We start from the raw sequence: 57,671 nt of genomic DNA, 5'->3' as shown, positions 1-57,671 counted from the left end.
GCGATATCGGACAGCGCGTAAGGGTGGTGATGGATCAGGGCCGGCACGAAGGTGGCCAGCAGCACCAGGCCGCCGGTGAGCACGCCGGCGGCGCCGACAAGAGCGAACAGCAGCCGACGCCAGCCGCCGACGGCGGCCAGGGTGACGTGGCGCTGGACGGGATCCTCGTTGTTGACCAGCACCACGGTCAGCCACGCCGCCAGCGGGAACAGGGCCAGTTCGGAAACGCCGTACGGCGGCCGAGGAGTGCCTGGATCGCCGCCGTAGAGGATGCCGGCCACCGCCAGGTACACGAAGACGGGAGGGAGCCATCGCTGGGACTTGAACAGATCGGCGAGCAGGTAGCGGATCACACCATCCTCCGCACCGACTGCACGCCGGGCAGCTGAGCCACCTGGTCGACCGCCTCGGACGTGCAGGTGACGACCAGCTCCACGAAGCCGACCGTCGCCTCCGGCCGGAGCCGGCCCTCGGTCATCAGGTGCACGGTGGCCCCGGGCAGCTTCGCCCCGGCGCCGGTGTGGTCGGTGACCAGCACCGTGACCCCGGCCTCGACGGCCTCGTGGACCAGGTCGCTGAGCACTGCTCGGGCGGCGACGTCCAGCCCGGCCCACGGCTCGTCCAGCACCAGGAAGCCGTCCATGGCGGCAAAAGTCTGGGTGATGCCGACCTTCTGGGCGTTGCCCTTGGACAGCTCCGACATCGGCTGGTCCAGGTCGCCGGCGAAGCCGAGTCGCGCCAGCAGCGCGTCCTGGGTGGCCTGTCCGTTCTGGGCAGGCTGCGCATTCTGGATGGGCAGGCGGCGAATCCGGGCGAAATGCCGCAGGTACGCCCGGGCCGACAGGCGCAGCTGGTCGGGGAAGCGCTCGGGCAGGTACGACGCCGTGGGCGGCCGCCCGCGGACGGCGCCGGCGCTGGGCGCCGTGATGCCGGCGGCGATGCGCAGCAGGGTGGACTTGCCGCAGCCGTTCTCGCCGAGCACCACGGTCACCGTGCCCGGCGCGAGCTCGGCGTCGACGCCCCGCAGCACCATCGGCCCGCGCCCGTAGCGCATCCACACGCCGTCGACAGTGATCACGAACACCCCTCCCCGCCGAGCGAGCGTGCCACAGGCGGTGAGAGATTCACGTGAGCGAGCTCGCGAGCTCACCGCCAGACGCAGTAGCCAGACCCCCCTTGAAGCCGAATACAGGACAAGCGTACTGTTAAGGCCGAGCAGGGTCCGGCGGCGCACCCCACCAAGGTGCGCGACACTCGGTCCCTACGTTCCCGAACCTGACCAGCGCCGTCGCACGATGGAGTTTGACGTGACTGCACCTGCGAGCAAGGACAGCTTCGGCGCCCGTGGCACGCTCACCGTTGGGGACGCCTCGTACGAGGTGTTCCGGCTGAGCGCGGTCGACGGCGCCGAGCGCCTGCCGTACAGCCTCAAGATCCTGTTGGAGAACCTGCTGCGCACCGAGGACGGTGCGAACATCACGGCCGACCACGTCCGTGCGCTGGCGAGCTGGGACCCGAGCGCGGATCCCGACACCGAGATCCAGTTCACCCCGGCCCGGGTGATCATGCAGGACTTCACCGGCGTGCCCTGCGTGGTCGACCTGGCCACCATGCGCGAAGCCGTCACCCAGCTGGGCGGCGACCCGGCCAAGGTGAACCCCCTGGCCCCGGCCGAGCTGGTCATCGACCACTCGGTGATCGCCGACATCTTCGGCCGGCCCGACGCCTTCGAGCGCAACGTGGACCTGGAGTACGAGCGCAACCGCGAGCGCTACCAGTTCCTGCGCTGGGGCCAGACCGCCTTCGACGAGTTCAAGGTGGTGCCGCCCGGCACCGGCATCGTGCACCAGGTCAACATCGAGCACCTGGCCCGCGTGGTGATGGTGCGCAACGGCGTGGCCTACCCGGACACCGTGGTCGGCACCGACAGCCACACCACCATGGTCAACGGCATCGGCGTGCTGGGCTGGGGCGTCGGCGGCATCGAGGCCGAGGCGGCCATGCTCGGCCAGCCGGTCTCCATGCTCATCCCGCGCGTCGTCGGCTTCAAGCTGCACGGCGAGCTGCCGGCCGGGGCCACCGCCACCGACCTGGTGCTGACCATCACCGAGATGCTGCGCAAGCACGGCGTGGTCGGCAAGTTCGTCGAGTTCTACGGCTCCGGCGTGTCCGCGGTGCCGCTGGCCAACCGGGCCACCATCGGCAACATGAGCCCCGAGTTCGGCTCCACCTGCGCCATCTTCCCGATCGACGGCGAGACGGTGGACTACCTCAAGCTCACCGGCCGCAGCGCCGAGCAGGTGGCGCTGGTCGAGGCGTACGCCAAGGAGCAGGGCCTCTGGCACGACCACGAGGCCGAGGCGGTCTACTCCGAGAACCTGGAGCTGGACCTGGCCACCGTGGTGCCGTCCATCGCCGGCCCCAAGCGCCCGCAGGACCGCATCGAGCTGGCCGAGGCCCGCAAGCGCTTCCAGCAGAACGTGCGCGACTACGTCAAGGCCGACGACAACGTGGACGAGGAGCTGGACGAGTCGTTCCCGGCCAGCGACGCCCCCGCGCACAACGCGGCCGCCAACGGCGCCCGCCCGCGCAAGGTCGTGTCGGTGACCCTGGAGGACGGCACCGAGACCACGCTGGACCACGGCCACGTGGGCATCGCGGCCATCACCTCCTGCACCAACACGTCCAACCCGTCGGTGATGATCGGCGCGGCGCTGCTGGCCAAGAACGCGGTCGAGCGCGGCCTGTCCCGCAAGCCCTGGGTGAAGACCACCCTGGCCCCGGGCTCCAAGGTCGTCATGGACTACTACGAGAAGGCCGGCCTGACCCCGTACCTGGACAAGCTGGGCTTCAACCTGGTCGGCTACGGCTGCACCACCTGCATCGGCAACTCCGGCCCGCTGCCGGAGGAGATCTCCGCCGCGGTGCAGGAGAACGACCTGGCCATCGTGTCGGTGCTGTCGGGCAACCGGAACTTCGAGGGCCGGATCAACCCCGACGTCAAGATGAACTACCTGGCCAGCCCGCCGCTGGTGGTGGCCTACGCGTTGGCCGGCACCATGGACCTGGACCTGACCAGCGAGCCGATCGGCGTGGACAACGAGGGCAAGGACGTCTACCTCGCCGACATCTGGCCGTCCCCGCAGGACGTGCAGGACGTCATCGCCACCGCGGTGACCTCGGAGATGTTCACCAAGGACTACGCCGACGTGTTCGCCGGCGACGAGCGCTGGCAGTCGCTGCCGACGCCGACCGGCAACACCTTCGAGTGGGCCGACGACTCCACCTACGTGCGCAAGCCCCCGTACTTCGAGGGCATGGCGCTGGAGACGTCCCCGGTCACCGACATCACCGGGGCCCGGGTGCTGGCGCTGCTGGGCGACTCGGTCACCACCGACCACATCTCCCCGGCCGGCTCCATCAAGGCCGACTCCCCCGCCGGCAAGTACCTCACCGAGCACGGCATCGAGCGCCGGGACTTCAACTCCTACGGCTCGCGCCGCGGCAACCACGAGGTCATGATCCGGGGCACCTTCGCCAACATCCGGCTGAAGAACCTGCTGCTGGACGGCGTCGAGGGCGGCTTCACCCGCAACTTCCTGGCGGGCGGCGAGCAGACCACCATCTTCGACGCGTCGGCCGCCTACATCGAGGCCGGTGTGCCGCTGGTGATCCTGGCCGGCAAGGAGTACGGCTCGGGTTCGTCGCGTGACTGGGCGGCCAAGGGCACCAGCCTGCTGGGCGTGCGCGCGGTGATCGCCGAGTCCTTCGAGCGCATCCACCGCTCCAACCTGATCGGCATGGGCGTGCTGCCGCTCCAGTTCCCGGCCGGCGAGAACGCCGCCTCGCTGGGCCTGGACGGCACCGAGACCTTCGACTTCGCCGGCGTCACCGAGCTGAACAACGGCTCCACGCCGCGCACCGTCAAGGTCACCGCGACCAAGGCCGACGGCGCCACGGTCGAGTTCGACGCCGTGGTGCGCATCGACACCCCCGGCGAGGCGGACTACTACCGCAACGGCGGCATCATGCAGTACGTGCTGCGCAAGATGGTCAACAGCTGACCTGAGCCCGACCAGGGGCCGCCACCGGGAACCTCCCCGGTGGCGGCCCTGTGTCTTGGGCGGACACGATGGTTGCCATGGCGGGCCCGCCTGCGGATACGCTGCCCAGATGGCGGGATTCGCCGCCGCGGTCGCCGTGCTCGTGCGGCAGGACGTGCAGCGCGCCTGGTCCGGGGCGTACTCGACACCACCGGGCGTTGCCCGCAGTGCCGAAAGTCCCGCCTCACGCAGGCTTGACCTACTCCATTCCGGGTATTGCCCGCGAGTTCCGTTCACCGGAGCCGCCGGCTCCGGTAAATCTCTTCGACAAACCATGCACGGCCCGTAGCTACGGCGGGCACCCGCAGATAGGATCCGAAACGATCCTTGGGCGGTGAGCATGTGGCGCGCCTGGGTCCACTATTCCGGCACATGCAGCAGGGAGTGGAACGTGATCGGCAGCACTGGAATGCGGGCGCAACTGTCCATCGGTGAGTTGATAATCCACCTGCGGGGGCAGCACGGGCTGACCCAGTACGAGTTGGCCGATCAGCTGGCGGGGGTGTCCGGCAACGACGCGGTGACCAGGGAGGAGGTGTCCCGCTGGGAGCGGGGCAAGCGCATCCCGGGCCCGTACTGGCGCAACTGGCTCAGCGAGGTGCTGGGCTGCCCGTCGGAACGCTGGGAGAGCGCCGCGCTGGCCGCCCGCAAGTCGCGGCGGATACCGGTGCAGCGGCGGCAGGCCACGGGCTGAGTCCGGAGTGTGACCGGCCAGGCCGGGCATCGTCGGGTCCGCCATCTCGACGAGGCCGGGTCGGCCGTGGATTCAATTGATGGAACGGACAACTTCTTCCGCATTGTCGCGGTAACACGGATAAAACCGCCGATTCACAATATCGAGCCAAACGGCGTCTTGACCATGACAGACGTGTATGACAACGTGACGGCGTCCCGCCGCCCCCGGACCCTGTGAGGGGTGGGCGTTGTCCGTGCGACGGTTGACACATTCACTTATCGCGATGGCGATGCTGTGCGCGCTGCCCGTGCCGGCGGCGCCGGCCGCGGCTCCGACCACGGCGGGTGACCTGGCGCCGGCGCAGGCGAACGGGGTGGCGGCGACGCCGCAGCTGGGCTGGAGCAGCTGGAGCTTCGTGCGGAACAACCCGACCGAGGCCAACATCGAGGCGCAGGCCCGGGCCATGCACGATAGCGGGCTCGTCGCGCACGGCTACACCTATCTCAACATCGACGACTTCTACTACCTCAACCCGAAGACCACTGTGGACTCCGGCGGCCGCTGGGCGATCGACCCGGCGCATTTCCCGCACGGCATGGCCACGGTGGCGGACTACGTGCACGGGCTCGGCGAGAAGTTCGGCATGTACCTGACGCCCGGCATCCCGGTCGCCGCGTACCAGCAGAACACGCCGATCGAGGGCACGTCGTGGCACGCCCGCGACATCGTCTCCGACACGAGCCGGTACGAGACCAACTACAACTTCGGCAACGGCTCGATGTACTACATCGACTACGCCCGCAACCCGGCCGCCGCGCAGGCGTTCCTGAACTCCTGGGCCGACCAGCTGGCCTCGTGGGGCGTCGACTACGTCAAGCTGGACGGCGTCGGCGACTGGGACATCCCCGACGTGCAGCACTGGTCGCAGGCGCTCAACCAGGCCGGGCGGCCCATCCACTTCGAGCTGTCCAACTCGCTGGCGCTGTCCGCGGCGGCGACGTGGCGGCAGTACGCCAACGGGTGGCGGATCGAGGGCGACGTCGAGTGCTACTGCAGCACCCTGACCAACTGGGCCAACGTGTCGCAGCGGTTCGGCGACCTGCCGAACTGGACCGACTGGGCCGGCCCGGGCGGCTGGAACGACCCGGACTCGCTGGAGATCGGCGGCAACAGCACCGGCCTGACCGCCGATGAGCGGCGCACCGCCATGACCCTGTGGGCGGTCACCGCCTCCCCGATCACCTTGGGCACCGACCTCACGGCGCTGACCGCCGATGACCTGTCGCTGCTCACCAACGACGAGGTGCTCGCGGTCGACCAGCGCGGCAACGCGGCGCGGCCGGTGGACCGGCTGACCCAGTTGCAGACGTGGGCGACCGGCAACGCCGACGGCAGCTACACCGTGGCGCTGTTCAACCTGACTGGTTCCACCGCGACCGTCACCGCCCGCTGGAGCGACCTGGGCTTCGGCGGCAGCGCCTCGGTGCGGGACCTGTGGACGCACACCGATCTCGGCACCGCCTCCACCACCTTCAGCGCCTCGCTGGCCCCGCACGCGTCACGGCTGCTGCGGGTAGTGCCGGCCGCCGGCTTCCACTACACCGGCATGTACTACACGATCGGCAACGCCAACGGCGCGCTCGACGTGACCTCCTCCACCGACGGCTCCGCCGTCGTGCAGCGCGCCGCCTCCGGGGCTGTCAGCCAGCAGTGGCAGGCCGTGTCGACCGGCGCCGGCACCGTCAAGCTGGTCAACCGGAGCTCCGGCCGTCTGCTCACCGTGCCCAACTCCAACCCCGGGGCCACGCTCGTGCAGTCCCATGACACCGGCGTCGCCGCCCAGTGGCGCGTGTCGGCCGGCGCCATCACCAGCGTCCACAATGGACTCGTCGTCGGCGCGAACGCCGTGCAGGCCAACGCCTCCGGCTCCGCCGACCAGCAGTGGCAGCTCACCCCCGTCGTCGACGCCGGCACCCGCTACAAGCTGGTGAACCTCAACAGCGGCGGCCGGGTCGACGTCGACAACGACTCCACCGCCGACAGCGCCAAGGTCCTCCAGTGGGAGGACAACGAGCAGCCCGACCAGCTGTGGACCCTCTCCCCCGCCGGCAACGGCCTCTACACCATCGTCAACGCCAACAGCGGCAAGCTGCTCAACGTCCCCGGCGCCTCCACCACCGCCGGCACCCAGCTCATCCAGTACCACGACGACGGCAACCTCAACTCCCGCTGGCGCCTGCTCGACGCCGGCCCCAACCGCCTCACCATCGTCAGCGCCTCCAGCGGCCAGACCCTCGACGCCTACAACAACTCCCTCGCCAACGGCGCCGCCATCATCCAGTGGCCCGACAACACCGGCGCCAACCAAAAATGGACCCTGGTCCCCACCTCTTAACCCCGCGAGGGTCAGTCGCGCCCACCACCAGAGCGAGTCCCGCTCAGCGGCAGGGCGAGTCCCGCTTTCGAACACCGGAGTGGGGCTCGCTCGGCGGCTGTCAGACCGGCGCGACCGTGAAGACCTCGTAGCTGTGGCCGTCCGGATCCCGGATGTAGACCCCGCGCCCTTCTCCGGCGCGGCTGATCCGCCGATCCCATCCCTGCTTCAGGCCCGACCCGTACTCGATGGACGGATCCCGGCGCAGCCGCTCCTCCAGCGCGTCGAACGTCTGCTCGTCGACCAGGAACGCGTAGTGCCCGGGGGTGGCCCCATGCCGGTCGTCGAACTCGAGGACGAGGTCCCCGTTCACCTCCACCGGCACGAACGGCCCGGCCTCGGGCAGCACCCGCAGACCCAGCAGGTCGGCCAGAAACCTGGCGCCCGCGTGCTTGTCGGCCACCGCCACCACCGTGTGGTTCAACACCACCGCCATGCCAACCTCCCCATTGTGTGCGATACGCATGCAATATACATGCGTATCGCACCGATGTGCGACTAGGCTGCCAGCATGACCTCCACCCCGGACTCCGCCGACGGCGGCCCGGCCCTGTTCCGGCTGGTCCGCTTCTGGTCCCGACGCTGGATCAACCGCGCGTCCGAGGACCTGACCCAGCGGTCCGACCACGTGCAGCACATCCTCGTGGTCGAGGCCGTTCGCACCGCCGTGGACGGCCCGGAGGAGGCGACGGTCGGCACCGTCGCCCACCAGCTCGGCCTGGACCATTCCGGTGCCAGTCGCATGGTCCGCGACGCCGTCACGGCCGGATACCTAGTCCGCTCCGAGTCCGAGCACGACCGTCGGCGGGTCCAGCTGCGGCTCACCGCGGCGGGTGAGGAGCTGCTCGACGGCTCGCACCGGTGGCAGAGCCGTGTCTTCCACGACCTCACCGCCGGGTGGGATCCGCACGATCGAGACCAGTTCGCCGCCTACCTCCGCCGTCTCGCCACCGAGGTCGGCGCCTGACCCCGGCCACTTGGCGCTTGGAAGGGGGCTTTCCTCCACTCGGAGTGGAGGAAAGCCCCCTTCCAAGCTCACGATGGGGCGGTCAGCTGGTGACGACGGCGTCGCGGAGTTGGGCGAGGACGGCTAGGCGGTTGTCTGCGAGGATGCTGCGGGTGGTGAGACGGTCGGGGTAGCAGCGCATGAACATGCTGGTGAAGTGGGTGCCGTAGTGGATTAGCTCGTCGGCGTGGCCACCGGGGAGGGGGCGCAGCGCGGCGGTGAAATCGGGCTCGTGGAAGTAGGCGATGGAGTAGCGCTCGCGGGGAGCGAGCTTGACCTTGTGGGGCGTGGACAGCAACTCGCCGCCGGTGAGGAACTGGAGGATGTCGCCGGGGAAGACGGTGAAGGTGTTGGGCACGGGATCGACGAGGCGCCAAGGGTCCTCGTGCTCGAAGGCGCCGGCGGAGCTCTCGTGGTCGAGCCAGTTGCGGGGGCGTTTCTCGCCGACGACCGGGGGACGGACGTAGAGGCCCTCACCGACGGCGTCCTGGGTGGCGATGACGAGCATGCCGTAGTCGGTGTGGGCGCCGATGCCGCGGTCGGTGGCGGCCGAGCGGGCCGGGAAACGCAGCACGCGCATGTGGTGCCAGCCGTCGGTGGCAAGGTCGGTGAGGGCGTTGATGTCCGGCAGGCCAAGGCCGAGGGCGGTGAGCTTGAGGATCTTGTCGCCGATCAGCCCGAACTGGGACATCAGGGCGGTCATCACGTCGCCGTAGATCGGGTCGGGCCACGGCACCGGGCCGTGGCAGGGCCAGCCGGCGCGGACGCGGGGGTCGAAGGCGGGAATGTCCCTGCACACGGTGAAGATCTCGGAGAAGTCCTGCTCACCGGCGGTCACCTCCTCGCCCGACGCGACGTAGCCGGCGTAGGTGAGGTCGCTGACCAGGGCCGCCTTCTCGGCCGACGGAAGGCCGAAGAAGCGCCGGCTCTCCTGGAGGGCGGCGGCGGTGATGGTGTTGGCCATCGCGCCGGTGGCGACCTGGAAGATGCCGTCGGACTGCCAGGTGCGCACGAGTTCGACGCCCAGCGCGATGTCCCAGATCGAACCGGTGACCTCGGTGGGCAGATGGAAGGTTCGAAGAGCGGTCATGGCGGCCACACGGTCGTGCGGACGCGAACGGTTCGACGGAACGCCGACACCGGACCGAAAGTTACGCCGCCGCGCCCGACGGCGTGGCCATCGGGCGCGGCAGGGTGGGGTTTTACTCCGCTCGGGACAGGGAGACCGCGAAGCGCTGGGCCTCGTCGGTCCACCAGTGCTCCAGGGCGAAGCCGGCGTCGGCCAGCTCGGCGGTGACGCCCTCGTGGCGGAACTTGGCCGAGATCTCGGTGCGCAACTCCTCGCCGGCGGCGAAGTCGACCTCGATGCCGGCGCCGGGCAGACGGACGTGCATGGGGCGACAGGCCCGCAGGCGCATCTCGATCCACTCGTTGACGTCGTCCCAGACCGCGACGTGGGAGAACGCCTCGGGGTCGAAGTCGGCGTCGAGCTCCCGGTTGACCACGCGCAGCACGTTGAGGTTGAACTCGGCGGTCACGCCCTGCGCGTCGTCGTAGGCCGGCACGAGCACTGCGGGGTCCTTGACCAGGTCGGTGCCGAGCAGCAGCCACTCCCCCGGCGCCAGGACCTCGCGGATGGAGCCGAAGAACTTGGCCCGCTCGGCTGGGAGCAGATTGCCGATGGTGCCACCGAGGAAAGCGATCATCCGCGGCCCTTCACCGGGCAGCAGCGCCAGATGCTCGGTGAAGTCCCCGACCACGGCGTGCACCGACAAACCCGGATACTCGTCGACGATGGTCTCGGCGGCGGCCCGCAGGGCGCTCTCGGAAACGTCCATGGGCACGAACTGACGCAGGGATCCGTTGGCGCGCAAGGCATCCAGCAGGGTCCGGGTCTTGTCGGACGAGCCGGAGCCGAGCTCGACCAGGGTCCGGGCCCTGGTCACCGAAGCGATCTCGGCGGCCCGGGCCCGCAGCACCTCCCGCTCGGCCCGGGTCGGGTAGTACTCGGGCAGCTCGGTGATCCGCTCGAACAGGTCGCTGCCCACGGCGTCGTAGAACCACTTGGGCGGCAACGACTTCCGCGGGCCGGCCAGGCCGGCGCGCACGTCGTTGCGCAGCGCGCGGGCCATGTGGTCGGCGGTGAGGTGGTTTTCCACTAGCGGGTTGGTCATGGTTCCTGCCGTCCTGGATCCAGGGGTCGGATGTCCACGGTGGTCTTGGTGGCGAACACGATGCTGTGGTCGGGCACGGCGACCCAGGCCGGGTCGTCGTCGATCGGCTCGGACGCGACGGTCACCGCGCCGGGGCCCGGCCGCACCCACAGGGAGTGCCACCAGGCCGTGGCGACGAGCAGTTCGTCGTTGCCCAGCAACAGGTTCAGTCGCGAGTCGGGGGCGGCCACGGCCACCTCCAACATCACCGACTCGATGGCGTCGACCGGCTCCTGCCCGGCCCGCAGCCGGTGCCGGACCAGCGCCCACAGCAGCGCCGAGTCGGTCGGGGCGTCAAGGGTGATCAGGTCGGTCACCGGCAGCCGCTGCGCCAGCAGCGCCACGCTGTCCGGCCAGCCGCGCACGACCCCGTTGTGGCTGAACAGCCAGCGCCCCTCGGCGAAAGGGGCGTTGGCCGTCTCCACCACCGGCATGCCGACGGTCGCCGACCGGGCGGCGGCGACCGCGGCGGTCACCTTGGCCCCCGCGGCCACGGAGGCGAACGCGGTGTCGGTCCACATCGGCACGGCGCGCCGGTAGCGCACCGGGTCCTTCTCGCCGGGCGTGAACCAGCCCGCGCCGAACCCGTCGGCGTTGATGGTCCCGCCGTGCCTCATGTCCTGCGGCGCGTACGACTGGCGCAGCAGCGAGTGCGGCGGCGTCAGCAGCAGGTCGGCTAAGGGCACGGCGGGGCCCAGGTAGCCCAGATGGCGGCACACCGGCGTCAGCCCGGCCGGTGGTCGCGGGCGCACCGGAAGCCGGCGAATATCTGCCGCCGGATCGGGTGGTCCCAGTTGCGGAAGGTGCCGCGCACGGCGGCCTTGTCGGTGCCGAACGAGCCGCCCCGCAGCATCTTGTAGTCCCCGCCGAAGAACACCTCGGAGTACTCCTTGTACGGGAACGCCTTGAAACCCGGGTACGGCTGGAAGTCCGAGTCCAGCCACTCCCACACGTCGCCGATCAGCTGCCGCACGCCCAGCGGCGACTGCCCCGCCGGATACGCGCCGACCGGGGCCGGCCGCAGGTGCCGCTGGCCGAGGTTGGCGTGCTCGGCGGTCGGGTCCTCGTCACCCCACGGGTAGCGCCGCGAGCGCCCGGTGGCCGGGTCGAAGCGGGCCGCCTTCTCCCACTCCGGCTCGGTCGGCAGCCGCTTGCCGGCCCACGCCGCGTACGCCTCGGCCTCGAAGAAGCACACGTGCACCACCGGCTCGTCGACCGGAATCGGCTCCACCACGCCGAATCTGGTCCGCACCCAGCGATCGCCGTCCCGCTGCCAGAACCGCGGGGCGACCAGCTTGGCCTCGTTGCGGTACGCCCAGCCACGCTCGCTCCACCAGCGCGGGTCGTCGTAGCCGCCCGCGTCCATGAACGCCAAATAGTGGCCGTTGCTGACCGGTGTGGTGTCGATCCAGTACGAGTCGACGTGCACCGGATGCGCGGGCCGCTCGTTGTCCAGCGCCCACGGCTCGATGGTGGTGCCCATCTCGAACGGGCCGCTGGGCACGAACACCTCGGCCGGCAGCCGCTCGGCCGGCGCGGCCGGCGGGTTGGGGGCATGCAGCACGGGCGCGCCCTTGCGGAGCTGGTGGGTGGCCAGCATGGTCTCGTCGTGCTGCTGCTCGTGCTGCACGATCATGCCGAACGCGAAGCCGTTGTCGACCAGGTCGCGGCCTTCCAGCGGGGTGCGGTCGAGCACGTCGAACACCTTGTCCCGGACCTCCCGCACGTAGGCGCGGGCCTCAGTCGGGTTGAGCAGCGGCAGCGCCGGGCGCTCGGCCCGTGGATGCTGGAACGCGTCGTACAGCTCGTCGATGTCCTGGCGCACCGGCTCCCGGCCGCCGACGTCGCGCACCAGCCAGAGCTCCTCCTGGTTGCCGATGTGGGCGAGGTCCCACACCAGCGGCGACATCAGCTTGGAGTGCTGGCGGACCAGCTCGTCGTCGTCCACGGCATCGGTGAGCAGGGTGCTGCGGTCCCGCGACCGCTCCAGCGCCTCGGCGATGGACGTCCGCAGGTCGAAAGTGGTCACAGACCCTCCTCGCTGACGCTCGGCGCGTCTGCGACGCAGGTCTGTGTGTTGAATGGTTCACTCGCAAGCTCGTTCACTGCGCGTTGCCTCCAAGCTTCGCGGTGGCCGTCGCGAGCCGGCGATCGAGGCTGTCGATCACCGGCGCGGACAGCTCCGGCGGCAGGCCGAGCCGATGCATGTGACGCAGGCCCAGCTCCAGGGCGGCGGCCGCGGCCATGGCGACCGGGCGGTCGTCCAGGCCGTGGCGGGCCGCCGGCAGCCAGCGCCCGGCGGCGGGCGCGGCCGCGTCCAGCGCGGCGTCGACGACGTCGTCCGCGCTGAACAGGGCGATGAGCAGGGCCACTGCCGGGCTCCAGTCGTCGGGCGGCTGGGTGTCGAGGTAGCGCACCTCGAAGTAGCCGCGCGGCCGGACCGGCGTGAACATCGTGCTCAGGTGGTAGTCGAGGTCGTCGGTGGTGGGCACGCCCGGCAGCGCTCCCGCGATCCAGTCGGCGAACGTGATGTCGCCGGGCACGTCCCAGCTGTCGCCACCGTGCCGGAAGCAGATCATCGGCGTGTCCAGCACCCGCCGGGCCCACCGGCCCGCGGGGTCGTCCCCCGTCTCGCCCGGACTGCTTCGGGCGGGCTCGGCGCCCAGCACCACTCGGGTGCGCGCGGAGGCCCATCCGGTCGGCTTGCCAGCCAGTCCCGTCGAGTTGGCGAACGCCGCCAGCAATGCCGGACCCAGCGCGTGCAGCGCGTTCCAGCGGGTGGCGACCTGTCCCGCCTCGCCCGTGTCCAGGCAGACCTGAAGGCCCGCGGTGCTGCACATCATGGCGACACCGTCGGGTCCGAACCGGTCGTAGCGGGAGTTCATCGCCGCGTACCGCGGGGTGTCCAGCACCCGCCGCGGGGGGCGATAGGGATCGGCGCCGGCCGTGCCCAGTTCCAGGCCCTCCGCCGCGAGCAGCGCCGTGAGCTGCGCGATGTCGGTGGAGACGGAGGTGAGCAGGTCGGCTGTTGTCGTCTTCGGCGGAGTGGAGATCTCCACCTGGCCACCGGGCTCGACGGTGACAGGGGAACCACCGCGAAGCGGCAGGTTCGGGCTGTCGGGCCGGAGCGTGGCGGGGGCGTGCGGCCCCAGGGCTCTCGCTAGTACTTCCCGGTCGAGCTGCTGACATCGGTCCTGCGCGTGGTGCACCGTCCACTCGATCTCAGCACCCACGTACCTCGGTGGCCCGTGCTTGAAGCAGACCGAGGCCACGTAGGCCTCGGCCCGCTCACGGTCCCGGAGTAAGTCGGGCGCCGGATCGGTGGCGGGAGTAACACTGACGGTAGTCACCGTTACCACCCTTCGTGATCGTCGTCGTTCCGACGCTACACGCGGGGTCTGACAATCGCACGACATCCCAGGTCAGGACGTCGATCGTTTATCTCCTCTTAAGGACATCCGACCGTCCGCGCCGCCCCGACTGCCCGAGCGGCCACCGGCCGCGTCCTCGCGGCGATGAGCCCGATCGAGGGACAGCGTTGCGGGTCGCCCGGCTGGGGACTGTCGCGCGCGCAGACCAGCTGTCACGGTGGTCACCGCCTATGACACGGCTGGCAGTCTGGGGGCGGACAATGGCCAAACACGAGGACAAAACCGATCAGGACGGAGCCCGGCCTCCGCACAAGCCGCAGGGGAGCCCGAAGCCCGACGCGGACAAACCGGATCGAAAGCACGGCAAGTGAGACAACAACACGATCTCGTCGCCGCGCTGCGCTCGGCCGGCAAGGTTCCCTCGGCGTGGGCCGCGGCCTTCGCGGCGGTCGACCGCGGGGCGTTCGTGCCGGATCGGATGTGGTGCGACGACGAGCACGGCCGGTTGCGGCCCGTCGACCGGCGCACAGCGCCGGAACAGTGGGCCGCTGCGGTCTATTCGGACATTCCGATCGCCACTCAACTCGACGACGGCCGGGTCGACTGGCCGGACACGAGCCCGCTCGTGACCAGCTCGGCCTCACAGCCGAGCGTTGTCCTCGCCATGCTGGACGCCCTGGACGTCCACCATGGCGACACGGCTCTCGAGATCGGCACCGGCACCGGATACAACGCCGCTTTACTGGCCCACCGGATCGGCTGCGAGCAGGTGACGACGGTCGAACTCGACCCGGCGCTGGCCGATCAAGCCCGGTCGTCGCTGGCGAAGGCGGGCGCCACGCCGAACGTGGTCCATGCGGACGGAACTGGCGGCTATCCCGAACATGCGCCCTATGACCGGGTCATCGCCACGGCGGCGGTGTTGATCGGCCATGTCCCGTACGCATGGGTGGCGCAGACTCGTCACGGCGGTCGGATCGTCACACCGGCCGGCACCGCCTTCCGCAATGGCGAGCTGATGGCGCTGACGGTTCACCATGGAACGGCCACCGGCCGGATCGTGGACGACGCGGCGTTCATGCGGCTTCGCGACCAGCGCACGCCGCTCGGGGCGGCGCGTCTGTCCACTCTGGTCGACGAGTCGCCGGCCACGACCGAGTCCGTCACCGCGATCAGTCCCGGCGATCTCGTGTTCGACGATGACTGCGCGTTCGCCGTCGGACTGTTGTTGCCAGACGTCCAGTCCTCGGTGTGGTGGGACGACGAGCAGCCAGGGAGGTTCGAGGTCCTGCTGTTCGACGTGGCCTCGGATTCCGCGGCAACGGCGGTGGCGGAGACTTCCCGACACGACGATCGTTACCAGGTCAGGCAGTACGGGCCGCGCCGGTTGTGGGACGAGGCCGAGGCGGCGCGCGCCTGGTGGGTCGGGCACGGCCGACCAGGCCGCCGCCGATTCGGACTGACGGTGACCGCCGAGCACCAGAAGGTGTGGCTCGACGACACCACGAACACGGTCGGCGGCCCGACGTGAGCCGGTCGGTTCTCCTCGGCTAGCAGTGCTGCCAGCTCAGGAAGTGGTACCCGATCGGACCCACGAAGGTCTGGGTGGCGCCGACCTTCAGGGTGTAGCAGGTGCCCAAGTGGTACCGCCAGCCGTCGGTGAACAGGGCCTGGACGCGCTGCGGGGTGTCGCAGTGGTTGGTGATGTTGACCTTGTTGCCGTAGTTGGGCCCCGGTTCCACGCAGTTGGCCGGCGACTGGATGTGTGCGGTGGCGTGGCCGAGGCTCACACCGCCAGGGGCGGCCAGGGCCGGGGCGGCGAGGCCGAGAGTGAGGGCGGCGGCGCCGAGCAGGGCCTTGTGCAGAACGTTCATCGCATCCTCCCCGATGCTGTGGCGTTGCTGGCGACCACGACGGTAGCCACGGACGAGGGAGGCTCGGAAGTGGTTTCGGGCTGGGCCGAAAGGGACGATTCGGCCCAGCCCGAAAGCCGCAGGGAATCAGCGCTTCGACAGCACGAAGTGGGTGTGGCGGGGGCGGTAGGTGGTGCTGGCGGTGGGCTCGGGGTCGGGGTGGACGGGCGTGAGGGTCCACGGGCCGAAGAAGGTCGCCACCATGATCATCATCTCGGTGAAGGCGAAGGACTCGCCCACGCATTTGCGGACGCCGGCGCCGAAGGGGAGGAAGGCCTGGCGGTGCATGGCCCGAGCCCGGGAGGGCAGCCAGCGGTCGGGGTCGAAGGCGAAGGGGTCGTCGAAGTTGCGGGGGTCCATGTGCTCGGCATAGGGACTGAACATGACGTCGGAGCCGGCGGGGATGGTCACGCCGTCGATCTCGACGTCGACGGTGGCGTAGCGGGTGAGCAGCCACGCCACGGGGTAGCGCCGAAGGGCCTCCTGCACAACGCGTGAGGTGTACTCGAGCTTGGGAATGTCCTCGTAGTCGAGGCGGCGCCCGGCCAGCACCAGGTCGAGTTCCTCCTGCATGCGAGCCCGGATGGACGGGTGCTGGTGCAGGGCGTAGGCCATCCACAGCATCATCGTCGCGGACGTCTCGGTGCCGGCGACCATGATGCTGCGAACCTCGTCGTGCAGCTGGGTGTCGGTCATGCCGTTGCCAGCGTCGTCCTGAGCCATGATCATCATGGACATCAGGTCCCCGTGGTCGACACCACCTTCCCGGTATGACGCGATCACGCCGTCCACGACCTCGTGCAGCTTGCGCATGGCGGCGTCCTCGCGCAGCTTGGGCGGCAGGGGAAGCTTGTGCACGAAGGAAATCGGGATGAACGCCCGCCTCCCCACACCGTTGACGATCACCTGCATCACCGTGCGCACCTCGGCGGCGGTGTCGGTGTCCTTCACCCCGGCGAACAGGCATCGGGTCAGCGCGTCCATGGTGGCCACGTTCATCTGCGCGTCGAAGTCCACAGTGGACCCGTCCACCCAGCCGTCGGCGATCTCCCGCGACACCTGGGACATCACCTCGGTGTAGCGGGCCATCCGGCCGTGGTGGAACGCGGGGTTCATCAACGGCCGGGAGCGCCGCGCCTGTTCCCGGTCGCAGCCGACCAAGCCGTTGCCCAGCAACGGCTTGGACTGCTTGAACAGCGGGCCGCCCTTGTCGAAGCAGTGCGACTTGCTGATCAGCACCTCCTTGACCAGCTCGGGCGTGCTGATCAGGTAGGACGGCCGCGGCCCCAGGTTGAACCGCACCACCGCGCCGGTGTCGCGCAGCCGCTCGACGAACGACAGCGGCCGGCGCAGGAGTTCCATCGCGTGGCCGAGCAGCGGCAGCCCACCCGGCAAGGCGTTGATCGACATCTGCTGTCCTGTCCACTAGACGGCCAGACCACAGCTGTGATAGCACGCCCCGCCGCCACCCGAACCCAAACGCTGGCATAGCCCCCGTGTTTGGCCACGGGGACTATGCCGGCGGGTCGATCCGTGCTATGCGGCCGAAAACTACGGGAACGTCAACCGGACGATGACGTTGTCCTTGACGTCCGGCGTGCCGCCGTTCATGTCGTTGTTGGTGGACGTCACCCACAGGCCGCCGTCGGGCGTCTTGACGACGGTCCGCAGCCGGCCCCACCGGCCGGCGAAGATCGACTGCGGCGAGCTGGTGCCGGTGCCGGCCGAGTTGATCTGCGCGACGTACATGCGCTGCCCGGTCACGCAGGCGACGTAGATCCAGTCGTTCACGATCTCGATGCCGCTCGGCCCGCCCTGCGCGGTCGGCCAGGTCTGCTTGGGCGCGACATAGCCGCCGCAGTTGCCCTGGGTGCCCTCACACGACGGCCAGCCGTAGTTGCCGCCCTTCTGGATCAGGTTCAGCTCGTCCTGGCTGTTCTCGCCGAACTCGGTCTCCCACAACTGGCCCCGCGAGTCCCAGGCGATGCCCTGCGGGTTGCGGTGCCCCATGCTGTAGACGTACCGCGCGTTGCCGCCCGATGAGTAGAACGGGTTGTCGGTGGGCGCGCTGCCGTCGGCGTTGAGCCGCAGGATCTTGCCGTTGAGCGAGTTCTTGTCCTGCGCGTTGGAACTGGTCTTGGCGTCGCCCGCGGTGGCGTAGAGCTTGCCGTCCGGACCGAAGCGCAGCCGGCCGCCGTTGTGGTACCGGTTCTTCTGGATGCCGGTCAGGATCGGCGTCGACGTGGACGACAGCGTGCCGTCCTGATAGGTCATCCGCACGATCCGGTTGTCGTTGGCCGCGGTGTGGTCGATGTAGATGTAGTGGTCGTTGGCGTAGTTGGGCGACACGGCCAGGCCGAGCACGCCGCCCTCGCCGTTGGTGGTCACCGCGCCGGGAACCTTGCCCAGCACGGTCACCTGGCCGTCGAGGGTGACTCGGTCGATCTCGAACCGGTCGCGCTCGGCCACCAGCGCCGAGCCGTCGGGCAGCCAGTCGACGCCCCACGGCAGGTCCAGATTGGCGATGTTCTTGTCGAACACCGGGATTCCGCCCTTGCCGCCGGGCGCGGCGGTGGTCACAGAGAGCGCGTTGCTGGCCGCGGAGACGTTGCCGTCGGGGTCGCGGGCGGTCACCGTGAACGTGTATTTGGTGCTGGGGCTGAGATCCGTGACCGTGGTCGTGGTCGAGTTGGTGGTCGCGACCTTGGTGGTGCCCTGGTACACGTCGTAGCCGGCGATCACGCCGCCGTTGTCAGTGGAGGCGTTCCAGGCCAGCGCGGCGCTGTCGGCGGTGACGCCGGTGGAGCGCAGGTTGCCCGGCGCGGACGGCGGCGTGTGGTCGTTGCTGGGCGGCGTGGTGAAGGTGACCACGTTGCTCTGCTGCGACGCGTTGCCGGCGGCGTCGAACGCGCCGACCGAGATGTCGTAGGCGGTGTTGGGCGTCAGAGTGTCCACGGTGGCCGACAGGGTCTTGCCGTCCACGGTCTTGAGCACGTTGCCGCCGCGGTTGACCTCATAGCGCACGACGCTCGTGTCATCGGTCGCGGCGGTCCAGGCGAAGTGCGCGGTGGTCGGGGTGATGTCGCTGACCACCAGGTTGCCCGGCGCGGAGGGCGGCGTGGTGTCGACGTTGTTCGGCGTCACCGTGATGTTGTCGAGGTTGGGCCCGCCGTTGGCGGTGGTGGCGGTGGCCCGGATCTTGTTGCTGCCGGCCTTGAGGTTGACGGTGGTGGTGGCGATCTGCCACGTCGTCCAGCTGCCGGTGGACGGGAAGTTGAGGTTGCTGACCGCCGTGGTGCCGTTGACGGTCACGTCCATCGGCCGGGCGTCCGGGGCGTCGAAGGCGTAGCGGAAGTCCAGCCGCGCACTGCCGGCGTTGGGCGAGTTCACGGTGAACTCGACGTAGCTGCCGGTGGTGTTGGTGTAGTCGACGAAGCCGGTGCCGGTGTAGCCGGCGTGGTCGTGGGCCACGGTCCCTTGAGAGATCGTCGCGTTCTCGGCTTCGTAGACGGTGCCGGCCTGGGGCGCGGCGACGGCGTTCGGCACGGCCACGGCGAGCGCGACGGCCGCGGCCAGACCACCGGCGAGCGCGAGCCGCCATCGGGATGGGGGTGCCACAGTGCCTCCCGTTGCAGGGGGTGTCAGGTGGCGGCGGATCGGAGCGGAAAGTCCCTTCTCCGTAAGGTGGATCAGACCATTTGTCGGATACGCCTGTCAATACGTGAAAGCGCTTGCCTTCACTGCCCACTGAAGTCATAGGATGTTTCGCCGGTTACGTTCGGTATGCAATCCGTACGTACGGATTGCAATTGCCGATCCCCGGCGGGACGATGGGGGAATGCCCCGCGTCAGCCAGGACCACCTCGAGGCCCGCCGCCGCCAGATCCTCGACGGCGCGCGCGCCTGTTTCGCCCGCCACGGCTACGAGGGCGCCACCGTGCGGCGGTTGGAAGAGGCTACCGGACTCTCCCGCGGCGCTATCTTCCATCACTTCCGCGACAAGGAGTCGCTGTTCCTGGCGCTGGCCGAGGACGACGCCCTGCGCATGGCCGAAGTGGTCGCCGAGCAGGGCCTCGTGCAGGTCATGCGGGACCTGCTGGCCGGCCGCAAGGACGACAACGACGAGGAGCACCCGGCCGACTGGCTGGGCACCCGCCTGGAGGTCTCCCGCCGGCTGCGCACCGACCCCGACTTCCGGGGCCGCTGGGCCGAGCGCTCCGAGCAGCTGACCAAGGCCACCCAGGACCGGCTGCGCCGCCAGCGCGAGGCCGGCAACCTGCGCGACGACGTCGACGTCGAGGTGCTGTCCGACTTCCTGGAGCTGGTCCTGGAGGGCCTGGTCTCCCACCTGGCCATGGGCCTGCCGGCCGACGACCTCGGCCCGGTGCTCGACCTGGTCGAGGAGACCGTCCGCCGCCACCGGCGCACCGCCTGACCCCAACGCCAGCAACGGGCCCTTCCTCGCGTCCGGTGAGCCGAAGGCGGCGCCAAAAACACGGTCAGGGCGGTGGTAGAAAGGCGAGTGTCGACGGGGAGGAGACCACCACCATGTCCGACCGACAGCTGGCCACGGCCATCGCGATGGGCAAGGTCGTGCTGGGCGGGTACCGACTGCTGCGCGATCCGGGCGCCCTGCTGATCCACCCGTCCCAGTCGATCGACCCGTATCCCCTCTACGAGCGGATCCGCGCCAAGGGCAAGGTGGTGCCCAGCCGGCTGGGCATGCTGCTGGTCTCCGACTACGAGCTGTGCAACGCGGTGCTGCGCGACCCGGCGTTCGGCGTGGCCCCGAACTCCGAGATCGGCCAGCCCGATCCCAAGCTCGACGGCATGGTCGACCCGCTGTCGGACTCGTTCATCTTCCGCAACCCGCCGCAGCACACCCGACTGCGGCGGGTCGTCTCGCCGCTGTTCACGCCGCGGGCCATGCACGAGCGGCGGGCCCGCATCGAGGCCGTGGTCGACGAGTTCCTGGACCAGCTGGCCGGGCGTGAGGAGTTCGACCTGGTCGGCGAGTTCGCCGCCCGGGTGCCCATCAAGATCATCTGCGACCTGCTGGGCGTGTCCGACGCCGAGCACCGCAAGATGATCGAGTGGGGCATCGTGCTGGCCACGTCCATCGACGGCATGGGCAGCATGGCCCAGGTGCGCGAGCTGCGGACCACGCTGACCGAGCTCAACTCCTTCCTGTCCGAGCGGATCGCCGAACATCGTGCGGAGCCGAACGACGACGTGATCGGGCGGATGCTGGCCGACGGCAGCATGGCCGAGCCCGACCTGCTGGCCACCGCCGGCCTGCTGCTGGCCGCCGGCTTCGAGACCACCGTCAACCTGATCGGCAACGGCGTGCTGGCCATGCTGGCCAATCCCGTTGTGCGGCAACGACTCGTGGACGATCCCGACGCCACCGACACCATCGTCGAAGAGGTCCTGCGGCTCGATCCGCCGATCCAGTACACCGCGCGGCTGGCGCTGCCCGACGCCGACGCCCGGCTGGCCGGCCGATCCGTGCCGCCGGGACGGGTTGTCGTGCTGCTGACCGCCGCCGCCAACCGGGATCCCGCCGTGTTCCCCGATCCGCACCGCCTGGATCCCGACCGCCCCAACGCCCGGGAGCATCTGACGTTCTCGTCCGGCGTGCACTACTGCCTGGGCGCCGGACTGGCCCGGCTGGAGGGAGTCATCGCGCTGCGGGCCCTGTTCCGCCGGTTCCCCGACCTTCGCCTCGGCGGCGCCGTGCGACGCCATCCCAGCCGGGCCGTGCGCGGTCCGCTGCGGCTGCCGGTGCGCGTCACGGCCGGTCACCCGGCGGCGATCGGCTGACCACCAAGGGTCAAAGAGATGGGTATCACCCACCCTTTCGGGTCATGCTGTGCGGCATTTCCCGATTCTTCAGGCACTCTGGAAGCAGCAGCCCCCGATCCGCCACCCCGCCGCCGTGACGGATCGAGGGGCTGCTGCCGTTGCTCGTCCATGCCGGCGGAAAGCGCCGGCCATCGCCGCTCCGCCGCTGTCCATAAAGGACCCGAATGCGGGGAAGGGGGCTTTCCCCGCGTGCAACGCAGGGAAAGCCCCCTTCACGGCACAAGGACCGTCAGTCGACGCCCTGCATCTTGCGGGAGATGGACGGGGCCAGGAAGAGCAGGCCGAAGGCCAACACCAGGGTGACGCCGCCGACGATGCCGAAGTACGGGATCTCCGTCTGCGGCGTGGCGAACGGCACGATCTGGGCGCTGATGCCCTGGGCGGCCGCGTCGGACAGGAACCACAGGCTCAGCATCTGCGCGCCGAAGGCCTTGGGGGCCAGGCGGGTGGTGGCCGACAGGCCCACCGGGGACAGGCACAGCTCGCCGAGGATGACGATGAGGAAGCTGCCGACCAGCCAGAACGGGCTGACCTTGGCGTCGGGGCCGTACAGCGCCGCCGGCAGCACCATCAGCAGGTAGGACACGCCGGCCAGGCCGAGGCCGATGGAGAACTTGACCACGGTGGAGGGCTGGCGGGGGCCGAGCTTGGTCCACATCAGCGCGAACAGCGGGGCCAGCACCACGATGAAGCCGGGGTTGAGGGTCTGGAACCACGAGGCCAGCAGGGTGAAGTCGCCGATGTGCAGGTCGGTCCGGTTGGCGGCGTAGTCGGCCAGCACCACCGAGCCCTGCTCCTCGATCAGCCAGAAGAACAGCGACGCGATGAACAGCGGGATGTAGGCGATCACCCGGGACCGCTCGGTCGCGTTGACCTGCTTGCTGCGGATCATGGTCACGAAGTACGCGGTCGGCAGGATGATGCCCAGCGCGCTGATCACGTTGATCACCAGGTCGACGGAGAACCAGCCGGCAAGCACCACGATCACGCCGAGCACCACCACGATGGCCGCGCCGACGCCGATGCGGCCGAGGACCTTGCCGCGCTCCTCGGGGGTCAGCGGGTTGCTGGGGCGGTCGCCCACGCCGCCGAGCCGGCTGCGGCCGTAGACGTAGAACACCAGGGCGATGAACATGCCGACGGCGGCGACCGAGAAGCCCACGTGGTAGCCGTAGCTCTGGCCGAGGGTGCCGACCACCAGCGGCGCCACCACCGCGCCGAGGTTGGTGCTGATGTAGAAGATCGAGAAGCCGGCGTCGCGGCGGCGGTCCTTCTCCTCGTACAGGCCGCCCACCATGTTGGAGATGTTGGGCTTGAGCATGCCGGTGCCGATGGTGATCAGCAGCATCGACACGTACAGCGCGGCCACCCCGGACGGGAAGGACAGCGCGATGTGCCCGAACATGATCAGCACGCCGCCGATGAACACGGCCCGGCGCGAGCCGAAGATCCGGTCGGCCAGCCAGCCGCCGACCACGCTGGACATGAACACGGCGGCGCCGTAGATCGACATGAGGCTCTTGGCCAGCGTCGGATCCAGACCAAGGCCGCCGTCGCTGAGCTTGCTGTACATGAAGTACAGCAGGATCGCCCGCATCCCGTAGTACGAGACGCGCTCCCAGAACTCGGTGAAGAACAGCGGTCCGAGAGCGGCGGGGTGCCCGAAGAAACCCTTTTGAGGCGGCTTCGCGCTCTCAACGGTGGCGCTCAACCCACTACCTCCTGTGATGCACGGACAGTTAGATCGGTGTTTACCGAACGTCGTGAGGCGCACCATAGCGGTTGACCTTCGGGGCCTGCTGAGACCCCGTCGGTTTTGGGGTGAACACCCAGGTCAGGGCCACATCGACGGGCACAGGGGCGGCCGCGGCGATCCGGAGTCCGGGCATTTTCCGGCACCGAAAACAGCGCCGATGATGACATTCCGAACACGGTCACGAGCGGAGAGTGAGGAGCAACGGCGGTTGCGCCGTACCGGCGAATGCGCACGCCCCACAGGCCGTAACCGACAGGGTGCCGCGGAGGCGCCCCCAGCAGCGCCGAGGTGGCGTGCTCGGACCGCCAGCCCGGACAGTGCCCGAGCCGCTGCCTGGACCGCAGCCGGATCTCACCCACCCAAGCCGACGCGGCGGGTGAGATCCGGCCCGGGAAGGCAGCGGTCACGAGCGGCTGAGCCGCCCTGCCGGAGGCGGGGCCAAGACACAGCCGGGGGCGCTGACACGACGGTCGCACAGGTCACCGGTACTGTCCCTGTTCAGTCGGGGCCCTGTTCGTCGGGGAAGGGAAGGTGCGCCGGTGCCTGGACGGCAGACCACGCTGGCCGAGGTGGCCCGGCACGCCGGGGTGTCGCTGGCCACGGCGTCACGGGTGATCAACGGCAGCGACCGGCAGGTCAGCGACCCGCTGCGGGACCGGGTGATGGCCAGCGCCGACTCCCTGGGCTACCTGCCCAACGCCTCGGCGCAGGCGTTGGCGCGCAACAGCAGTTCGCTGGTCGGCCTGGTGGTGCACGACATCTCCGACCCCTACTTCTCCAGCATCGCCGCCGGTGTCACCCGGGTGGCCGAGGACGCCGGCCTGGTGGTCGTGCTGGGCACCACCGCCCGCAGCGCCGACCGGGAGCGCGAGCTGCTGGCCATGCTGCGCGGGCACCGGGCCAAGGCCGTGGTGCTGATCGGCAGCCGCACCACCAAGCGTTCGGTGACGGCCCGGCTGGCCGAGGAGATCGCCGCCTTCACCGACCAGGGCGGCCGGGTGGCGTGCGTGTCGCAGGCGCGGCTGCCGGTGGACACCGTGGTGCCGGCCAACCGGGCCGGGGCCAAGGCCCTGGCGGTGGCGCTGGCCGAGCTGGGGCACCGCAAGTTCGTCGTGCTCGGCGGGCCGGAGGAGCTGCTGACCAGCCGGGACCGGGTGGCCGGCTTCCGGGCCGGGCTGGCCGAGTCCGGCGTGGAGCTGCCGGACAAGTCCATTCGGTACGGTGGCTTCACCCGGGACGGCGGCTACGACACGGCTACCGAGCTGCTGGCCGACGGCACCGACGCCACCTGTGTTTTCGCCGTCAACGACGTGATGGCGCTGGGCGCGATGGCCGCGCTGCGGGCGGCCGGGATCCGGGTGCCCGAGGACATCTCGGTGGCCGGCTTCGACGACATCCCGACGCTGCGGGACGTCTCCCCCACGCTGACCACGGTGCGGCTGCCGCTGGAGGAGATGGGCGTGCGGGCGGCGCACATGGCGTTGAGCGACCACGACGGCACGCCGCGCACGGTGAAGATCACGGCCGATGTCGTGCTGAGGGAAAGCACCCGCAAGATTTGATCCTGCTGCGGACCGCCACCCAGTCGGTGGCCGTCGCCGACAACCGGATCGTCGCCGTCGGGCCCGAGGCCGAGGCGCTGGGTATCGCGGAGGTCGTCGAGCGGCCGGGTTTTCTGCTGCCGGCCTTCGGCGACGGGCACGCGCACCCGGTGTTGGGCGGGTTGGAGCGGCAGGGGCCGGCGATCACCGTCCAGTCCACTGTGGACGGCATCGTGGCCGAGGTCGGCCGGTGGGCCCGGGACAATCCCGGCGACGGCTGGATCCTCGCCGCCAGTTACGACCCGACCCTGGCCCCGGACGGGGCCTTTGACGCGCGATGGCTGGACGCGGCCGTGCCGGACCGGCCGGTGGCGCTGCGGTCCCGTGACTACCACGCCGTGTGGTGCAACAGCATTGCCTTGCAGCGGGCGGGAATCACCGCCGACACCCCGCAGCCGCGACTGGGGCGGATCCTGCGGCGGCCCGACGGCAGCCCGCTGGGCACGCTGCTGGAGTGGCACGCCTGCGACCTCGTGCTGGACCTGGTTCCCCGCCGGTCGACCGCGGAACTCGTTGCGGCGCTTGAGGAAGCCGGCCGGGTGTACTCCTCGGTCGGGGTCGCCTGGGTGCAGGACGCGTGGGTCGAGCCGGAGCTGGTGGAGGCGTATCTGCTTGCCGTGGACCAGGAACGGCTGCTGTTCCGGGCGGATCTGGCCCAGCGGGCCGATCCCGACCGGTGGCGGGAGCAGCTCCCGGCCTTCGCGGCCCAGCGGGAACGGTGCCGGCGCCACGGCCGTGACCTGGTCACGGCCCGCACCGTGAAGTTCTTCGCCGACGGCGTGATCGAGACCGGCACGGCCTCGATGCTCGAACCCTATGTGGACGTCCATTCGCACGGGATGCCGGTGTGGTCGCCGGCGGAGCTGGCCGAGGCCGTCACCGCGTTCGACGCCGAGGGGTTCCAGGTCCACGTGCACGCCATCGGCGACGCGGCGGTGCGGGCCGCGCTGGACGCCGTCGAGCACGCACGGGCAGAAAACCCGGCCTGGGACCGCCGGCCGGTGATCGCCCACGCCCAGGTGGTCGATCCGGCCGACCGGCCGCGGTTCGCGGAGCTGGGCGTGATCGCGACGGTGCAGCCGCAGTGGGCGCAGACCGACGCCGTGATGACCGAGCTGACCATTCCCCGGCTCGGTCCGGAGCGGGCCGACCGGCAGTATCCCTTCGCGACGCTGGCCCGGCTGGGCACGCGGCTGGCCTTCGGCAGCGACTGGCCGGTCAGCCCGGCCGATCCGCTCGACGGCCTGCGCGTCGCCACCAGTCGCGAGTGGCTGCCGGGCGAACGGCTCGACGTCGCGCAGGCCATCGCCGCGCAGACCGCCGGCGTGGCCTGGCAGGCGCAGGCCGAGCACGAGTGGGGCGAGCTGGCCGTGGGCCGCCGCGCCGACATTGTGTGCCTGAACGGTGACCCGGAGCACACGCCGCTGGGCGACATCACGGTCACGGACACCTGGATTTCCGGCCGGCACATATACGCAGCCCTTACACTTGGCCAAGAGAAGGACCAACACGACAAGGTTCGACGTTCACCATCTGAGGAGTGACTTCTTCCGTGCCTGACGCGCGGTCACCTGGCCACAGTAGTGAGCCGGGGGAAAGCCCCGGCTGCGATACCGACCCGGTCCCGGGCGTGAGTTCCCGATGACCGGATCCCTGTTCGACGTCCTCTGCCTGCTCGCGGTGCTGGCCCTGACGCTGGCCAACGCGGTCTTCGTGATGGCGGAGTTCTCCCTGACCACGCTGGAACGAAGCCAGGTCGACACCCACGTCGCCCAGGTCGGCGACGCCCGGGCGCGGGCCGTGCAGAAGGCCCACCGGGCCCTGTCGTTCCAGCTGTCCGGCGCCCAGCTGGGCATCACCCTGGCCACCCTGGTCACCGGTTTCCTGGCCGAGCCCGCGCTGGCCGACCTGATCGAGACGCCGCTGACGGCGCTGGGCGTGCCCGAGGGCGCGACCGACGCCATCGGCGCGGTGCTGGCGCTGCTGCTGGCGTCCGCGGTGTCGGTGATCTTCGGCGAGCTCGTGCCCAAGAACCTGGCCATCGCCCGGCCGCTGCCGACCGCGCGCGCCGTGGCCGGTTTCCAGTACGCGTTCTCGCGGGCCTGCAAGGCCCCGATCACCGTGCTCAACGGCACCGCGAACTGGATCGTGCGGCGCTTCGGCGTGGAGCCGGCCGAGGAGCTGCGGTCGGCCCGGTCGCCCCAGGAGCTGGGCTCGCTGGTGCGGTCCAGCGCCGCGCACGGCACCCTCGACCAGGGCACCGCCACGCTGCTGGACCGGTCGCTGCGGTTCGGCGACCGGACCGCCGACGAGCTCATGACGCCCCGGGTGCGGGTGGAGGCGCTGCGCGGCGACGACACCGTGCTCGACCTGATCGACGCCGCCCGGCGCACCGGGTTCTCCCGGTTCCTCGTGCACGACGGCGACCTCGACAACGTGCGCGGAGTCGTGCACGTCAAACAGGCCTTCGGCGTGCCGGCGGCGCAGCGGGGCGCCACCCCGGTGTCGGCGCTGATCCGGCCGGTGCCGACGGTGCCCGAGAGCCTGGAGGCCGACGCGCTGCTGGAGCGGCTCGGCTCGGGGCTGCAGATCGCCATCGTGGTCGACGAGTACGGCGGCACCGCCGGCATCGTGACCATGGAGGACCTGGTCGAGGAGATCATCGGCGACGTCCGCGACGAGCACGACCGGCGCGAGGTCGCGCCGGTGCGGCCGCTGGGCAAGGACAGCTGGATGGTGTCCGGCCTGCTGCGGGAGGACGAGGTGGCCGAGGCCACCGGCTTCCGCATGCCCGACGGCGACTACGAGACCCTGGCCGGCCTGGTGCTGACCCGGCTCGGCGAGATTCCTTCGGTGGGAGACGAACTGCGGGTGGACGGCTGGCGGATCACCGTGATGGCGATGGACCGGCACCGGGTGGCCGAGCTGCGCGTGGCCAAGGTGAGTGAGGCGGCGGCGGACCTGTCGACGCCGAGCCGGACCGAGGTGAGGGCGTGAACGACCTGCTTGCCCTCGTGCTGACCGTTTTCCTGTTGCTGGGCAACGGCTTTTTCGTCGGGGCCGAGTTCGCCATCATCACCGCCCGCCGGGACCGGCTGGAGCAGCTGGCCCAGCAGGGGCAGAGCCGGGCCCGCACGGTGATCCGGGCCGGGCAGCAGCTGCCGCTGCTGATCGCCGGCGCCCAGCTGGGCGTGACCGTCTGCTCGCTGGCGCTGGGCGCGCTGGCCGAGCCGACGGTGGCCGGGCTGCTGGAGGCGCCGCTGGCCCCGTTGGGGGTGCCGGAGGCGGTGGTGCACGTCATCGGCCTGGTGATCGCGCTGCTGCTGGTGTCCTTCTGCCACACCGTGATCGGCGAGATGGTGCCGAAGAACCTGACCATCGCCGGCCCGGAGCGGGCCGCGCTGTGGCTGGTGCCGGTGCATTTCGCGTTCTGCCGGCTGACCCGTCCGCTGCTGACCGCGTTCACCGTGATCTCGCAGGCGCTGCTGCGGCTGATCAAGGTGGAGCCCAAGGACGAGCTGGAGGGCGCGTACACGCCGGACGAGCTGGCCTCCCTGCTGGGCGAGTCCCGCCAGGAGGGCCTGCTGGACGAGCCCGAGCACCGGCGGCTGGCCAAGACGCTGTCGTCGACGACCCGGACCGTCAAGGACGTGTTGGTGCCGCTGGACCGGCTGACCACGGTGCCGGCCGAACCGACCGTCGGCGACATCGAGGCGGCGGTGGCGGCCACCGGCTTCTCCCGCTTCCCGCTGCGCGGCTCGGACCATCGGCTGGCCGGCTACCTGCACGTGAAGGACGTGCTGGACCTGGCCGACCAGCCGCCGGCCACACCGGTGCCGCGGGACCGGGTGCGCGGCCTGCCGGAGCTGCCGGCCGACGCCCGGCTGGACGACGCGCTGGCGGCGCTGCGGCGGGCCCAGAGCCACCTGGCCCGCGCGGTCGACGCCAACGGGCAGCAGCTGGGCGTGGTCGCGCTGGAGGACCTGGTCGAGGAGTACGTGGGCACCGTCAGGGACGGCACCCACGTGTCCGGCCGTTAACGTCATGAAGGGCCCCATCCTGACGCTCAACGTCAGTAAGGGGCCCTTCATGACACCGAACGGGCACCGTGGCCCGGGACGCTGGGGCACAATTCGGCGCGATCAACACGCTGACGTAACAGCCTGGCTGTGACATTCATGGGCACGCTGACCCGTTGGGGACTTCCTGGGGCTCGGAGAGGGACGTGATGGCTCGACACCGCGCGCTGGTGACGAGGGTCCGGCGCGGCATGGCCAAGTGGCCGGTCGCGATCACCGGCCTGGTCGTGCTGCTGCTGCTCGGCTGGGTGGCGTGGACATGGCTGGGCGGCGTGCTGGAGCGTAGGGCCGCCGCCGAGGCCAACGACTGCTCGAACGGCAGCGTGGTGCTGCGGGTGGCCGTCACGCCGAGCATCGCCGAGCCGGTGCGGGAGGCGGCCCAGCGCTGGACCGACACCACGCCGGTGATCGACGACGCCTGCATCCGGCCCGAGGTCCAGTCGGTGGACTCCTCGACGGTGCTGACCGGCCTGACCGCCAAGTGGGACGACAGCAAGCTGGGCGCGCCGCCGGCGGCCTGGCTGCCCGACTCCACGCTGTGGGCCAACCGGCTGACCGCGCAGAACAACGCCATCGTCGGCGCCGCGCCCCAGTCCATCGCCACCAGCCCGGTGGTGCTGGCCACCCAGCAGCCCGGGGCCGACGCGCTGGCCAGCGGCAACCTGGTGCGGTGGACCGACCTGCCCGCGCTGACCTCGGCCGCCAACGGCTGGGCCGGCTACGGCAAGCCGCAGTGGGGCAAGTTCCGGCTCGCGGTGCCCGACCCGGCCACCAATCCGGCCAGCGCGCTGGCGATCCAGTCGGCGCTGGCCGGCGCGACCGCGCAGGGCGCCGGCCCGGTCACCACCGACATGCTGGCCCAGCAGGGCGTCAAGGACCTGATCACCAAGCTGGCCAACTCCAGGGCCTCGGGCGCGCCGGCCGGCACCCTCGACGCGCTGGACGGCCTGGCCCGGGCGGCCGACATCGGCACCGCCAGCTACAGCGCGGTGCCGGTGACCGAGGTCGACCTGTACCGGCGCAACCTCGGCAAGGACGGCGCGCCCAAGCCGGCCAAGCCGCTGTACGAGGTGGGCATGGGCGGCGCGAGCCCGGCCGCCGACTTCCCGTTCGTGACGCTGTCGGGCAGCTGGGTCAGCCAGACCCAGAACAAGGCGGCCCAGCAGTTCCGCGACTTCGTGCGGCAGCCGGCCCAGCAGAAGCTGTTCGCCGCCGCCGGGCTGCGGGTCGCGGCCACCCCCGACCATCCCACCGACTCCGTCGGCATGCGCTGGCCCGCGCTCACCCAGAACCTGGTGCCGGCCGACGCCACCACCACCCAGGACATCTCGGCCAGCTGGACCGCCGCCGCGGTGGGCGACGAGGTGCTGTCGGTGCTGGTCGACACCTCGCCGGCGATGGGCCCGAGCGGGGTCGAGGCCGTGCGCGGGGCGCTGACCGGCGAGGTCAACCGGGCCGTGTCCGGGTCGATGGGGCTGTGGGCGTACGCCGCCGGGCTGGACGGCGACAAGCCGTACAAGCAGCTCGTGCCGGTGGTGCGCATCGACCAGAGCATCGACCAGCTGCACGCCGGCATCACCAAGCTCGCCCCGGCCACCGGCAGCCAGCTCTACGCCAGCATGCTGGCCGTCTACCAGTCGGTGCTGGCCCACTACCAGGACGGCAAGCACAACCGGGTGGTCGTGGTGGTGGCCGGCCGCAACGACGGCGGCCTCACCTTCGATCAGTTGCGCACGCAACTGGGTCAGCTCAAGGACGCCAAGCGGCCGGTGCCGGTCAACATCATCGCCGTCGGCACGAACATCGACCACGACCAGCTCAGCGCCATCGCCCAGGACACCGGCGGCAGCCTGGCCTCGGTGCACAGCGGCGACGGCGTGGACGCCGCCCTGGCCCAGCTGCTCTCCACCACGAACTGATTTCGTCAATGGCCTCCCGACCACTGCCGGGAGGCCCTACGCTTGCTCCAGCCGCGCCGCCAATCCCCCCTGGTGGTAGGCGACTGCTGGAGCCCTTGCCAACCCCCCGGACAGGGGCTCCAGCCCTTCTCAGCCGTTCAGGAACTCGCTGCGGGCCACGATGCCGATGTCGGCCGTGTCGGTGAAGAACCCGTCGATGCCGGCCCGCAGGTAGGTCTCGATCTCGCCGAACAGGTCGCCGTAGGCGTTGGGGTCGGCCGAGGAGCGGAAGTCCGCCGGCAGGAACACGTTCTCCGGGCGGAATGTGTACGGGTGCACCTTCAGTCCGGCCGCGTGCGCGTCTTTGACCAGGGCGGTCGGCTTGCCCAGGTGGTCGGTCGCGTCGCGAGGAATGATCTGGTTCTTGTCCGGGCCCACGCCCTGCGCGTACGTGGCGACCTCACGCAGGCCCTTGGCCGAGGTGATGTCGGCGTAGGTGCGCTTGTCGCCGGCGACCGTGAAGTCGTAGGGCTGGCCGGTGGCCTCGGTCAGCTGGATCAGCGGCACCCGCAGCTGGCGGTGCAGCTGCTTGAGGTTGGAGACCTCGAAGGACTGCACGAAGACCTTGGCCCCCGGCCGGTTCAGGCCGTTGCGGTTGAGGGCGTCCACCAGCTTCTGGTCGGTGCCCAGCCCCAGGCTCTTGAAGAACGTGGGGTGCTTGGTCTCCGGGTAGATGCCGATGTCCCGGTGCAGTTCCTTGTCCAGCCGCCGCACCAGGTCGATGATCTCCTGGAAGGTCGGGATCTGGTAGCGGCGGTCGTAGACGGTGTTGCGCTGGCGGACGCTGGGCAGTCGCTCCACCGCACGCAGCGTCTTCAGCTCGGCCAGCGTGAAGTCGGTGGTGAACCAGCCGGTCACCGGCACGCCGTCGAGCAGCTTGGTGGTCTTGCGGTCGGCGAACTCCGGGTGCTGCGCCACGTCGGTGGTGCCGCCGATCTCCGGCTCGTGCCGGGCCACCAGCACACCGTCCTTGGTGGACACCAGGTCCGGCTCCACGTAGTCGGCGCCCATGCGGGCGGCCAGCTCGTAGGAGGCCAGCGTGTGCTCGGGACGGTAGCCGGACGCGCCGCGGTGGCCGATCACGATCGGCTGACTCGCACCGCCTCCCTGGACCTGGTCGGCCGCGGGCACGGCGCTGGCGGCCGGGATGGCCGTCACCGCGACGGCCGCGGCCACCGACAGCACGATCCCGGCGATCCGGGTTCTGCTCATGGTTGGGGCTCCTGACATCGTGGACTGAACCGGGCAGCGTCACCCAAGTCTGCTGGCACAAAATCGGCGTCAACGTACCGACAAGGCCGGGACAACGGAAGGTAAAGCGCCGGTGTCCGGCCGCCCGGCCGCGCCCTGGTGACCGTTGCGCCGGAAAGATCCGTACGCTGGCGCTGGCAGCAGGCACGACACTCTGGGGAGAGCACCACCTTGGCCACGACCACCGACGTGACCCCGAACGCCAGCAAACGTCCCGGCACGCGTCCCGGCAAACGCCTCGGCCAGTGGCTGCTGGACCAGCCGCCGCAGACGTCCAAGCCGGCCTCGGGTCCCGAGCACCCCAGCCAGCCGTGGTGGAAGGTGATGTGCCTGACCGGCGTGGACTACTACTCCACGCTGGGCTACCAGCCGGGCATCGCCGCCCTGGCCGCCGGCGTCCTGTCCCCCGTCGCCACGCTGGTGCTGGTGGCGCTGACCCTGGCCGGCGCGCTGCCGGTGTACCGGCGGGTGGCGCGGGAGAGCCCCAACGGGCAGGGCTCCATCGCCATGCTGGAGAAGCTGCTGCCCAAGTGGAAGGGCAAGCTGCTCGTCCTGGTGCTGCTGGGCTTCGTGGCCACCGACTTCGTCATCACCATGACGCTGTCGGCCGCCGACGCCTCCGCGCACGCCATCGAGAACCCGTTCTTCCCGAGCTTCCTGCACGGCCAGCAGGTGATCGTGACCCTGGTGCTGCTGGCGGCGCTGGGCGCGGTGTTCCTCAAGGGCTTCAGCGAGGCCATCGGCATCGCCGTCGCGTTGGTCGGGGCCTACCTGGCGCTCAACGTCGTGGTCGTGGTCGTGTCCCTCGTGCACGTCATCGAGGCCCCGGCCCTGGTCGTGACCTGGGACAACCTGCTGGTCGGGCAGTACAACAACCCGTGGCTGATGATCGGCGTCGCGCTGCTGGTGTTCCCCAAGCTGGCGCTGGGCCTGTCCGGCTTCGAGACCGGCGTGGCGGTGATGCCGCAGGTGCGGGGCCTGGCCGGGGACACCGACGCCCGGCCCGAGGGGCGCATCCGCAACACCCGCAAGCTGCTCACCACCGCCGCCGTGGTGATGAGCGTCTTCCTGATCACGTCCTCGTTCATCACCTCGGTGCTCATCCCGCAGGCCGAGTTCCAGCCCGGCGGCGAGGCCAACGGCCGGGCCCTGGCCTTCCTGGCCCACGAGTACCTGGGCAGCGCCTTCGGCACCGTGTACGACGTCAGCACCATCGGCATCCTGTGGTTCGCCGGGGCGTCGGCCATGGCCGGGCTGCTCAACATCGTGCCGCGGTACCTGCCCCGCTACGGCATGGCCCCGGACTGGGTGCGGGCCAACCGGCCGCTGGTGCTGGTGTTCCTGGTGATCGCCTTCGGCATCACGGTGATCTTCCAGGCCGATGTGGACGCCCAGGGCGGGGCCTACGCCACCGGCGTGCTGGTGCTCATCTCCTCCGCCGCCCTGGCCGTGACGCTCTCGGCCCTGCGCAGGAAACAGCGGGCCGCCACCATCGGCTTCGCCGTCATCACCGCCGTGTTCGCCTACACCACCGTCGTCAACATCATCGAACGCCCCGACGGCGTGCGCATCGCCGCGTTTTTCATCGTGGCCATCATCGTCACCTCGTTCGTGTCGCGGGCCACCCGCTCCCTGGAGCTGCGCTTCACCCAGGTCGACTTCGACGAGACCGCCCGCCGGCTGATCGCCGAGCGGGCCGCCTCCGGCGAGATCCAGCTCATCGCCAACGAGCCCGACGCCCGCGACGAGCAGGAGTACGTGGACAAGGAGCGGGAGCAGCGGGAGGACAACCACATCCCCGCCGGCTCGCCGGTGATGTTCCTGGAGATCACCATCGGCGACGCCTCCGATTTCACCACCGAGCTCACGGTGCAGGGCGAGGAGCGCTTCGGCTACCAGATCCTCAAGGTCAACAGCCCCACCGTGCCCAACGCCATCGCCGCCATCCTGCTCAAGATCCGCGACGACACCGGCGTCGTGCCGCACGTCTACTTCGCCTGGGCCGAGGGCAATCCCTTCCTGTTCCTGTTCCACTACCTGTTCTCCGGCGCCGGCGACGTCCCCCCGGTCACTCGCGAGGTCCTGCGCCGCGCCGAGCCCGACCCCGAACTCCGCCCCGCCGTCCACGTCGGCTGAGCCTCCTTCTCGGTCCCTCACGGCCGGTCGCGCACCCCGCGCGGCCGGCCGTTCCGTTACGCCGTGACCGCCGTCACAACCAGAGATATGGACACAGTGTCTCCATGAGTGCTTATATGTACACAACGTCCACAAATGGCCTGAGGAGCAAGTACGATGAGCGAGAGCCAGATCGTTGTTGTCACCGGCGCGTCGAGCGGCTTCGGCTGGATGAGCGCCCACCGTCTGGCCGACGCGGGCCACACCGTGTACGCCGGGATGCGGGCCACCGCCGGCCGCAACGCCGACAAGGTCGGCCAGATCCAGCAGTACGCCGAGGACAACGGCGTGCGCATCCGGGCGATCGAGATGGACGTGGCCGACCAGGCCTCGGTGGACGCCGCGGTCGCGCGGATCATCGAGCGGGAGGGCCGCATCGACGTGCTGTTCCACAACGTCGGCCACATGACGCTGGGCCCGGCCGAGGCCTTCACCGCCGAGCAGCTGGCCCAGATCTACGACTCCAACGTGCTCGGCTCGCAGCGGGTCAACCGCGCGGTCCTGCCGCACATGCGCGCCGCCCGCAAGGGCCTGGTGGTGTGGAACAGCAGCAGCAGCTCGGCCCGCGCCGGCACGCCGCCCTACCTCGCGCCGTACTTCGCGGCCAAGGCGGCCATGGACTCGCTGGCCCTGAGCTACGCGGTGGAGCTGGCCCGCTTCGGCATCGAGACCTCGCTGATCGTGCCCGGCGCCTTCACCGGCGGCACCAACCACTTCGCCAACGCCGGCCAGCCGGCCGACACCGACACGGCCAAGGCCTACGAGGAGTTCTACGCCGGCCTCACCGAGCAGGTCACCGCCAAGCTGACCGAGCTGGAGCCGGCCGACGCCGACCCCTCCGAGGTGGCCCGGGCCGTGGTCCGCGTGGTCGGCACCCCGTACGGCAAGCGCCCGCTGCGCGTCCACATCGATCCGTCGCAGGACGGCGCCGAGGTCGTCAACGCGGTCGCCGACCGGCTGCGCTCGGACTTCTACGAGCGGATCGGCCTGGCCGACCTGCTGCACCCGCGCGCGGTGTGGTCCTGACCACTTCGGACGGTCTGACAACGTTGTCAGGTGAAACGCCTGCAACCCCGCCGGCAGATAACACGTCTACAGGGAAAATTCAGGAACTTCTTAACGTAGATTAGGGGCCGACCGTCGACGACGCCGTCGGCCCCATCGCCGCAAAGGGAACCGCCGATGACCACCGCCGCCGCCGCGCGTCGCAGACACGGGCTCACCGCAGGGAAGCTCGCACTGGGTGCCCTCCTGGTCGCGCTCGCAGCCTCCGCCTGTGGCGCCGGCGCGGCCAGCGTGGTCGAGGGTTCTTCGCCCAAGCCGCAGGCCATGATCGCCGGCCAGGGCGCGTGCAAGACGCCCGAGGTGCCGGCCGGCCTGAGCACCCAGCACCTGATGTCCGGCGGGCTGCGCCGCACCGTCGTCGTCTACTACCCGCACGGCCGGATGCCGGGCAAGCCCATCCCGATGGTGCTGGACCTGCACGGCAGCGGCAGCACCCCGCTACAGCAGATCTCCGGGTCGAACATCGCGGCCACCGCCGACAAGCACGGCTTCGCGGTCGTCGCGCCGCAGGCCGGCATTCCGTTCATCGCCGGCAAGTCGCACGGCTTCGCCTGGAACGTGCCGGGCGTGCCGCTGATGAACGGCCGGCCGGTGCCCTCGGACGCGCCCAACGACGTCCAGTTCATCCGGGACACCATCGCCGGCATGAGCAAGTCCCTGTGCGCCGACCAGAAGCGGATCTACGTCACCGGCTTCTCCGGCGGCGCGCGGATGGCCTCCCAGATCGGCTGCGAGCTGTCCGACCAGGTCGCCGCGATCGCCCCGATGTCCGGGCTGCGCCTGCCCGGCAACTGCAAGCTGGGCCGGCCCGAGTCGGTGCTGTCGTTCCACGGCACCTCCGACGGCACCAACCCGTACAACGGCAGCAAGCAGCTCTACTGGTCCTACGGCGTGCCCGCCGCCGCCCAGCGCTGGGCCACCGCCGACCACTGCGGCAAGGGCGTCACCCAGCAGGTTGTCAACGGTGTCATCAGCACCACCTACAGCGGCTGCCAGGGCGGCCGCCAGGTCGTGCTCTACACCGTCACCGGGCAGCGCCACTCGTGGCCCGGCGTCACCGGCGCGATGGCCAAGGGCTACGCCCTGCCCAAGATCGACCCCAACGAGATCATGTGGTCCTTCTTCGACGCCCACCCCCTAGACACCGCCACCGCCTGACCCCCGGCCGGTTCCCCGCTTGGAAGGGGGCTTTCCTCCACTCGGAGTGGAGGAAAGCCCCCTTCCAAGCGCCGAGGTGGGGTTAGGCCGGGGCGCTGTCCTGGTCGAGTTTGGGCCAGGGGATGGTGGTGAAGTCGGGCTGGCGCTTGTCCACGAAGGCGGCGACGCCCTCGGCGTAGTCGCGGCTGGCGTAGGAGGCGCGGTACCAGCGGTGCGACCACTCGTCGTCGGCGGCGCGGCCCTCGGCGGCGCGGGCGATCAACTGCTTGGCGCCGGCCAACGTGATGGGTGCTCGCTTCGCGAGCGTCTCGGCCAGCGCGTAGGCCTTGGCGGCGGCTTGGTCGACCGGGTGCACCTCGTGCACGAGGCCGATGCGCAGCGCCACCTCGGAATCCAGCAGCTCGCCGGTGAACAGGATGTAGCGGGCCCAGGCCGGGCCGACCGTCTCCACCACCCGGGCCGTGGACATCTGGTGGTACACAACGCCCAATTTGGACGGTGTGATGCCGAACTTGGCCGTGTCGTCGGCGATCCGGATGTCGCAGGCCAGCGCCAGCTCGCAGCCGCCGCCCACGCACCAGCCCTGGATCAGCGCCACCGTCGGCTTGGTCATCGTCGCCAGCGCGCGCTCGGCGGCGTGCACCACCTCCGAGTACGCGGCCGCGGCTTCCTCGCCTTTGCGCACCGTCTGGAACTCCGCGATGTCCGCCCCGGCCGAGAACGGTCCGTCACCGGCGCCGCGGATCACCAGCACCCGCACCGCGCCGTCGTCCTCGACCACGCGCGCCACGTCCGGGATCGCCTGCCACATCCGCAGCGCGAAGGCGTTCCGCTTGGCCTGGCGGTCGATCGTCAGCGTCGCCACCGGCCCGTCGACGGCCAGCGACAGCTCCTCCGGGAGGTCCATGGTCAGCAAATTACCCGGGTCAACCGTGAAATCGCCCCGACGATCGCAGGTGGCTGCGTCACATTCGGTGCTGACAGTTTTGGGTCGGACACCCTGCCCTCTTCGCCACAGGAGTGACGAGATGCTTCGACGCCTGACCCTCGGCCTCGCCGCCGCCCTGCTCCCCCTGGCCGGCGTCGCCGTCGCCGCGCCCGCGGACGCCGCGCCGACCGTGGTCACCGTGCACTACAGCGCCAGCGGGATCACCCACTACTCGGCCGAGGTCGTCCAGGCCGTCAAGAACTGGGACACCCGGCTGAAGAACGTCCAGCTGGTGGCCGGCGGCAGCGCCACCATCACCCTGCACGAGACCAACGGCGGCGGCTCCTACACCACCACCGACGGGCACGGCCACGGCCAGATCTACATCGACCGCCAGCAGGTCGCCCAGGGCTTCGACCCCACCCGCATCCTCACCCACGAGTTCGGCCACAACCTCGGCCTGGCCGACGACTACAGCGGCCCCTGCTCCGAGGTGATGTCCGGCCACGGCCCCGGCACCGCCTGCAAGAACGCCATCCCCTCGGCCGCCGAGGTCGCCGAGGCCGACGCCAACTTCGCCAACGGCTTCACCCCCGCCCTCGCCCAGCACACCGTCCGCTGACGCTCCTTTTTCTGTCATGAAGGGCCCATTGCTGGGCGGGTTCTAGCGATCCTCGCAACACCCTGGATTTCAGGGAGTTGCGAGGATCGTGTTGTCGCAGGAGTTGAGGGCGAGGTTCTTCCAGGCGCGACAGGCTGCGACGCCGTCGAGGTCCTCCGCCTGCTCCGCGCCAGCGACGTCACCGGCGCTGCCCGCCTCACCTGGGGCGACTGACGGTGCACGGGCCGGGTGGCAGGCCGGTGCGGCCGTCCCGGTCGAGGACGCTGAGAGTGGCGTGGGGGCGGGTGGCGCCGCCACCGAGGGGGACACCGCTGAGCTCCCGCAGGACGTGCCGAAGGTGGATCAGCGGCGGGGTGGCGGGAACGCCGGGGGCGAACAGGGCGGCGTCGGCGGCGGCGAGGGGAGCTTCGGCGGCAGGTTGGACGGACCCGACGGGGGCGGCGATGAGCTGGCGGACGGCGTGGGCCAAGGCTTGAAAGGCGGGGGCGAGCTGAGCATCAGGGTGATCAAGGCGGCGTAGGGCCCGGGCGTGCATGCCGAGGGAGGCGTAGAGGGCGAGCCGGTGCCGGGTCCGAGGGGAGACGGTGCCGCCGAGCATGGGCACGGTCAGTGGCCGGGCGACGAGGGAAAGCTGCCACAGCCGCGTGTCGAGGGTGCGGATGGGGGCGTCGAGGTCGAGGCCGGAAGCGGCGGCGTCGAGAACCGCGGCCAGGGCGGTGAGCACGGCGTCGCGAGCGCTGCGCACGGTGTCCCTTGTGGACAGTGGGGTGACGACCATGGCGACCAGGAAGCCGACGGCGGCGCCGACAGCGGTCTCGGCCAGGCGCAGCAGGAGCAGGTCGGCGGAGAACTCGTGCAGCGCGCTGTAGAGCTGCCCGACCATGATGGTGACGAAGAAGATCATGTACAGGTAGGACACGCGGATCAGGTAGAAGCCCAGGAACATGCTGCCGATGATCACGGCCAGCACGGCGGCGGTGTTGCCGGCGGTGAGGGCGGCGAACAGCACCGAGGCGATGAGCCCGAACAGGGTGCCGAGAACCCGGTTGAGCCCCTTGGCGAAGGTCTCGGTGCGGGTGGCGGTGCCGGCGAACAGCACGAACGCCGCGATGACGGCCCAGTAGTAGCGCGCCGGCGAGAGAGCGGAGCCGATGATGATGGCCAGGGCCCCGGCGACGGCGACCTGGATGGCCTGACGGGTGGTCATGTCCAGGCGGGCCAGGGGATTCCAGTGACCGCCGCGGGCGGGCACGTCCTTGGCCACGGCCGGGGATCCCGGCAGGGCGCCGAAAGCCAGCGAGATGGAGGCCTCGAACTCGTCCAGCACGTCGTCGGTGGTGGCGTCCGAGCCGGACGCGACGGCGACGAATTCCGTTACGGCGACGGAGAAATGCTCGTCGGGCAGGACGCGGGCGACCTCGGCGGCGCGGGTGTCCTCACGGCGGGCCAGGCGGTCGGCGACCCAGGCGGCAGCCCGGGCCCGGTCGGTGCCGACCAGGGAGTCGGCGGCGGTGACGAGCTGTTCCAGGGCGTGCTGGGCGTCGATCAGCTTGCGGCGTAAGCGAGAAGGCGACTTGCCCTCGGGCAGGGCGCCGGGTTCGGCCGACCAGCCCTCGACCATCAGGGCGGCCTCGGTGACGGCGGCCAGGCGCGCGTGCAGGCGACGGCGCAACCGCTCGATGCGACGGGAATCGGTGCAGGACAACAGGTCCGAGGCGGCACGGACCACGGCCCTTGCCCGCGCGTCGAAGCCCCGCACGACCCGGGTGAGGGTCTTGGCGGAGTTCACCCGCAGCACGGTGATCGACAGCAGCAGCACCCACACCGTCGCCAGCACCACGGTGACCATCAGCCCGGGCAGCATGGCCGGCGTGGTGTGCAGGAAGGCGGCGAAGAAGTAGCCCATCCAGCCCATGAAGCCGTAGAAGAAGTAGTCGACGCCGAACCGCCGCACGTACACCGCGGCGAACATCACCGCCACGAACACGACCAGCATGAGCACGGTGTCGTTGCCGACCAGCGCGCCGGCGACCATGCCGATGCCGAAGGCGACCGGGAACAGCGCGGCGGTGCGGGTCTTGGCCCACGCGTCGCCGGTTCCCAGGGCCATCGCGCCCATCATCGCCACCACCGCGCCGAGCAGCATGGCGATCAGCGTTCCCGCCGCGTCCGCGCCGGTGACCAGCGCGAACGCGAACTCCACGGCCAGCGCGCTGCCCATCGCGAACGTCGCCGACACCGCCGACCACAGCCGGCTCAACCCCGGGTCGGACGCCACCACCCGGTCCCACACCTCGCTCAGCGCGACCCTCATGCCGGCCCCCATTCCTCGATAGCGGTACCATACCGCTAATTACCGGTGTCATACCGCCAGTTATCGGAGGCGTCACATGGTCGACACGGCGCAGGCACTCGACGTGCTGGAGCTGGCCACCGCGGTGCTCAACCGCAACTTCGAGCTGCTGCGCCGCCGCACCGAGGTCTACAAGGAGCTGGACCGGTCCGAGTACCTGCTGCTGCGCACCCTGGACGAGATCGGCCCGGCCGACGTCAGCACGCTGGCCGGCGCGCTGGGCCTGGACCCCTCGACCGCCGGCCGGCAGGTCACCACCATGCGGACCCGCGAGCTGGTGACCAAGATCCACGACACCGCCGACCGCCGGCGCTGCATCATCGCCCCCACCGAGCAGGGGCTCGAACTGATGGAGCTGACCCGGCAGCGCCGGCTGGCCGTCTCGGCCGAGCTGCTCGCCGACTGGACGCCGGAGGAGCTGCACACCTTCGCCGAGCTGCTGACCCGGCACAACGACGCCGTGGCCGCGCGCTACCTGAAGGCCTGACCAGGGCGGAACCTCGCGCAACCCCTCGGGAGCACCGTGACGGCGGTCACCGACGGCCTGCGGGAGCGCGAACAACGGTGTGCGCCAACCCTGGGACAGACGGCAGCATCGTGCAGTTCAAGGCACGCTACGACAACTTCATCGGCGGCGACTGGACGCCGCCGGCGCAGGGGCGGCACTTCGACAACCCGCGAAACCAAGTCCTATTTGGACATCGGCCAGCAGGAGGGCGCGCAGGTGCTCAAGGTCGAGGCCCCGAACGGCGCTGGAACCCCCACCGGGGTCAGAACCAGGTGCCTGAGGGCCAGGTGGTGTCGGACCAGGCTTGGCGGCGGGCGGTGTTGGGGTCGTCCTCGACCCGCACCGGTGTGCCCATGATCATCGTCGGTCGGGTGACCGAATCGTAGGGAGTCCAGTCGACCTTGCCGGTGCGGACGAAGGAACCCCAGGCGCCGTGCATGACCCGGGACAGCTCGGTCGCCTCCGGCGAGCCGAGGTCGCCGCCGCCGACGGCCCAAGCGAACACCAGGTCGGTGCCGTGGGCGGCGGCCATCGACGCCGGCAGGCCGGGCAGCGCGCCGTCGAAGCGGTAGCGCCAGGTCGGGGCGTGCCGGGACTGGCCGTCGGCCAGCCGCAAGGTCGGGATCCCGTACCGCTCGTCGGTCATCACGGCCGCGAGGTCGCCGTCGTAGGCGGCGATGATCTCCCGCGCCCGCTGCGCGCCGAAGGCCTCGGTGAGAACCCGGGGCGCGGGGTCGGCGGCGTGGGAGTCCAAGGCGGTGAAGGTGCCGGCCTCGTTGGCGGTGCTGGACGCCAGCAAGGCGACCCCGGCGGCCGAGCCCGCGGCGATCCGCCGCACGGGCACGTCCGGCAGCAGCGAGCCGTCGACCACCGGCCGCCACGTCCACACCCCGTACATCGGCGGCGACACGGTCAGCTGCGCGGCCACCAGCTCGGCCGCCGGCACGGTCGGGATGTGCCGCCGGTCGATGCCCAGCCGGTCCACAGTGGCCCGCGCGACCTCCGGCGTGGTCACGTGATCGCCGCCGCCGCTCTGCGAGATCGCCCGCTGGAACAGCCCGGACGCCGACGGAATGGCCATCAGCGTGGCCACGCTCTTCGCGCCGGCCGACATCCCGCCGACGGTCACCTGCCGCGGATCCCCGCCGAACGCGGCGATGTTGTCCCGCACCCAGCGCAGCGCGGCGATCTGGTCGAGCACCCCGCAGTTGGTGTCGTCGAAGAAGCCGAACGCCCCCAGCCGGTAGTTGAACGTCACCACCACGACGTCGTGATCGCGCACGAACGTCTCGCCGTCGCCGATGCCCTCCGGCCCGCCGCCGACCATGTAGCCGCCGCCGTGGATCCACACGAACACCGGCCGCGGCGTCGCCGACGGACGCTCGGGAGCGCACACGTTGACGTAGAGGCAGTCCTCGCTGATCCGCTGTGGATCGTCCACAGCGGCCGGTCGCGGACCGGGGATCATGGCCGCCGGCATGACGATCTGCATCGCCCGCGGGCCGAAGCGGGTGGCGTCCCGCACGCCGATCCACGGCTCGGCCGGCAGCGGCGGCCGGTGCCGCAGCCGCCCGACCGGCGGCTGCGCGTACGGAATGCCGCGCCAGGCCACCGCCCCACCGAGATCGACGCCGCGGACCTGGCCGATGCCGGTGGCGACCGTTGTCGTCAAAGTTCACTTCCCCTGGGTGCGCCGGCCGTGGGAGACCGAGTAGACCTGGCCGCGGAACCGCAGCACCGGGTCGTCGGACAGCTCGATGCCGGGCACCAGCCGGGTCGGGTCGAACATGCGCCGGTCCCATTTGGCCTGGTCCTCGACCGGGCCGGTGACCAGCAGCCGGCCGACGGTGATCTCCGTGCGGTCGCCCGGCCACAGCACCGTGCAGTCGTCGGTCGGATCGCCGGGCTGGGCGATCTGCACCTTCAGCTGGAACGCCACCGTGGTCGTGGCCAGCCGTTCGGCCAGCTCGTCGGACAGGTAGGTCGGCGACTTCTCGGCCGCCCGCTCGTCGGACAGCTGCTGCACGCCGGCCTCCGGCTCCCAGCGGTAGCGCACGGCCGTGCGGCGGCGCATCCGGTCCAGCCAGATGAACGCGTGCACGGCCCAGTAGCGCAGGGTCGCGTAGCTCACCGGGATCGGCGTGTTCTTCACCGCCCGCAGGCCGCGCATGGCCTCGGTGTGCTCGGTGGCGTACTTGCGCACCACTTCCGGGTCGGGCGAGCCGGTGAACATGTTGGGCTCGGCCGCCTCCAGGAAGTCCCGGAACGCCTGCGGGGTCGCGGCCACGAACACCGGCTGGCTCACCGACAGCAGGTCGGTGGCCACGCCGCCGGGCAGGTGGAAGGCCACCGACAGGCCGCGGGCCGAGCGGGTGCGGTCCCAGATGTAGGGGTTTCCCGAGAAGTTGGAGAAGCGCACGGTCGCCGGGACCGGGTCGCCCTGGAGGTGGGCAGCGGTGGTGTACTCCGCCGCCGCGCCCGTGGGTAGGAAAACCGCGCGGTAGCAAGCCCCTTTCGCGTGGGCCCGGCGGTAGCCGGGGTACAGGCCGGACACCCACTCCAGGCGGTCGACGATGTCGACGGCCAACTGCGGATGGGCGCCGTCGGGCGGCTGAACGGACATGGGCGAGATCCTGTTCGGCTCTGCGTCGGACCGTGGCCAGACTAAGGCGCGGCCGTCTTGGTGCCAAGCTGGGTACCGTTGTCGGCATGGAAGGGCAGCAGCCGCCGGGCCCGAAGGACCGTTTCGACGACGACCTGATCGGATTGGACCCGAACGATCCCGAGGCCAAGGCGTTCGCCGAGCACCTGGACCGGATGGAGCGGGTCAGCAACAACTACACCGTGGAGGGCTATCTGGCCGGGGTCACCGACTTCGCCGAGTCCGCCAACCGGTCCAGGGGTCACCGCCGGCTGATGGTGGGGCTGGTGGTGCTGCTGATCCTGCTGGGCGTGGGCTTCGCCACCTGGAACCTGCTCACCTTCACGCTGGGCGTCATCTTCCCCTGACGACTGTGCCCGACGAGACACCGTCACCTTGCCGCGGCGGGAGCATCATGACGACGGCGGGTGAGGGGGCGGTCATGGTCCACGGCAAGGGAAAACACGACGTCACGGGGTGGGGCCGGCACCGACCGGCGTGGCGGCCGGCCGCGCGGGTGGGCCGGGTGGCGCTGACCGCGCTGCTGGTGCTGTCGGTGGTCGCGGCCGGCACGTGGTGGATCTACCGCGACGTCGACGCCAGGTTCGTGCTCGTGGTGCTGGCCGCATGGGCGCTGGTGGTGGCCGCGGCGTGGTGGCTGGGGTCGGCGTGGCCGGGCGCGCTGATCGCGGCGTGCGGGGTGATGCTGATGCTGATCGCCGGCCCGATCTGGCTCGACGACGCGGTGCTGGCCGCGCGCGGGCACACAGTCGTGGCGCGGGTGTCCAGGGTGGACACCAGCCAGAGCCGCCAACACCTGGACTACACGGTGTGGCTGACCGACCCGGCCGGCCGGGCGATCGCGCGGCCGCTGCTGACCTATGGTCCCCCGCCGCCGCTGGCGGTGGGCGACGCCGTGACGGTCCTGGCTGATCCGCTGAGCGAGTTGGACACCGAGCCGGTGGACCGGAACTCCGGGCCGTGGATGCTGGCGTTGCTGCTCTCCGGCGTGACGGCGGTGGTGGTCGGTTTGGCGGTCTCGGCTAGAGACCGGCCTCCAGGTAGCGGCGGCGGATCGCGGCCCGGGTCGGGCGGCCGGTCCAGCCGGCCGGCATCCGGCCGGACTCGACGATGACCACGTCGCGGACGCGGACGTCGAAGCGTTTGGCCACGGCGGCGCGGACGGCGGCGACCACGGCGGCCACGTCGAGCTCGGCCGGGGGCAGGTGCTGGGAGCGTTCGGCGACGATCACGACGGCCTCGCCGAAGGACAGGGCCACCACCCGGTCGGGGCGGATGGCGGCGTGGGCGGCCCGGGCCACCAGCTCGACCTCGTGCGGGTCGAGGCGGCGGCCGTCGACGGTGAGCAGGTCCTCCTGCCGTCCCAGCACGAACAGCTCGCCCTCGTGCAGGAACCCGAGATCGCCGGTGCGCAGCCAGTGCCGGCCGTCCAGCGCGACCAGCTGCTGCCGGACGGCCACGGCCGGCCCGGACAGCCAGATCTCGCCGACCATGCCGTCGGGCAGCTGCCAGCTGGCGCTGGGGTCGACGATCAGCACCTCGCCGTCGACCGGCACGCCGCTGGACACCAGCAATGACGGACGGCCGTCCGTGCGGAGCACGGCCTTGCCGGCGGCCAACTGCTCGCGGTCGACGGTGATCCGCCGCGGCGGCGAGCCACCGGGGGTCATGGTGACGGGGCCGACCGCGCCGGCGGCGGTGTAGCAGGTGCGCAGGGACTGCGGCGGCAGCCCGCACTGCCCGAAGACGTCCACGGCCACCCGCACGGTGCTGGCGTTGATCGGCTCTCCCCCGTCGACCATGCTGCTGACCTGCGACAGCCGCAGCCACGAGCGGTCCTGCTCGGTGGTCCGGGACGCGCAGTAGGCCAGCGCGAAGTCGGGGGCGGCGGTGATCACGTCCTGGCCCGAGGCCAACGCCTGCAACCACCGTCGCGGCTGCTCCAGCACCGAGGACTGTTCCAGCAGGACGGCCCGCAGCCGGCCGGCCAGCGGCGCGGCGACGCCCAGCACGAAGCCGAGGTCGTAGCAGAGCGGCAGCCAGTTCACGGTCACCGAGCGCCCGGTGACCGCCCGGAACGCCGTCAACGCGCGCTGGCCGGCGGCGGCCAGGTCGCCGTGGCTCAGGGCGGTGCCGTACGGATCGGCTCCCGGGTCCACCGGGTAGCGCAGCATCGCCAGATCCGAGGCGGCGGCCGGGAACCGGTCCACCTCCTCCTCGGGCAGGCCATCCACCAGCACCACCGGGGCGTCGAAGAACGCCTGCACCCGCGGCTTGACTGCGCTGGTGGTGAGCACCGCCGTGGCCAGGCAGTCGGCCAGCACGGCGTGCACATGAGACGGATGGTCGTCGAGATCGGACAGGTCGAGCGGCACCGCCACCACCCCGGCCCACAACGCGGCCAGCAGCGCGACGACGTCGTCGACGCCCTGCGGCGCGAGCACCACGGCCCGGCCGCCCGGCCCGACGACCCGGCGCAGCGCGGCGGCGGTGGATGCGACCCGGCGCTGTAGCGAACCCCAGGTAGCGGTGACCGACAGCCCGTCGAGGCTGGTGCTGTGGTCGACGTAGGTGACGGCTGCGTCGTCGGCGTTGGTGGCGGCCCATGCGGCGAGGTGGTCAGTGAGCACGGTTCCTCCAGACGCGAGGGGACCCCGTCCGACACTAGTGTCCGACGGGGTCCCCTAACCGCGACAGGCTTAACCGATCGTGTAGCTGTACGGAACGCTCGCCAGCTCGTCCCCGCTGAGCAGGACGCCGTTGAAGTTGTCCAGATACAGCACGCCGCTGACCTTCGTGCCCTTCGCCCCGGTCGGGGTGATGGTCACGGTGATGGTCGCGGACTGGCCCGGGGCCAGCACGGTCGGCGTGAAGTCCGGCGCGCCTCCGTCCACGCTCAGCCGCCACAGGTCACCGGTGTTGCTGGTGGCCGTGGTGTCGAAGGCCTGGGCGTGCACCTGCGCGGCCAGGGTGGCCGAGCCGGTGACCTCCGCGTCGGTCGGGCCGAAGGCGGTCGCCACCGCCAGCCACTGGCCCTGCGTGACCTCGGACGCCGCCGAGGTGGCGGTGGCCGACGTGCCGCGCGGCGACCCGTACAGCTCCGGCACGCCGCTGAACGCGGACGCGTCGAAGTCGGCCGGGATCGTCGCGTTCTGCTGGATGGTGAACGAGCGGGCCTCGGTCGGCACCAGCCACTCGGTGCCGGTGGCGGTGGCCGGCTGCGGGAACTGCTGGGCGGCCGAGGTCGGCGGGACCACCAGCAGGTCCTGGTCGGTCTCCGTGGTCAGGCGCGGGTCGGCGAACACGGACTCGGGCGCGACCCCGGTGTTGCGGACCTTGATCTTGACCTGGATCGGCTTGCCCGCCGGCACGGTGCCGCTGGGCACGCCGTCGAACGAGGCGTCGACCGCGTTGAACTTCAGGTGCCCGGTGAAGGGCTGGGACAGCGCCGTGCCGCTGACGCCCTGGCTGACGTTGATCACCAGCTCCCAGCGGCCCTTCTCCGGCGCGCGGACGTAGGACTGGAGCGTCTTGGTCCGGACGACGCCGCTGGCGCCCTGCTGCTGGTTGGTCGACAGCGACAGGATCTGGCCGCTGGGCGACTTCAGCGCGGCGTAGACGGTCTGGTTGGGATCGCCGCCGAGGCTGACGTCCAGGCCGAAGTCCTTCTTGCCGGCCGGCACGTCGAACCAGTACGTCTGGGTCTGCGCCGGCGCGAAGTCGCGGCCGTTGCCGCCGACGATGGCGCCGCCGAAGGCCCCGTCGCCGGCCGGCGTGATCAGGCTGCGCAGGGTCAGCGGCACCGAGGTGACCGCCCCCAGCGGGGTGTCCAGCTCGACCGCGGCCGACAGGTCGCCGGGCTGGTCGGGCGTCTTGGCGGTGACCTTGAAGGTGCCGGACTGGCCGGGCTTCAGAGTCAGCGTGGACGGGCTCACCGAGCCGAAGCCGGTGTACTTGGTGGTGGTGAACTCGTAGGCCACGTTGCCCTTGAACCCGGTCGCGCCCCTGGTCACGTAGAACACCGCGGTCCAGGCGCCCGGCGCCGGGTTGCGGACGTCCACGCGGCCGTGGTTGGACTGGCTGCTGCTGTTCTGCGGCCGGGAGTCGGACTGGTAGACGCCGTTGGGGTCGATCAGGGCCAGCCGGATCGTCGCCGACTGCGAGGGGTTGCCCGGCCAGGCCAGGTCGCCCTGGAGGTGGTCGGCCCCGAACGGCACCTGGAAGGTGGTCTTGGCGTACACCCGGGTGGCGCTGGTGCCGTCGATGAAGGTCGGCGCCGTGGTCGAGGTGGCGTCGATCGCGATGCTGCTGGTGGTGTCGGACAGGGTCTTGCCCAGCACGCGGCCGTGCGCGGACACGGTCTGGATGTTAGGGCTGGTGTTGGTGATGGTCAGCGGCTCGGTGACGGTGCTGCCGGGCTTGGCCGCCGCGGTCAGCTGCGTGTCGCCGCCGGTGGTGGTGGCCAGCAGGCCGGCGCCCTGCGCGGTCGGCTTGCCGTTGCCGTCCTGAATGGACATCGCGGCGCGCACGGCGGCGTAGGTGTTCAGCTCGCCCGCACCCTGCTCGTCGGCCGGCTGGCCGAGATCGCTGGCGGTGCTGGTGAGGATCTGCTTGACCAGCTGCGGGCTCGGCTTGGCGCCGTGGTGGGTGTTCTTGTACGCCTCGATGACCAGCGCGGCCCCGCCGGCGATGAACGGCGCGGCCTCGGACGTGCCGCCGAAGGTGCGGATGTTGGACGGGCGGCCCTGCTCGTCGGTGCACTGCGCGAACCGCGGGTCGGCGCTGCACACCGACCAGCCGGACTCGCCCGGCGCCACCAGGTCCGGCACCCGGCCCAGGTCGTCGACGCCGCCCGAGGACAGCGAGGACATGTTGTCGTTGGCCCAGGTCTTGGCGAAGGTCCGGGCCCCGCGCTCGCCGGTCTGCGCGTACAGCCGGTAGTTGGTGACCGAGCCGGCGGAGATCACGTGCGGGTCGACCGCCGGGGTGCCGATGGTGCCGCTCGGGCCGGCGTCGCCGGTGGAGGCCACGACCGTGACGCCCGCGGCGACCGCGGCGTCGTTGGCCAGGGCGACCGGGTCCACGCCGTCGGCCGGGAACGGGTTGCCGCCCAGCGACTCGTTGATCACGTCGACGTTGTCGTTGTTCACGGCGTAGTCGATGGCCTGCAACACGATCGAGTTGGTGACCAGCTCGGCGCTGCCGAAGATGTTGAGGCCCACCAGGTTCGCGCCCGGCGCGATGCCGCGCACGGTGACGTTGCAGCCCTTGGGCAGCGGGTGCGCGGCGGCGACCACATTGGACAGGTCGTAGGTCACGCGGCCCTGCGCGGCGATGGAGCTGGCGTCGCCGAAGGCCTCCTCACCGGACTGCGGGCCGTTCGGGTCCGTGCCGGAGAAGTCCTGGTAGTCGGTGAAGACGTGGCTGCCGTCGGCCCGGATGAAGTCGGGGTTGTTCGGGTCGAGGCCGTCCGCGATCCACGCGACCGTCACGCCCTTGCCGTCCACGATGTTCTGCGCCTGCGGCAGGCTCGGGTTGGTGTAGGCGGTGTGCGTGGTCTGCAACGCCTCCGGCTCCAGCAGGGGCTTGCTCGGGTCGGTCGGGCAGGCGCCCGCCGCCAGCGGCTGGTCCGGGGGCGGCGTCGCGGCCGCCTTGATCTGCTGCTTCTGGGCCGCGTCCAGCGGCTTGACCGCCCGGGTGCGGTCCGGCACGACCGCGGCGACGTCCGGGTTGGCGGCGAGCTTGCCCGCCTCGGCGTCGGTGACCTTGGCCGAGAAGCCGTTGAGCACGTCGAACGACTTCACGTTCTGCGCGCCCACCTGCTTGGCCTGGTTGACCAGCGGGGCCTGCTCCTGGCCCACGGTCTGCTGGCGCTGACCGCGCTGGGCCTTGGGCGATAACTCGGGGTGCTGGTTCTTGAGCACCACGATCACCGACTGCTTGCTCCCCTGGGCCAGTGCCGCGTCGGCGGCGGCCGCACCGGCGGCCGTCGCGTTCGGGCCGGTCGCGGCGAGCACGCCGGTGACCGTGGCCACGACGAGCACCAGTCTTCGGCGTTGTTGGCGGAACATCCGCGCACACCTCATTCCGGGCGTCTCCACATCGGACCGCCGGAGCCTATGTGTGATCTCCGTCGCGGAGCAGGTCAGGAAGAGGGGTAGTTCCGGGCTTATCCGGAATTACGGACAAAGCGCCACCGTAACTGTTAACAGCAAAAGGGGCGGTGCGACCGAATGGCGACTGGCGCTGTCGCTCCGACGGGCGTAAAACCCGGGTGAGAAACGATGATCACCTAGTGGATCCAGTCAAATGCGTACGGTAGCACGCCCTTGGGCCGGCCGCCGTAAGAGATCGGTAACCGCGGGCGCGGACATACGGGCAGTAGCCTTGCCCCATGGTCACGTTGGTCGTCGTGGGGTTTCTGGCCGGGGTGATCACCAGCCTGTCCCCCTGTGTGCTGCCGGTGCTGCCGATCGTGCTCACCTCGGGCGGGCCGCAGCGCCGCAAGTGGCGGCCGTACCTGGTCATCGCCGGTCTGGTGCTGAGTTTCGCGCTGTCCACGCTGTTCGGCTCGCTGGTGCTGAGCGCGCTCGGGCTGCCCCAGACGCTGCTGCGCGACGCCGGCGTCGTGGTGCTGGCGCTGATCGCCGTCGGACTGCTGTGGCCGCGGTTCGGTGAGCTGCTGGAACGGCCGTTCGCGCGACTGTCGGGCCGTCCGGTGAATCCCGACGGCAACGGAATCGTGCTCGGTCTCGGGCTCGGACTCCTATTCGTGCCCTGTGCCGGGCCGGTGCTGGCCACGATCGCCGTGATCGGCGCCAATCACACCTTCAGCGCCGGCGCACTGGCGCTCACCGCGGCGTTCGCCGTCGGCTGCGGCGTGCCGCTGCTCGTTCTCGCCGTCGCCGGCGACGCCATCACCCGCCGGGTCGCCGCCATTCGTGAACGCGCCCGCGGATTTCGCATCGCCAGCGGTGTGATCATGCTGGTGGTGGCCGTGGCCATCGCATTCAACCTGACCGACGGATTGCAGACGGCGGTGCCCGGATACACCGAGGCGTTGCAGCAATCGGTGGAGAACAATAGCGAGGCCCAGGGTGAGCTGCACAAACTCAACGGACCCGGCGCCGGCTCCGACACCAGCGCCGCCACCGCCGCTCCCGGCGCGAACTGCCAGCCCGGCGGCCAGACGCTGCAGAACTGCGGCCGGGCGCCCGAGCTGACCGGCATCACCGACTGGCTCAACACCAAGCCGCTCACCCTGGCCGGGCTGCGCGGTAAGGTGGTGCTGATCGACTTCTGGACGTACAGCTGCATCAACTGCCAGCGCACCCTGCCGCACGTCGAATCCTGGTACAGCGCCTACCAGAAGGCCGGCCTGGAGATCATCGGCGTGCACACCCCGGAGTTCGCCTTCGAGCACGACACCTCGAACATCGAAGCGCAGGCCAAGGCGCTGGGCGTGAAGTACCCGATCGCCGTGGACAACAGCTACGCCACCTGGAACGCCTACGCCAACCAGTACTGGCCGGCCGAGTACCTCATCGACGCCGAGGGCGACGTCCGGCACGTCAGCTTCGGCGAGGGCGACTACTCCGGGACCGAGCAGCTCATCCGGCAGCTGCTGACCTCGGCATCGTCCACTGTGGACCTTCCCACCGAGACCGAGGTCGCCGACACCACGCCGTCCGAGCAGCAGACCCCCGAGACCTACCTGGGCTCCCAGTACGCCCCGCTGCACGTCAGCGGCGGCACGCCGAACAACAGCACCCTGCAGGCCTTCCAGTTCCCGCCCACGCTCCAGCCCGACACCTACGCGCTGGCCGGCAGCTGGCAGGCCGCCGACGCCGAGTCGATCACCTCCGGGGCCGGGGCCCGGCTGGAACTGAGCTACCAGGCCAAATACGTCTACCTCGTGCTCGGCGGCTCAGGGACGGTGACAGCGCAGGCGAACGGAAAGACCCAGACCATCGCCGTGTCCGGCGAGCCCAAGCTCTACACCCTCGTGGACAACGGCCCCTACCAACGCTCGACCCTGACCCTCGACTTCACTCCCGGCATCGACGCCTACGACTTCACGTTCGGCTGACCGGGGTCCCCCGACTGCCGCGCTCCGTGGCACGTTTGCCGTATCGCCTTGGGGGGTCAGGGAAACCGAGACGATGACCGCGTGACACCTTCCGGCGAAGGACCACGCCGGCTGCGCCGGGGCCGCCTCGTTGGTCGAGCGGGCCTTGGAGTCCTTGCGGGACAACAGCATCGGCAGCCGGGATGTCTTTCCTGACGCTGGGCGCCAGTATCGGTCCCTTGATCATGGCGGCGATGTCATGAAGGGCCCCTTACTGACGTTCAACGTCAGGAAGGGCCCCTTCATGACACCGGACGTCATGAAGGGGCCCTTCCTGGCGTTGGGCGAGAGGATGGGTCCCTTGATCTTGGTGGCGGCGATCGCGGAGGGCGGCGGGGGCGGTCAGGGCGAGGCTGGGTCGTAGCGGCGGATCGGGTGGGTGGCGGCGACGAGGCGGCGGGGAGCGGGGATGTCGGCCTGCACCAGGAGGTTGCCGAGGGCGGTGGCTTCGACGGGGCCGGCGAGGACGGGGAGGCGGCAGGCGTCGGCGGTGAGTTGGCAGAGGAACTCGTTGCGGGAGCCGCCGCCGACGATGTGGACGACGTCGAGTTCCTTGTCGGAGAGGCGTTGGGCGTCGAGCAACGCGTCACGGTAGGCGGCGGCGAGGCTGTCGAGGATGCAGCGGACGATCTCGGGCGGGGTGGCGGGGACGGGCTGGTCGGTGCGGCGGCAGGCGTCGACGATGCGGGAGGGCATGTCGCCGGGGGCGAGGAACTCGGGGGAATTGGGGTCGATGACGGAGCGGCGAGGCAGGGAGGCGGCGGCGAGGAGCAAGGGGTCGCGAGGAAGGTCCCAGACGCGGAGGGACTCCTCCAGGAGCCACAAGCCCATGACGTTGCGGAGATAGCGCACGGTGCCGCCGACGCCGGCCTCGTTGGTGAAATTGGCGGCGAGGCTGTCGGCGGACAGGACGGGACGGTCGAGCTCGACGCCGACAAGGGACCAAGTGCCGCAAGAGATGTAGCCGAAACGGTCGGTGAGGGCGGGCACGGCGTGGACGGCGGAGGCGGTGTCGTGGGAGCCGACGGCGACGACGGGGCCGCCGATGGGGGTGCCGGGCCGGCGAATGGGCGGGAACAGGTGGGCGGGAATGCCCAGGCGATCCATCAAGTCGACCGCCCACTGTCCACTTCGGACGTCGAGCAGCTGGGTGGTGGAGGCGTTGGTGAACTCGGCCCCGATCTCGCCGGTGAGCCAGTAGGCGACAAGATCGGGAATCATGAGCAGGTGGGCGGCCTGCTGGGCCAAGGGATCGGCGACGAGCTGGTAGAGGGTGTTGATGGGCAGGATCTGGATGCCGGTGCGGTCGTAGAGCTCCTCGGCCGGCACGGTGGCCAGCACCCGGTCGACAACGCCGTCGGTGCGGGAATCCCGGTAGCACACCGGATCGGCCAGCAGCCGGCCGGAATCGTCGAGCAGCCCGTAGTCGACGGCCCACGAGTCGATGCCGACGCTGCGAACGTCCAGGCCCCGCAAGCCCTCCGTAACGGAGTGGCGGAGGAACTCGGCGTCCCAGCGCAGGGCGCCGCAGCGTTCGGTCGGCCGGTAGGAGAAACGCGAAACCTCCCGCAGCTCAAGGAGGTCGGCCCCGACGCGTCCGAGCATCACCCGCCCGCTGGACGCGCCGAGGTCGACGGCGGCATAGGAATTCACCGCAGCGGCACTCATCGCAGGAAGGCGCCGGCGACACCGGCGTCGACGGGCACGTGCAGGCCGGTGGTGCGGGACAGTTCCCCGCCGGTGAGCACGAAGATCGCGGCGGCCACGTGGTCGGGCAGCACCTCCTGCTTGAGCAGGGTCCGCTGGGCGTAGTACTCCCCCAGCTTCTCCTCGGGCACACCGTAAACGGCGGCCCGCTGCGCGCCCCAGCCGGAGGAGAAGATGCCCGAGCCCCGGACGACGGCGTCGGGATTGACGCCGTTGACGCGGATGCCGTGAGCGGCCAGCTCGGCGGCGAGCAGCCGGACCTGGTGCGCCTGGTCGGCCTTGGCCGAGCCGTAGGCGACGTTGTTGGGCCCGGCGAACACGGCGTTCTTGCTGACCACGTAGACGATGTCGCCGCCGATGCCCTGGGCGATCATGGTGCGGGCGGCGGCCCTGGACACCAGGAACGAGCCGCGGGCCATCACGCCGTGCTGGCGGTCCCAGTCCTCGTCGCTGGTGTCGACCAGTGGCTTGGACACCGACAGCCCGGCGTTGTTGACCACGAGGTCGATGCCGCCGAAAGCCAGGCAGGCAGCGGAAACGGCCTCGTCGACAGCGTCAGAAGAGGACACGTCGGCGTGCACGGCGACGGCCGACGACCCGATCTCCTTGGCCACGGCCTCAGCCCCGGCCAGATCGCGGTCGGCGACCACCACACACGCGCCCTCGGCCGCCAGCCGCAAAGCCGTGGCCCGACCGATGCCGGAACCGCCGCCGGTGACGAAGGCGACCCGAGCGGTCAGCGGCTTCGGCTTGGGGCGCCGACGCAGCTTCGCCTCCTCCAGCTCCCAGTACTCGATCCGGAACTTCTCGCTCTCCGGGATCGGCGCGTAGGTCGACACCGACTCGGCCCCGCGCATGACGTTGATGGCGTTGACATAGAACTCCCCGGCCACCCGGGCGGTCTGCTCGTCGGCCCCGAAGGAGAACATGCCGATGCCGGGCACCAGCACGATCGCCGGGTCGGCCCCGCGCATCGCCGGCGAGTCCGGGAGAGCGTGCCGGACATAGTAGGCCCGGTAGTCCTCACGGTACTCGTGGTGCAGGTCCCGCAGACGTTCCACAACGGACTCGAGCGGCGCGTCGGCGGCGGTGTCGAGGATCAGCGGCCGGACCTTGGTGCGCAGGAAGTGATCCGGGCACGAGGTCCCCAGCGCGGCCAGCGCGGGGGCCTTGGAGCCGGCCAGGAACTCCAGCACCTCGGGTGAGTCGGTGAAGTGCCCGACCTGACGGTTGTCGGTCGATGCCAGCCCCCGGATCACCGGGGCCAACGCGGCGGCGCGTTCCCGCCGGGCGGCGGGCGCAAGCGCCTGCCATTGCGGGACAACGGATCCGAACGGGTCGGCCGCGCCCCGGGCGTCCAGGAACTCCTGGGCCCGACGGATGATCTCCAGCGAATTGGCCTGGCACTCCTGCGAGGTGGCGCCCCACGCGGTGATGCCGTGCCCGCCGAGGATCACGCCGATGGCCTGCGGATTGGCCCGCTTGATCTCGGCGATGTCCAGCCCCAGCTGGAAACCCGGCCGCCGCCAGTCCACCCAGGCGACCCGGTCGCCGAAGCACTCCCGGGTCAGCGCCGGCCCGTCGGCGGCGGTGGCCAGCGCGATGCCGGCGTCCGGGTGCAGGTGGTCCACGTGCGCGGCGTCGACCAGGCCGTGCATGGCGGTGTCGATGGACGGCGCGGCCCCGCCCCTGCCGTGCAGGCAGAAGTCGAACGCGGCGACCATCTCGTCCTCGCGCTCCACCCCCGGATACACGTCCACCATGGCGCGCAACCGGTCCAGCCGCAGCACGGCCAGGCCGGCCTCGGTCAGGGTGCCGAGATCCCCGCCGGATCCCTTGACCCACATCAGTTCCACGTCGCCGCCGGTCACCGGGTCGCGATCCACCGCCTTGGCCGACGCGTTGCCGCCGGCGTAGTTGGTGTTGCGCCGGTCCGCGCCGATCGAGTGCGAACGGTCCAGTAGAGCCGAGACTTCCGGGTTCACGCGCCCCATCCCATCGCCGAGCCGCCGACCCGCTCGGCCTCGATCTTCTGCTGGTAGCCGGACCGGTGATAAGCGCCGATCGGGTCCGGGTCGAGTCCGTCCTCGGCCCGCAGCTCGGCCAGCAGCGGGCGGACGTCGGTGTTGTAGGCGTCCATGAGCGCGGCGTTGGCGGCGAGCACGTCGCCCTCGGCCTGGGCCTTGGCCAGCGCTTCACGGTCGACGAGTAGCGCCTTGGCCGTCGCCTCCTGCACGTTGAGCACCGACCGCAGCATGGCCGGCACCTTGGGCTCGATGTTGTGGCACTGGTCGAGCATGAACGCCACGTCGGCCTCGGGGGCCAGCGCGTCGGCCGACACGATCTCGTGCATGATCCGGAACAGCTGGAACGGGTCGGCCGCCCCGACCATCAGGTCGTCGTCGGCGTAGAACCGGCTGTTGAAGTGGAAGCCGCCGAGCTTGCCGGCCCGCAGCAGCAGGGCCACGATGAACTCGATGTTGGTGCCGGGGGCGTGGTGCCCGGTGTCCACCAGCACCTGCGCCTTCGGGCCCAGGTTCACGCAGTGCGCGAACGAGGTGCCCCAGTCCGGCAGGTCCATGGTGTAGAAGCTGGGCTCGAACAGCTTGTACTCCACCAGCATCCGCATGCCGTCGGGCAGCTGACCGTACACTTCGGACAGTGCGTCGGCCAGCCGGTCCTGCCGGGCCCGGATCGAGTCCTGGCCGGGGTAGTTGGTGCCGTCGGCGAACCACAGCGACAGGATCGTCGACCCGGTCTGCACCCCGACCTCGACGCACTCCAGCAGGTGGTCGGTGGCCTTGCGGCGGATCTTGGGGTCGGGGTTGCAGACGCTGCCCAGCCGGTAGTCGTCCTCCTGGAACACGTTGGGGTTGATGGCCCCGACGGCGATGCCGTGGTCGGCGGCGAACCGGGCCAGCGCGGGATAGTCGTCGACCCGGTCCCACGGGATGTGCAGGGCGATGCTGGGCGCCACCCCGGTCAGCTCGTGCACCTTGGCCGCGTCGGCGATCTTCTCCTGCGGCGTGCGCGGCACACCCGCCTGGGCGTAGACCTTGAACCGGGTGCCCGAGTTGCCGTACGCCCAGGAGGGCGTCTCGATGCGGTGCCTGCGCAGCTGCGCCTTCACGCCTTCCACGGCGTCTCTCCTTCGCCTGCGAGCCCTCAGAAGTTGTACTTGTCGACGTTATCCTTGGTGAAGGTCAGCGGGGGACCCAACACCACCTCGCCGTTGGCCCCGATGGTGTACTCGCCGAGGTCTGCGGCCTTGAACTTCTCGCCCTGCTTGCCGGTGATCTGCCCCGAGGACAGCGCGACCGCAGCGTAGGCGGCCAGCGCCCCCAGCTTGGCCGGGTCCCACAGCTCGACCGAGCCGACCGTGCCGTCCTGGATGAACTTACGCATCTGGTTGGGCGTGCCCAGCCCGGTCAGTGCGACCTTTCCCTTGTACGACGAGGAGTCCAGGTAGCGCGCGGCCGCGGCCACGCCGACCGTGGTCGGCGAGATGATGCCCTTGAGATTGGGGTGGGCCTGCAACAGGCCCTGGGTCTTCTGGAACGAGGTCTGGTCGTCGTCGTTGCCGTAGGCGATCTCGTCCAGCTTGATGCCGGCGTACTCGGGTTTGGCCAGCTCCTGCTTCATGATGGCGATCCAGGCGTTCTGGTTGGTCGCGTTGGCCGTGGCCGACAGGATGGCGATCTCGCCGGAGCCGCCGATGGCCTGGGAGATCAGCTTCACCTGGCCGGCGGCGATCTCCTGGGACGAGGCCTGGTTGATGAACACGTCGCGGGCGTCGGCGGCGGCGTCCGAGTCGAAGGTCACCACCTTCATGCCCTGCTTGCGGGCGGCCTTGAGGGCCGGCGCGACGGCGTTGCTGTCGTTGGCCGCCAACAGAAGCGCGTTCTGGCCCTGCTGCGCGGCGGTGTTGATGTAGGTGACCTGCGATGACGCGTCGGCGTCGGACGGGCCGGTGGCTTTGAACTGCTCGCCCAGCGCGGTCGCGGCCTGCTCGGCCCCGCCCTGCGCGACCGTGAAGTAGGGGTTGTTGACCTGCTTGGGCAGGAAGGTGATCTTCAGGTCCTTGGCCGTCGGCGCGTTCGGGTTGGCGGTGGCCTGGGTCGACCCGCCGCCGGTGTCGC

44 protein-coding genes (2 of these 44 only partly in view) are annotated in these 57,671 nt (G+C 70.6%); 21 read left to right on the top strand and 23 right to left on the bottom strand.

What is annotated here, in order from left to right:
* A protein-coding gene (locus ACIG5F_RS39440; protein WP_396525182.1) for a hypothetical protein crosses the window boundary here: on the bottom strand, nucleotides 1-353 show its 5' portion. It extends 289 nt beyond the left edge of the window; the window shows 353 of its 642 coding nt (coding positions 1-353); it begins with the start codon at nucleotides 351-353; its stop codon lies off the left edge, out of view.
* Complete coding sequence (locus ACIG5F_RS39435) at nucleotides 350-1,078, bottom strand: ATP-binding cassette domain-containing protein (RefSeq protein WP_396525181.1); 729 nt, start codon at nucleotides 1,076-1,078, stop codon at nucleotides 350-352. Before ACIG5F_RS39435 ends, ACIG5F_RS39440 begins: the two co-directional genes overlap by 4 nt.
* Nucleotides 1,079-1,307: 229 nt before the next feature.
* Here ACIG5F_RS39435 and acnA point away from each other — a divergent pair, with 229 nt between their 5' ends.
* The 4 genes from acnA (at nucleotide 1,308) to ACIG5F_RS39415 (ending at nucleotide 7,174) form a co-directional block, all read left to right on the top strand.
* Nucleotides 1,308-4,064, top strand: a complete 2,757-nt coding sequence (gene acnA / locus ACIG5F_RS39430; RefSeq protein ID WP_396525180.1) for an aconitate hydratase AcnA — start codon at nucleotides 1,308-1,310, stop codon at nucleotides 4,062-4,064.
* Between the two features lie 430 nt (nucleotides 4,065-4,494).
* On the top strand, nucleotides 4,495-4,797 hold the full coding sequence (locus tag ACIG5F_RS39425; protein WP_396525179.1) for a helix-turn-helix transcriptional regulator: 303 nt from the start codon (nucleotides 4,495-4,497) through the stop codon (nucleotides 4,795-4,797).
* A gap of 9 nt (nucleotides 4,798-4,806) precedes the next feature.
* Nucleotides 4,807-5,016, top strand: a complete 210-nt coding sequence (locus ACIG5F_RS39420) for a hypothetical protein (protein WP_396525178.1) — start codon at nucleotides 4,807-4,809, stop codon at nucleotides 5,014-5,016.
* A 46-nt stretch (nucleotides 5,017-5,062) separates the two neighbouring features.
* On the top strand, nucleotides 5,063-7,174 hold the full coding sequence (locus tag ACIG5F_RS39415; RefSeq protein ID WP_396525177.1) for an alpha-galactosidase: 2,112 nt from the start codon (nucleotides 5,063-5,065) through the stop codon (nucleotides 7,172-7,174).
* Nucleotides 7,175-7,274: 100 nt separating this feature from the next.
* Here ACIG5F_RS39415 and ACIG5F_RS39410 read toward each other — a convergent pair whose 3' ends face one another.
* Nucleotides 7,275-7,649 carry a VOC family protein gene (locus ACIG5F_RS39410; RefSeq protein ID WP_396525176.1) on the bottom strand — a complete coding sequence of 125 codons (375 nt, stop codon included), beginning with the start codon at nucleotides 7,647-7,649 and terminating at the stop codon, nucleotides 7,275-7,277.
* Nucleotides 7,650-7,724: 75 nt separating this feature from the next.
* On the opposite strand from ACIG5F_RS39410, the gene ACIG5F_RS39405 reads away from it, so the two are divergent.
* Nucleotides 7,725-8,180 (top strand): MarR family winged helix-turn-helix transcriptional regulator, encoded by a 456-nt coding sequence (locus ACIG5F_RS39405; protein WP_396525175.1) that lies wholly within the window; start codon nucleotides 7,725-7,727, stop codon nucleotides 8,178-8,180.
* 82 nt (nucleotides 8,181-8,262) lie between these two features.
* On the opposite strand, the gene ACIG5F_RS39400 is transcribed toward ACIG5F_RS39405, so the two are convergent.
* The 5 genes from ACIG5F_RS39400 to ACIG5F_RS39380 all read right to left on the bottom strand — a co-directional run bounded on the left by ACIG5F_RS39400 (nucleotide 8,263) and on the right by ACIG5F_RS39380 (nucleotide 13,782).
* Entirely contained in the window at nucleotides 8,263-9,309 is a 1,047-nt protein-coding gene (locus ACIG5F_RS39400; protein WP_396525174.1) for a 2-oxoglutarate and iron-dependent oxygenase domain-containing protein, read from the bottom strand.
* A 112-nt stretch (nucleotides 9,310-9,421) separates the two neighbouring features.
* Nucleotides 9,422-10,393: an L-histidine N(alpha)-methyltransferase gene (egtD, locus tag ACIG5F_RS39395; RefSeq protein WP_396525172.1), complete on the bottom strand. Its 972-nt coding sequence runs from the start codon at nucleotides 10,391-10,393 to the stop codon at nucleotides 9,422-9,424.
* Nucleotides 10,390-11,151, bottom strand: a complete 762-nt coding sequence (gene egtC, locus ACIG5F_RS39390; protein ID WP_396525171.1) for an ergothioneine biosynthesis protein EgtC — start codon at nucleotides 11,149-11,151, stop codon at nucleotides 10,390-10,392. Before egtC ends, egtD begins: the two co-directional genes overlap by 4 nt.
* Before the next feature lie 5 nt (nucleotides 11,152-11,156).
* A complete protein-coding gene (gene egtB / locus ACIG5F_RS39385) occupies nucleotides 11,157-12,461 on the bottom strand; it encodes an ergothioneine biosynthesis protein EgtB (protein ID WP_396525169.1) in 1,305 nt (434 codons plus the stop codon).
* Nucleotides 12,462-12,534: 73 nt separating this feature from the next.
* A complete protein-coding gene (locus ACIG5F_RS39380) occupies nucleotides 12,535-13,782 on the bottom strand; it encodes a glutamate-cysteine ligase family protein (RefSeq protein WP_396525168.1) in 1,248 nt (415 codons plus the stop codon).
* 238 nt (nucleotides 13,783-14,020) lie between these two features.
* Here ACIG5F_RS39380 and ACIG5F_RS39375 point away from each other — a divergent pair, with 238 nt between their 5' ends.
* The gene (locus tag ACIG5F_RS39375; RefSeq protein WP_396525167.1) at nucleotides 14,021-15,334 is read left to right on the top strand and encodes a methyltransferase domain-containing protein; all 1,314 of its coding nucleotides are present in this window, start codon (nucleotides 14,021-14,023) and stop codon (nucleotides 15,332-15,334) included.
* A gap of 19 nt (nucleotides 15,335-15,353) precedes the next feature.
* Here the strand turns inward: ACIG5F_RS39375 and ACIG5F_RS39370 are convergent, their stop codons facing one another.
* The 3 genes from ACIG5F_RS39370 to ACIG5F_RS39360 all read right to left on the bottom strand — a co-directional run bounded on the left by ACIG5F_RS39370 (nucleotide 15,354) and on the right by ACIG5F_RS39360 (nucleotide 19,334).
* The gene (locus ACIG5F_RS39370; protein ID WP_396525166.1) at nucleotides 15,354-15,677 is read right to left on the bottom strand and encodes a hypothetical protein; all 324 of its coding nucleotides are present in this window, start codon (nucleotides 15,675-15,677) and stop codon (nucleotides 15,354-15,356) included.
* Between the two features lie 126 nt (nucleotides 15,678-15,803).
* A complete protein-coding gene (locus ACIG5F_RS39365; protein WP_396525165.1) occupies nucleotides 15,804-17,126 on the bottom strand; it encodes a cytochrome P450 in 1,323 nt (440 codons plus the stop codon).
* 141 nt (nucleotides 17,127-17,267) lie between these two features.
* Complete coding sequence (locus ACIG5F_RS39360; RefSeq protein ID WP_396525164.1) at nucleotides 17,268-19,334, bottom strand: PQQ-dependent sugar dehydrogenase; 2,067 nt, start codon at nucleotides 19,332-19,334, stop codon at nucleotides 17,268-17,270.
* A 220-nt stretch (nucleotides 19,335-19,554) separates the two neighbouring features.
* Between ACIG5F_RS39360 and ACIG5F_RS39355 the strand changes: the two genes are divergently transcribed.
* Together ACIG5F_RS39355 and ACIG5F_RS39350 are read left to right on the top strand one after the other, a co-directional pair.
* The gene (locus ACIG5F_RS39355) at nucleotides 19,555-20,151 is read left to right on the top strand and encodes a TetR/AcrR family transcriptional regulator (RefSeq protein ID WP_396525163.1); all 597 of its coding nucleotides are present in this window, start codon (nucleotides 19,555-19,557) and stop codon (nucleotides 20,149-20,151) included.
* A 113-nt stretch (nucleotides 20,152-20,264) separates the two neighbouring features.
* Nucleotides 20,265-21,539: a cytochrome P450 gene (locus ACIG5F_RS39350; RefSeq protein ID WP_396525162.1), complete on the top strand. Its 1,275-nt coding sequence runs from the start codon at nucleotides 20,265-20,267 to the stop codon at nucleotides 21,537-21,539.
* 271 nt (nucleotides 21,540-21,810) lie between these two features.
* Here the strand turns inward: ACIG5F_RS39350 and ACIG5F_RS39345 are convergent, their stop codons facing one another.
* Nucleotides 21,811-23,292, bottom strand: a complete 1,482-nt coding sequence (locus ACIG5F_RS39345; RefSeq protein WP_396525161.1) for a peptide MFS transporter — start codon at nucleotides 23,290-23,292, stop codon at nucleotides 21,811-21,813.
* A gap of 584 nt (nucleotides 23,293-23,876) precedes the next feature.
* Between ACIG5F_RS39345 and ACIG5F_RS39340 the strand changes: the two genes are divergently transcribed.
* The 5 genes from ACIG5F_RS39340 to ACIG5F_RS39320 all read left to right on the top strand — a co-directional run bounded on the left by ACIG5F_RS39340 (nucleotide 23,877) and on the right by ACIG5F_RS39320 (nucleotide 30,936).
* Nucleotides 23,877-24,899 carry a LacI family DNA-binding transcriptional regulator gene (locus tag ACIG5F_RS39340; RefSeq protein ID WP_396525160.1) on the top strand — a complete coding sequence of 341 codons (1,023 nt, stop codon included), beginning with the start codon at nucleotides 23,877-23,879 and terminating at the stop codon, nucleotides 24,897-24,899.
* A complete protein-coding gene (locus ACIG5F_RS39335) occupies nucleotides 24,896-26,482 on the top strand; it encodes an amidohydrolase (protein ID WP_396525159.1) in 1,587 nt (528 codons plus the stop codon). The genes ACIG5F_RS39340 and ACIG5F_RS39335 overlap by 4 nt, the downstream gene beginning before the upstream one ends.
* Before the next feature lie 97 nt (nucleotides 26,483-26,579).
* A complete protein-coding gene (locus tag ACIG5F_RS39330) occupies nucleotides 26,580-27,935 on the top strand; it encodes a hemolysin family protein (RefSeq protein WP_396525157.1) in 1,356 nt (451 codons plus the stop codon).
* Nucleotides 27,932-28,978, top strand: coding sequence for a hemolysin family protein (locus ACIG5F_RS39325; RefSeq protein ID WP_396525156.1), 1,047 nt, complete (start codon nucleotides 27,932-27,934; stop codon nucleotides 28,976-28,978). Before ACIG5F_RS39330 ends, ACIG5F_RS39325 begins: the two co-directional genes overlap by 4 nt.
* Nucleotides 28,979-29,166: 188 nt before the next feature.
* Entirely contained in the window at nucleotides 29,167-30,936 is a 1,770-nt protein-coding gene (locus ACIG5F_RS39320; RefSeq protein WP_396525155.1) for a substrate-binding domain-containing protein, read from the top strand.
* A 129-nt stretch (nucleotides 30,937-31,065) separates the two neighbouring features.
* Here the strand turns inward: ACIG5F_RS39320 and ACIG5F_RS39315 are convergent, their stop codons facing one another.
* A complete protein-coding gene (locus ACIG5F_RS39315) occupies nucleotides 31,066-32,187 on the bottom strand; it encodes a glycerophosphodiester phosphodiesterase (protein WP_396525154.1) in 1,122 nt (373 codons plus the stop codon).
* Nucleotides 32,188-32,397: 210 nt separating this feature from the next.
* Between ACIG5F_RS39315 and ACIG5F_RS39310 the strand changes: the two genes are divergently transcribed.
* The 3 genes from ACIG5F_RS39310 to ACIG5F_RS39300 all read left to right on the top strand — a co-directional run bounded on the left by ACIG5F_RS39310 (nucleotide 32,398) and on the right by ACIG5F_RS39300 (nucleotide 36,624).
* Complete coding sequence (locus ACIG5F_RS39310; RefSeq protein WP_396525153.1) at nucleotides 32,398-34,362, top strand: amino acid transporter; 1,965 nt, start codon at nucleotides 32,398-32,400, stop codon at nucleotides 34,360-34,362.
* A gap of 156 nt (nucleotides 34,363-34,518) precedes the next feature.
* A complete protein-coding gene (locus ACIG5F_RS39305) occupies nucleotides 34,519-35,427 on the top strand; it encodes an SDR family oxidoreductase (protein WP_396525152.1) in 909 nt (302 codons plus the stop codon).
* A gap of 156 nt (nucleotides 35,428-35,583) precedes the next feature.
* A complete protein-coding gene (locus ACIG5F_RS39300; protein WP_396525151.1) occupies nucleotides 35,584-36,624 on the top strand; it encodes an alpha/beta hydrolase family esterase in 1,041 nt (346 codons plus the stop codon).
* Nucleotides 36,625-36,706: 82 nt separating this feature from the next.
* On the opposite strand, the gene ACIG5F_RS39295 is transcribed toward ACIG5F_RS39300, so the two are convergent.
* Nucleotides 36,707-37,531 carry an enoyl-CoA hydratase/isomerase family protein gene (locus tag ACIG5F_RS39295; protein ID WP_396525150.1) on the bottom strand — a complete coding sequence of 275 codons (825 nt, stop codon included), beginning with the start codon at nucleotides 37,529-37,531 and terminating at the stop codon, nucleotides 36,707-36,709.
* Between the two features lie 121 nt (nucleotides 37,532-37,652).
* On the opposite strand from ACIG5F_RS39295, the gene ACIG5F_RS39290 reads away from it, so the two are divergent.
* Nucleotides 37,653-38,174 carry a snapalysin family zinc-dependent metalloprotease gene (locus ACIG5F_RS39290; protein ID WP_396525149.1) on the top strand — a complete coding sequence of 174 codons (522 nt, stop codon included), beginning with the start codon at nucleotides 37,653-37,655 and terminating at the stop codon, nucleotides 38,172-38,174.
* Between the two features lie 196 nt (nucleotides 38,175-38,370).
* On the opposite strand, the gene ACIG5F_RS39285 is transcribed toward ACIG5F_RS39290, so the two are convergent.
* Nucleotides 38,371-40,488 (bottom strand): FUSC family protein, encoded by a 2,118-nt coding sequence (locus ACIG5F_RS39285; protein WP_396525148.1) that lies wholly within the window; start codon nucleotides 40,486-40,488, stop codon nucleotides 38,371-38,373.
* 76 nt (nucleotides 40,489-40,564) lie between these two features.
* Here ACIG5F_RS39285 and ACIG5F_RS39280 point away from each other — a divergent pair, with 76 nt between their 5' ends.
* The gene (locus ACIG5F_RS39280; protein WP_396525146.1) at nucleotides 40,565-41,014 is read left to right on the top strand and encodes a MarR family winged helix-turn-helix transcriptional regulator; all 450 of its coding nucleotides are present in this window, start codon (nucleotides 40,565-40,567) and stop codon (nucleotides 41,012-41,014) included.
* A 283-nt stretch (nucleotides 41,015-41,297) separates the two neighbouring features.
* On the opposite strand, the gene ACIG5F_RS39275 is transcribed toward ACIG5F_RS39280, so the two are convergent.
* The gene (locus tag ACIG5F_RS39275; protein ID WP_396525144.1) at nucleotides 41,298-42,707 is read right to left on the bottom strand and encodes a carboxylesterase/lipase family protein; all 1,410 of its coding nucleotides are present in this window, start codon (nucleotides 42,705-42,707) and stop codon (nucleotides 41,298-41,300) included.
* A 3-nt stretch (nucleotides 42,708-42,710) separates the two neighbouring features.
* Nucleotides 42,711-43,658, bottom strand: coding sequence for a catalase family peroxidase (locus tag ACIG5F_RS39270; protein ID WP_396525143.1), 948 nt, complete (start codon nucleotides 43,656-43,658; stop codon nucleotides 42,711-42,713).
* A gap of 86 nt (nucleotides 43,659-43,744) precedes the next feature.
* Between ACIG5F_RS39270 and ACIG5F_RS39265 the strand changes: the two genes are divergently transcribed.
* Both ACIG5F_RS39265 and ACIG5F_RS39260 read left to right on the top strand, forming a co-directional pair.
* The gene (locus ACIG5F_RS39265; protein ID WP_396525142.1) at nucleotides 43,745-44,044 is read left to right on the top strand and encodes a hypothetical protein; all 300 of its coding nucleotides are present in this window, start codon (nucleotides 43,745-43,747) and stop codon (nucleotides 44,042-44,044) included.
* Nucleotides 44,045-44,091: 47 nt separating this feature from the next.
* Nucleotides 44,092-44,811, top strand: a complete 720-nt coding sequence (locus ACIG5F_RS39260) for a hypothetical protein (RefSeq protein ID WP_396525141.1) — start codon at nucleotides 44,092-44,094, stop codon at nucleotides 44,809-44,811.
* Here ACIG5F_RS39260 and ACIG5F_RS39255 read toward each other — a convergent pair.
* The gene (locus ACIG5F_RS39255; RefSeq protein ID WP_396525140.1) at nucleotides 44,720-46,327 is read right to left on the bottom strand and encodes an AMP-binding protein; all 1,608 of its coding nucleotides are present in this window, start codon (nucleotides 46,325-46,327) and stop codon (nucleotides 44,720-44,722) included. The two genes, ACIG5F_RS39260 and ACIG5F_RS39255, sit on opposite strands and share 92 nt — an antisense overlap.
* Before the next feature lie 69 nt (nucleotides 46,328-46,396).
* Nucleotides 46,397-49,768, bottom strand: coding sequence for a S8 family serine peptidase (locus ACIG5F_RS39250; RefSeq protein WP_396525139.1), 3,372 nt, complete (start codon nucleotides 49,766-49,768; stop codon nucleotides 46,397-46,399).
* Between the two features lie 323 nt (nucleotides 49,769-50,091).
* Here ACIG5F_RS39250 and ACIG5F_RS39245 point away from each other — a divergent pair, with 323 nt between their 5' ends.
* The gene (locus tag ACIG5F_RS39245; RefSeq protein ID WP_396525138.1) at nucleotides 50,092-51,786 is read left to right on the top strand and encodes a cytochrome c biogenesis protein DipZ; all 1,695 of its coding nucleotides are present in this window, start codon (nucleotides 50,092-50,094) and stop codon (nucleotides 51,784-51,786) included.
* Between the two features lie 381 nt (nucleotides 51,787-52,167).
* Here the strand turns inward: ACIG5F_RS39245 and ACIG5F_RS39240 are convergent, their stop codons facing one another.
* The 4 genes in view from ACIG5F_RS39240 to rhaS are tightly spaced (at most 35 nt apart) and all read right to left on the bottom strand, a layout consistent with a single transcriptional unit that may run on beyond the window.
* Entirely contained in the window at nucleotides 52,168-53,493 is a 1,326-nt protein-coding gene (locus ACIG5F_RS39240) for a rhamnulokinase family protein (RefSeq protein WP_396525137.1), read from the bottom strand.
* Entirely contained in the window at nucleotides 53,490-55,526 is a 2,037-nt protein-coding gene (locus tag ACIG5F_RS39235) for a bifunctional aldolase/short-chain dehydrogenase (RefSeq protein WP_396525136.1), read from the bottom strand. Before ACIG5F_RS39235 ends, ACIG5F_RS39240 begins: the two co-directional genes overlap by 4 nt.
* Nucleotides 55,514-56,662 carry an L-rhamnose isomerase gene (rhaI, locus tag ACIG5F_RS39230; protein WP_396525189.1) on the bottom strand — a complete coding sequence of 383 codons (1,149 nt, stop codon included), beginning with the start codon at nucleotides 56,660-56,662 and terminating at the stop codon, nucleotides 55,514-55,516. Before rhaI ends, ACIG5F_RS39235 begins: the two co-directional genes overlap by 13 nt.
* A gap of 35 nt (nucleotides 56,663-56,697) precedes the next feature.
* A protein-coding gene (rhaS, locus tag ACIG5F_RS39225; RefSeq protein WP_396525135.1) for a rhamnose ABC transporter substrate-binding protein crosses the window boundary here: on the bottom strand, nucleotides 56,698-57,671 show its 3' portion. Its footprint extends 79 nt past the window's final position; only the last 974 of its 1,053 coding nucleotides appear in the window; its start codon lies off the right edge, out of view; it ends in the stop codon at nucleotides 56,698-56,700.

Origin of the sequence: Kutzneria sp. NPDC052558 (genome assembly GCF_044547355.1) — a bacterium.
Lineage (GTDB): Bacteria > Actinomycetota > Actinomycetes > Mycobacteriales > Pseudonocardiaceae > Kutzneria.
Note: the sequence above shows the minus strand (reverse complement) of the source record. Positions and strands in the feature narration are given on the sequence as shown.

Bases quoted from the DNA above. Each gene is read 5' to 3' on its own strand.
- ACIG5F_RS39415 (WP_396525177.1), top strand. From the start codon at position 5,063: ATGGCGATGCTGTGCGCGCTGCCCGTGCCGGCGGCGCCGGCCGCGGCT.
- ACIG5F_RS39410 (WP_396525176.1), bottom strand. From the start codon at position 7,649: ATGGCGGTGGTGTTGAACCACACGGTGGTGGCGGTGGCCGACAAGCAC.
- ACIG5F_RS39405 (WP_396525175.1), top strand. From the start codon at position 7,725: ATGACCTCCACCCCGGACTCCGCCGACGGCGGCCCGGCCCTGTTCCGG.
- ACIG5F_RS39400 (WP_396525174.1), bottom strand. From the start codon at position 9,309: ATGACCGCTCTTCGAACCTTCCATCTGCCCACCGAGGTCACCGGTTCG.
- egtD (WP_396525172.1), bottom strand. From the start codon at position 10,393: ATGACCAACCCGCTAGTGGAAAACCACCTCACCGCCGACCACATGGCC.
- ACIG5F_RS39370 (WP_396525166.1), bottom strand. From the start codon at position 15,677: ATGAACGTTCTGCACAAGGCCCTGCTCGGCGCCGCCGCCCTCACTCTC.
- ACIG5F_RS39365 (WP_396525165.1), bottom strand. From the start codon at position 17,126: ATGTCGATCAACGCCTTGCCGGGTGGGCTGCCGCTGCTCGGCCACGCG.
- ACIG5F_RS39355 (WP_396525163.1), top strand. From the start codon at position 19,555: ATGCCCCGCGTCAGCCAGGACCACCTCGAGGCCCGCCGCCGCCAGATC.
- ACIG5F_RS39350 (WP_396525162.1), top strand. From the start codon at position 20,265: ATGTCCGACCGACAGCTGGCCACGGCCATCGCGATGGGCAAGGTCGTG.
- ACIG5F_RS39330 (WP_396525157.1), top strand. From the start codon at position 26,580: ATGACCGGATCCCTGTTCGACGTCCTCTGCCTGCTCGCGGTGCTGGCC.
- ACIG5F_RS39320 (WP_396525155.1), top strand. From the start codon at position 29,167: ATGGCTCGACACCGCGCGCTGGTGACGAGGGTCCGGCGCGGCATGGCC.
- ACIG5F_RS39315 (WP_396525154.1), bottom strand. From the start codon at position 32,187: ATGAGCAGAACCCGGATCGCCGGGATCGTGCTGTCGGTGGCCGCGGCC.
- ACIG5F_RS39305 (WP_396525152.1), top strand. From the start codon at position 34,519: ATGAGCGAGAGCCAGATCGTTGTTGTCACCGGCGCGTCGAGCGGCTTC.
- ACIG5F_RS39300 (WP_396525151.1), top strand. From the start codon at position 35,584: ATGACCACCGCCGCCGCCGCGCGTCGCAGACACGGGCTCACCGCAGGG.
- ACIG5F_RS39295 (WP_396525150.1), bottom strand. From the start codon at position 37,531: ATGGACCTCCCGGAGGAGCTGTCGCTGGCCGTCGACGGGCCGGTGGCG.
- ACIG5F_RS39290 (WP_396525149.1), top strand. From the start codon at position 37,653: ATGCTTCGACGCCTGACCCTCGGCCTCGCCGCCGCCCTGCTCCCCCTG.
- ACIG5F_RS39285 (WP_396525148.1), bottom strand. From the start codon at position 40,488: ATGAGGGTCGCGCTGAGCGAGGTGTGGGACCGGGTGGTGGCGTCCGAC.
- ACIG5F_RS39280 (WP_396525146.1), top strand. From the start codon at position 40,565: ATGGTCGACACGGCGCAGGCACTCGACGTGCTGGAGCTGGCCACCGCG.
- ACIG5F_RS39270 (WP_396525143.1), bottom strand. From the start codon at position 43,658: ATGTCCGTTCAGCCGCCCGACGGCGCCCATCCGCAGTTGGCCGTCGAC.
- ACIG5F_RS39265 (WP_396525142.1), top strand. From the start codon at position 43,745: ATGGAAGGGCAGCAGCCGCCGGGCCCGAAGGACCGTTTCGACGACGAC.
- ACIG5F_RS39260 (WP_396525141.1), top strand. From the start codon at position 44,092: ATGACGACGGCGGGTGAGGGGGCGGTCATGGTCCACGGCAAGGGAAAA.
- ACIG5F_RS39250 (WP_396525139.1), bottom strand. From the start codon at position 49,768: ATGTTCCGCCAACAACGCCGAAGACTGGTGCTCGTCGTGGCCACGGTC.
- ACIG5F_RS39245 (WP_396525138.1), top strand. From the start codon at position 50,092: ATGGTCACGTTGGTCGTCGTGGGGTTTCTGGCCGGGGTGATCACCAGC.
- ACIG5F_RS39240 (WP_396525137.1), bottom strand. From the start codon at position 53,493: ATGAGTGCCGCTGCGGTGAATTCCTATGCCGCCGTCGACCTCGGCGCG.
- ACIG5F_RS39235 (WP_396525136.1), bottom strand. From the start codon at position 55,526: ATGGGGCGCGTGAACCCGGAAGTCTCGGCTCTACTGGACCGTTCGCAC.